Origin of the sequence: Nocardiopsis deserti (genome assembly GCF_008638355.1) — a bacterium.
Taxonomy (GTDB): Bacteria; Actinomycetota; Actinomycetes; order Streptosporangiales; family Streptosporangiaceae; genus Nocardiopsis; species Nocardiopsis alborubida.
Genome location: NZ_VWVS01000014.1, coordinates 56,653 through 113,711, shown reverse-complemented (window position 1 = coordinate 113,711; position 57,059 = coordinate 56,653). Strand labels below are relative to the sequence as shown.

Sequence of the window (57,059 nt, the reverse complement as noted above, 5' to 3'; positions counted from 1 at the left end):
GACCGTTCATGCAGTGCCCGGGGCTGTCTGTAGTGGAACCCAAACCCGCCACCCAGCTGCTGCTGTACCGCGCCAAGGGCAACAACACCACCCTCTTCGACCACACGACCGAAGGCGAGCGTCCGGACCTGCCCGCGGCCGTGGCGGCGCGGTGGCTGGTGACGCTGCACGCCTTCGACACTGGCGGAACCAAGACCCCCTACAGGGCCAAGGGGCCGAAGAGCTCCAAGTCCGGGCTCGGCAACCACTTCGCGACCGTGCTCCTCGAAGGGGAGGACCTCAGGCAGACCCTGCTGCTCAACATGGTCGCGTACGCGCCTGGTCTGGGGCTGCCTATGGAGACGACGCGCCACGACGACCGGCCGGTGTGGGAGCTGGAACGGCCTCCGGACCCCGCACCGGAGGAAGGTGTGGTCCCCCGGGGATGGACCGACCTGCTCACGTGGCCCTCCCGCCGCATCCTGCTGCACGGAAGGGACACCGCGCAGGGGCCCGTCGTGGATGGTGCCGTGGTCTCCCCCGGGTCGCAGCTCAAGCCTGCGCTCCAGGAGATCGAGGCCATGGCGGCCTTCCGGAAGCTGGACAGGAAGCAGCCCACCTATCTGCCCGTGCGGTTGGAGCTGCTGCGCGGAGTGTGGCGGCATGCCCGCGAGCTACTGCTGACGGTTGAGGGCCATGCCCTCCGGCAGCGGCCGTTGAACGTGCAGCACGTCGCCGAGCAGGTCGACGCAGAACGCCTCGACGAAGGGCAGAGCGTCACGCTGCGGGTGTTCGGGCAGCAGTTGACGTCCAACCCCGGCGCGGTCGAGTTCTGGTCCGAGGAAGCACTCCCGATCAAGCTCTCCCTGCTGCGCGCCCGGAACCTGGACTGGCCCCTGGAGGACCTGTTCGGTTACGCCGTGGGGCTGGCCGACGACGTCGGCACCGCCCTCCAGGACCTCACCAAGAACTACAGCAAGGAGCTGCGGGGAAACTTCGACCCGCGCAAGCACGACGGCTACCTCGCCGAACGCTACTGGCCGCGTCTGGACACCGCATTCGCCCACCTGCTCCGCGAGCTGGGCGACCTGGTCCAGGTGCACCAGGCGAACGAGCCGGAGGGCCGGACCGAACTCGCGCGGATCTTCGAGGAGTGGCAGGCGCACGTGGACGGCACGGCCCAGGAGGCGGCTCGTACGTGGGTGGACGAGTTCCCGCGCACGGCACCGCGCCAACTCCTCGCGGTGGCCCGCGCCGAGATGATCTTCCTCGGCGCTCTACGGGACCACAAAGAGAAGTACCAGCACGACGTCGGCCAATACACCAGGTGAGGAAACGTGTTCGCTGAAGACGACGAAGCTCCGGACACCCCGTTCGAGCGGCGGCGAAAGTTCGTGGAGAAGCTCTACTCGCGGGGCCGGGCACTGGACTCACCGAACCGGTACGTGGTCGCGGACGCGCGTAAAGAACTCGCTCGCCTGCGGCGCAGCCTCACCGACGACAGATACGTCATCCACGGCTACGAGCTGCTGCTTCCTTTCGACATCCCCGAACGGCAGGAGAAGCACGCCCTGCTCGTGGCCGGACTGTTCGCGCTGAACCCGCACACGGTGAGCGATCCGAAGGAACGGCGACCGCTGTGCTCAGCGCTGGCGGACGCCGGTTCGCGGGACGCGGCTGAGGCGAGGGTGCGCCAGCTGGTCGCCGCCGCCCAGTCGGGCGGGCTCGGTTACCGGCTGCGCCAGGCCGTCCAGCTCATCGGCGGCGCACGCCCCCGGATCCCCCTCGACTACCACACGCTTCTGAACGACCTCGTCTTTCTGGACGGGGACGAGAGCAGTGCTCGGAAGGTGCGTATCCGCTGGTCACGCGACTTCCAGCACCGAGTACACACCCGTCCGACCCCCGCCAAGGCACCGAAGGCAGCCTCATGATCATCGAACTGCACCTCCTCCAGTCCTTTCCCACCAGCAACCTCAACCGTGACGACCTGGGGCAGCCCAAGTCGGTCACCTTCGGAGGCGTCCTGCGCAGCCGGGTCTCCAGCCAGTGTCTGAAGCGCTCCGCACGCGACCTGTTCCCCGAGGTCGGTCTTGCTACGGGCGACACCGCGGTACGCACCAAGCGGCTGTTGCAGAAAGCCGCCGCGGAGATCGCCGGGGACGCCAGGGAGGTGAGCGAGCAGGACCAGGACGTGGTCCGCGAGGCCCTGCAGCAGATGGGCTTCGGCCTCGACACCAACGATCTCACCCAGTACCTCCTCTTCGTGAGCAGGTCAGCCGTGGACAAGCTGGCGGCCTACTGCACGAAGCACCGCGAGCGCCTGCTGAAGGACGCGGAGAAGCGCAAGGAGAAGGAGAAACAGGAACAGGCCAAGGAGAAGGGCAAGGGCAAGGAGAAGGCCAGCGACAAGAAGAAGCCGACCGGCGAGACCCTGACGATGGCCAGGGAGATCCTGGACGCCCGCAAGTCGGTGGACATCGCCCTCTTCGGGCGCATGATCGCCGACAACAAGGACTTCAACGTCGACGCCGCCTCCCAGGTCGCGCACGCGATCTCCACGCACGCGGTGGGGGTGGAGTACGACTTCTACACCGCGGTCGACGACCTCAAGCCCGACGCCGAGGCGGGCGCGGACATGATCGGCACGGTCGACTTCAACGCCGCCTGCTACTACCGCTACGCCAACCTCGACCTGGACCAGCTGCGCCTGAACCTCTTCGGCAAGGACCCCGAGGCGGACTTCGTCGACGAGGACCTCATGCGGCGGGCCGTCAGCGCCTGGCTCAACGCCTTCATCCGCGCCGTCCCCAGCGGCAAGCAGAACTCCATGGCCGCGCTGACCCTGCCGGACACGCTCATGGTGGTCGTACGCGACAGCGGCACCTGGAACCTCGCCAACTCCTTCCTCTCCCCCGTCTCGGGCACGAGGGTGATGGAGGACTCCACGGCCAGGCTGTGGGAGCACTTCACCCAGTTGCGTGAGTTCTACGGGCGTGACGAGATCAACGCGGTGGCGGTGTCCTCCGTCTCGGGCGGCCTCGACGAACTCAAGGTGCCCGACGACGAGCGGGCGAAGACCCTGGCGGAGCTGACCGGCAAGGTGATGGATGCCGTCCGTGGATAGTGCCGTACTCGCCCTGCGGATCGACGCCCCCATGCAGTCGTGGGGAGTGCGATCGCGCTTCACGTACCGGGACACGTCCCTGGAGCCGACCAAGTCCGGAGTGGTGGGGCTGCTCGGTGCCGCTCTGGGCGTGGAACGCACGGACACCGAGCGGATCGGTGCACTGGCCCAGCTGCGGATGGCCGTCCGGGTCGAGCGCGAGGGGATCCTCGAACGCGACTACCAGGTCACCGGCAACGTGCCCACGACCAAGGGCACCGGCCACCGCAACGTGGTCAGCCACCGCTTCTACCTGGCGGACGCGCTGTTCCTGGTGCTCCTGGAGGGCGACAGGAAAGTCGTGGAGGACCTGCGGGAGGCGGTGCTCCACCCCCGGTGGCCGCTGTTCTTCGGCCGCAAGGCCCACGTCCCCTCAAGCCCGCTGGTCCTGCCCGAGGAGCGGGGCATGGGCACAGGGGTGTTCCACGGCCAGCCGATGGAAGAGGTCATCGAACGGCACCCCTGGCAGGAGGACCGCCCGGAGCTGAGAGCCGGCGCCGAGGACACCCCCTGGCTGCGGACGGTGGTCGAGGTGCCTGCCGGAGAGGACGGTGCCGAAGCCCGCTACGACGTTCCGGTGACCTTCGAGACAGGGCACCGGGAGTTCCGGCAGCGGTACGTGCGTGTGGACCATGTGGAGATTCCCGAGGAGACGAGGACGGGCGGCCGACGTGTACCTGAGTAAGCTCACGCCGAACACCGGCTCGCGCGCCTTCAGGCGTGACTTCGCCGATGTGCACGAGATGCACCGGACCCTGTTGTCCGCTCTGCCGGACGAAGCCGAGGGGACTCCCGCACGGCAGGCGCACGGAGTGCTGTGGCGGATGGACACGACCAGCAGCGGTTGGGTGGTGCTCGTGCAGAGCGGTACCCGGCCGGACTGGAGCCAGCTGCCGCAGGGCTACCTGGCGGAGGAGGCCCAGACACGTTCCATGGACGAGGCGGTGAAGGCCGTCTCCCCCGGACAGGTGCTGGCTTTTCGTCTCACCGCCAACCCCACCCGTATCGTGCGTGATCCACAGGCTCCACGGGACGCGCGTGGCAAACGGGTGCCTCTGCACGACCCGAAGGAGCAGTTGGGGTGGCTGGCGCGCAAGGGCGAACAGCACGGTTTCGTGATCCCGGCCGGAGTCGACGGCGGGATGGCGGTGAGTGCCTCGCCGTGCCCGCCCATGGTCGGGTATAAGGGCAAGGACGACCGTAGGAACAAGATCACCATCTCCGCGGTTCGGTTCGACGGCCAGTTGGTGGTCACCAATGCAGACGCTTTCAGGGAAGCTGTCCGCACCGGCATAGGGCGAGCTAAGGCCTACGGATGCGGGATGGTGAGCCTCGCCTCCCTCACCTCCGGCTGAACTCGGTCAGAAACCGGAGAAGCCTTGCGCACTCCTCCCGGACGTTGAGCGGCTCGCCTCCGCATGCGACGAGCTCAGTGGTTCAGATGCGCGACAGCTAGAGCCATGTTCGGTTTCGAACCCCCTAGCAGGGCTTCCTGCTGTTCGGGAGGCGCACCGGTCGGCGCCTCCCCTACCGGGAACTGACACTGGTGAACGATACATTGCAGGCATGTCCACAACGCTTGTACACGGTGACCTGCCCGTCGAGCTCGCTGAAGCCATCCGACGAGAAGGCAAAGTGGCAGTGGACACCGAGACCAGTGGTTTGGAGTGGGAGTCAGAGACACTCCACTTGTGTCAGTTCTTCACTCGGGCAACTGGCCCGGTCGTGCTGAGTCGACTGTCAGAGCGGCCCGACAAGCTTCTGGGCCTTGACCCTGGATCTTGGACACGCTGAACCCGATAGGTGTCGGGAGGAAGCGAGAATCAGGGCATGGCCCGCAAGACCTACTCCGAGGAGTTCCGCCAGCAAGCGGTCGACCTCTACCTCAACACCCGCCGTCGTCACTCACACTGCGGGAACGTGTCCCCGAACGGCTTCGAGGTCTCCAGAGCGTCTACGCTGGCGATCGCAGCGTAATCAATCACCCCCGTGTCCAACATCCGGGGTTAAGCCCCCTCAGCCCCGCGGAAGAACACGTACCCGCTGGTGAACTCAGCCCGGCCGAAGGACACCGTCTCTGGCCCTGGACCGACGTGATCACCGAAGCCGTGCAACGGCTCGCGACCATGCCGAACCCCGACTGACCAGCAGGTTTCTGTCCCTACGAGCAGCACCACCCCCGACCGGAGCCGTGGAACCCGCCGCGAAAGCCGGGCCGCAGACCTGCCCGTGATCAACCCGGACAACCGAAACGGCCCGCCAGAGAACCCGACGGACTGCCACAAAAGATCGAGGCTAGAGATAGAATGCAACACCGGCACGTCGATGGGGCGTGTGCGGATTTGGCCAGACAGCCCTAGCCGCAGGAGTCGCGCATGGGGAACGATTCGAACTTTGGGAAGCGTGCTGTCGCAGCGATCGGAGTCATAGCCTCGGTATTGGGTATCCTTACCTTCTTCGGGATTTCCAACTGGAACGCGCTCACTTCGAAGCTTTTCGGCTTTGATTTCGCAGCTCAGCCTAGTGGCACCGAACTGTTTCCGGTGTCGTTTACTCATCAGGGTTGGACGTTGACGGCCACTTCCCGACCGGACACTTGGGACGAGTGCGAGGAAGACTGGGGCTGCATCGCAAATATCAAAGCGCAATACACCGCCGAGGATCCTGGATTAATTGTGATGGTGTCAGTCACTGTCTATGCCAATAATGAGGCAGCCACACGACACGTTGACGATCAACGACAATGGAACCAGTCGAATAATGTAGGCGGATACGGCTACTCGGCAGTGAGCGGCAGCTACTCCGTCACTGCGGGCGCATTGGATTTCCAGGCAAACGATCCATACACTGCGAGTTCTACAATAGGCAGCCAAGTCCTCTCTAGGCTCCCGCCGAAGTAGAGCCCGACTGACATTTTCTCATTAGGGTCGGGGTACTGTGTGGCCAGGACGTCGATGCCTTCGTGGAGATAGCGGTAGCCGGTGGCCTGCGATATTCCCCCGTTGCGGGCCAGGCAGTGCACGCACCCAGCTTCGCGGAACCAGCGCAGAACGAACACGGCTTGCCGGAATGAGCCCAGCTTCCGCGAACCACGCGGCATGCCAATGAGGCGGCGGCACGCGGCCCAGAGACGGGCAAGGTATTCCACCATCGGGCGTGGGACATCGAACATGGCAGCATAAGTGACCAAACGGACGACCTTGTGGCGAAGCCGTCCTGCCAGGGACTTCACTCCCTTCCATGGCCAGGGCACCGATGTCCCACTCAGGCGGACACACCCAGATCAACCCACTTCGCGAAGATCATTTCGCTGAAAAAATCTGAGTGAGGGTGAGCCCGTACGACCACCGTGGATCACGAAGACCTGGCGTCGACTTATCACGAGGAGGTTCAGGCGCTCCACCCGCCACAAGGTGACTGAAAGAACGACGGATCTCTACGACATCGCCGATCTCGTAGACGCAGTTCTCGGAGCATCGGAATTGGCCTTGCCCATGGACTGGTCCGAACCGCTCATCCTCGCGGTGGGCTGCCTCAGTGCGCTGGTGATCCTCGCCCGCCTCGTTCTCATCGTGGCAGGGATACTGCGTCACCGTTGGAAGCGGTGACCCAACGGTGAGGGCCTCCCCCAGGCTCTGCCCCTCACTGGAGTGCACAAACTGCCCAGATTATTAGCCGGTCCCGTAGAGGGCGTTCCGGGGCCCGTCTGCGTTACGGGCCGGCCTCACCAACTCCGGCAAGGGTTCGATGTGACCGTACTCGGCCAGCACCCCCGAACACCCCACAAGTGTCGTCACCGTGCGTTCATTGTGCGCGCATGGCCCTTGATCGTCGTCGCGTCCAAACAGCTGTGATCAGCCACTCCGGGAGTGCCGACCCGGCGTACATGCCCCTCGACCCCGACAAAGCCGAAGCATTCCGCGACCGCGCCCGCCAGTACCAGGAGACGTTCTGGTGCGGGCATCTGCTCGGCGGGTGCGGCGGACAGCTGTCGCTGAAAATCATCCATGAACGCGAGACCGTCCCCCACGGTCCATCCCCGCGTGCGCGGGGCTCACGCTTAACGACCTGGGAAAACGCGGGCCGTTATCTCCCCGCAATCTACTCTGAGACATGTCAGCCACCCTTGTGGTCCGCTTGCGTCCATCCTCACACAACACGCGCCAGTAGTCCGACCTCTCAGCTCAGCCGGGGCGAACGGCGGACATGAAGCGAGCCGAGTAGTACGGCCCGTCGACGGGCTCCACGCGGATGGTCGTGCCAGTACGCGGAGCGTTGACCATCTGGCCGTCGCCGACGTACATCGTCACATGCGAGGGCGCGGGCCCGCTCCCGGTGTCGTAGAAGAGCAGGTCCCCTGGTACAAGGGCGTCCAGCGAAACCCGGGCACCGATGTTCACCTGGTCGGTGGTCACCCGCGGGATCGACACCCCGGCCGCCCTCCAGGCCATCATGGTCAGCCCCGAGCAGTCGAAGCCGTCGGGCCCCACACCACCCCACACATACGGCTTGCCGACCTGCCCGAGTGCCCACTCCGCAGCCGCCCTCCCCCGCTCGCTCCCCTCCCCCGGAACCGTGTGCCCGTCAGCGGAGGCGGCGGCTGCCGCGGCGATCTCCTCGTACCCGGCGATGTGCCCCAGAACTCTCTCCACGTAGTCGTCCCAGGCGTTGTAGCGAAACAGGGCCGCGCGGAGCTGCTCCGGGTCGGTGAAGTCGACCGTGTCCTCGGCGTGGCTGGTGCACAGCTCCACGGCGGTGGCCAGAGCGGCGTCGTAGACGTTGTGCGGGTCCGCCCGCCCGTCGTCGTTGCCGTCGACGCCGAACTCCGCCCACCAGGCGGGCAGGAGCTGGGTGACGCCGACGGCCGCGTCGAACGCGGTGTCGCCGTCCCAGCGGCCGCCGTCGGTGTCGGGGTGCGGGGTCCAGTTGTTACCCGCCCCGGTTCCGTCCAGGCGGGGGCCGATGACGGGCGGGTCTGTATCGCCGTTGGCGGCGATGTCGTGCCCGGCCGCGTGGTGGGACTCCTCGTGGCCGATCCCCGCCAGGATCGGCCAGCTCATCCCCGTGCAGCCCGGGTGCAAGTGGGCGAGGCGTTCGGCGGCCCTGCGGTAGGCGTCCAGGAGGACGGCGGAGACCCCCGGCACCCGAAGCGCCCGGGAGGCGGCCTCGCGCTCGCGCTCCTCTCCCCCGATGGCCACGGCCCCGATCAGGGGCACCAACAGGAGCAGGCCGACGGCCGCTCCGAGGGCCGCTTTGAGCATCGCGCCACCGCCGCCGGCTCAGACGGGTTCGGCGAGTGCGACGAGCGGGCGGACCGCGCAGGTCGCGTCGCCCGCTCGGCGCCAGACGGGGCGGGTGGGGCCGAAGCGGTCGAGCTGTTCCAGGGTGGTGACGTGGACCGGCACCTCCTCCCCGCCCGCGCCGAGGGCGCGGCACAGCGAGGTGAGGCGCCGGGACGAGGTGGCCACGAACAGGACCGGGGAGCACAGGCCGGTCTCCTCGGCCAGGTCGCGGTAGCGGCTGACCTTCGCCGCGACGCGGAGAAGCGGCTCGCTGCCGGTGTCGAACTCCACGAAGGCGTCCAGGGTGGTCCCGTCCTGGCGCCAGCGCAGGTAGCCGTCGGGGCGCACGTGGTGTCCCCAGGTCTCGCGGCACCTGGCCTCGGACCACCAGCGCTGGAGGGTCGCCCCCTGGGTGAGGCGCGCGCTGGCCGCGAAGCAGACGTAGGTCTGGGCCAGGCCGGTCACGTGGCCGAGCTGGCGGGAGAGCATGAGGTTGCGGTGGGTCTCGGGCCGGTAGCCGATGTCGTCCACGGTGGTGTTCCAGAGGTCGGCGAGCACGTGGGCGCCCTCCCTGCCGAGGGTCCAGTGGTAGGGGACGCGGGCGTGCGTGTGGGGCGGCAGGAAGCGGTCGGTGAACCCGTCCGCGGCCAGCTTGAGCAGGCGGCGCTGCACGGCGCGGGCGCTGGTGCCGCAGAAGAACAGCGCGCCGACGTGCGGGGTGGTCAAGACGCGGTGGGTGTGCAGGGCCTGGAGGATGTGGACGTCGCGGTCGGTCAGGTCGGTGGTGCCCATCAGCGTGTTTCCCCTCGCTGTCGCGGATCGGTTCCCTCGGTGCGGGTCGGAGTCGGGCTGAAGCGGCGGGCGGCCCGGCGGACCTGGCGGGCGCGGCCCCGGACCGGGTCGGGCAGCGCCAGCGTGCGCATGGTGGCGGCGGGCAGTTCGGCGGCGCCGTGGAGGGTGCGCACCGCGGCCTGGTAGGGGCCCAGGTGGGACAGGTCGTAGGCGTTCAGGTGCGGGAGCGTGTGGCGTTCGAGCTTGGCGGCGTCGTCCGGGGCGGCGTTGAAGAACACCTTCGTGCGGCAGTTCGCCGCCACGGCGGCGCGGGTCTGGACGGGCAGCTGTCCCAGTTCCTGGTGGGCGAGGACCAGCCCGGCGCGGTAGCCGCGGGCCTCGGCGAGCATGTCGGCCAGCGAGCCCGGCAGGCGCAGGAAGTTGGCGGCCTCGTCCAGGTAGACGGTGGTGTCCGGGCGTTCGCGCTCGGGGACGTCGGCTCGGGCGGTGACGGCGTTCCAGGCGGCGGCCAGGGCGATGGTGCCGACGAGGGAGGCGGTGTCCTCACCCAGGCGTCCCTTGGGCAGGCGCATGAGGACCAGGCCGCCGTGGTCGAGCAGGGCGGGCAGGTCCAGGGTGGAGGCGCCCGAGGCCAGGACGGCCGCCGCCCAGGGGCGCAGCAGGATCGTGCGCAGCTTGTTCAGGACCGGGTCGGTGGCGGCGGCGCGCATCTGCGGGCTCTGGCGTTCGTACCAGCGCCAGAAGTCGCCGAGCGCTCCCGTGGCCCTGGCGCAGAGCAGCAGCCGGGCGCGCCAGGGATCGTCTCCCAGCAGGCGCGGGATGTGTCCGAGGGTCAGGCCGGGGTCCTGGGCGCGGGCGAGGGTGAGCGTGCTGGCGCGCAGGATGTCCTCGGTGCGCGGCCCCCAGGAGTCGGCGTAGACCCGGTGGAAGATGCCGGTGACGGTGTCGGCGGCGTGCTCGGGGGTGCCGAGCTGGAGGATGTTGAGCCGGGGCGGCGGCGCGGGGTCGGCCGGGTCGAACACGACCGTGCGTCCGACCGCGCGTTCGGGCAGGCGGTCCAGGACGTCCAGGACCAGGTCGCCGCGCGGTTCGATGACCAGGGCGCTGCGTCCGGCCTCGGCGTCCTGGCAGATCATGCGGGCGAGCAGGGTGGACTTTCCCGATCCGGTCTTGCCCATGACGTGGGTGTGCTGGCGGGCCTCCTCGATCCCGTAGGCGACGGGTCGGCGCGGTCCGGCGTCGGTCTCGCCCAGAACGCGGACGCGGCCCGCGCGGGGCAGGTCGGGGCTGGGCACGACGCGGCGGGCGCTGGCGCGGGTGAGGCCGGGGACGGCGGCGTCGGTGGGCAGGTGGGCGATCGCGGCGAGTTCGTCGGTGGTGAGCAGGTAGCCGCGGGCGAGGTGGCGGCGGCCCGTCCACAGGCCGGGGAAGGGCATCCACCGGCGGCTGAGCGCGTTGAGTCCGGAGGTGTAGGCGGCCAGGGTGGCGGCGATGCCGCGCGTGCGGGCGCGTAGACGCCCGCGGGCCTGCTCTCCGGCGTGCTCGGTGGTGGCCAGGCAGCTGATCTGGCAGGCCAGGCGGGGTGCGGCGGACTTGTTGAGGATGGCGCGGACGTCGTCGGTGACGCCCGGGTAGGCGGGTGTGCGCACGGCCGTCCCGGACAGGGGCGAGGTGTGCGGGCCGCGCAGGCGGGCGGCGGCGGAGCGTGCGCGGGCGGCTCTGGTGGCGGTGGCGGGGCGGGCGCACACGCGCAGGACCGCGTGCTGGCCGGGTGCGAGGTCGGCGAGTTCGCCGAAGAGGCCGCGCAACGGGTCGTCGGCGAACTTGGTGCGCAGCGGGTAGTGGTCGCCGCGCGCCATGGCGATCCAGTGGCCGAAGGCGTGTTCGCCGCGCGGAACGGAGGCGGTGGCGGGCCGCAGGCTGGTGGTGGCGCCGGGCCAGGCGGCGGCCACGGCCCGCTCCAGCGCGCGGGCGTTGACCGTGCCCGGAATCCAGAGCTGGATGCGCACCCCCGCCGCGGAGGCGACGTACTCCCAGGCCAGGTGCGGTGGCAGGAGCCGGTGGGTCCAACGCGGGCGCAGCAGGCCCAGGGCGTGGGCCCAGAACGCGCGGGCGTGGTCGACGGTGGCCTCGGGCGGCGCGTGGACCTCCAGGACCCTCGCGCCGCGCGACAGGTAGGCGGTGCGGGCCAGGCGCCAGGCGAGTACCCAGGCCGCCCACGCGCACAGGGCGGGTACGGCCGTCGCTGCCGCAGCGGCCAGGAACGCGAGGTCGACGGTGATCATCCGCGGCCCTTCCTCTCCATGCGGGCAAGTTCGGCGGGGTCGGTGGTGATCAGCCGGTGTTCCTCGGGTGAGGCCAGGGCGCGGAACACCGCTCGGTGGTGCCCGGAGGTGAGCAGCGCGCTGCCGCGTTCGGCGGTGGCGACGATCTGGCGTTCGCCGTGGGAGAGGTGGAAGGACTCGCACACGGCGTCGAGGTTCTGCGGGGCCTGGCGGAGCAGGATCTGGGTGGCGGCGTTGGCGGCCACCGCGCGTCCGAGGTCGGTGGCGAGCAGGTCGGCCACGTCCTGGGTGACGAGGGTGAGCCCGGCCCAGTGGCGGCGGGCGTTCTTGGCGAGGTTGAACAGGTATCTGGCGCCGACGGGGTCGCGCAGCAGCGACCAGCCCTCGTCGATGGTGATCAGCCGTGGTCGGCGGTGGGCGCTGTCGCGGACCTGGGACCACAGGGCGTCCAGGACCAGCAGGAGCCCGGTGGTGCGGAGCTCGTCGGGCAGGTGACGCAGCGAGACCACCGTGAGGTGGCCGGTGAGCGCGGCGGTGCTGGGGCCGTCGAACAGTCCCCGGTGGGAGCCGTCGGTGAAGGGCGCCAGCTTGTCCGCCAGCAGGTGCGCGGTCCGGGCGTGGTCGGCCCTGTCGTCGCTGCCGTTGTCGGTGCCGTTGTCGGCTCCGCGCAGGACGGCGACGAGGTCGGCCAGGATCGGCGGCGTGCGGTTCCAGGTGGCGGGGTCGCGCGTGATGCCGCGTTCGGCGTAGGTGGCCAGCACCGCCCGGTCCAGGACGGCGCTCTCGGCGGCGTCCAGGGATCCGACCATGACCGAGACCAGGGTGTGCAGGAACAGGACCCTGGTGGTGAAGGCCTGCTCACCGGTCTCGGGCAGGTCGAAGGGGTTGAGGCGCCCGTCCGGCCGCCCCAGCCGCACACGTCGGCCGCCCACCGCATCGGCCATCGCCGCGTACTCGTCGGTGGGGTCGATGACGCTGGCCCGGACCCCCGCGTACAGGGCGCGCAGCAGTTCGAGCTTGGCGAGGTAGGACTTGCCGCTGCCGCTGCGGGCCAGGATGACCGCGTTGCCGTTGTCCAGGTCGCCGTTGAACCGGTCCCAGGCGACCAGCCCGCCGGAGTGGACGTTCTCCCCGTAGACGAGCGCGGTCTCCCCCAGCTCGGCGGCCAGGTCGGGAGAGGAGAGCGGCATGAGCGCGGCGACCGCGTCGGTGTCCATGGTCCGCGCCGCGCCCACCGGGTCGGTGCCCAGGGGCAGGGTGGCGATCCACCCGGCCAGGGGCCGGTAGGTGGCCGGGGCCAGGTCGACCAGGATCGAACCGGCCAGCGCGGACAGGCGCCCCACCTCGGCGTCCAGCTCCTCCGGGGTGGCGGCGTGCACCGTCAGGTACACGGCGAGCCGGAACAGCCGGGCTTCCCCGCCCGCCACGCGTTCGGACAGCAGGGCGGCGTCCTGCGCCGCGGCCGCGCGCTGGGGGTCCTCCAGCCCGCCCCGGGCGGCGTCGGTCCGCCAGGCCGACTCCAGACGGGCGCGACGTCGGCGCAACCGGTGCGCGGCGACCTGTCCGGGGACCGGAACGACGTGGACGGCGATGTCGACGTGTCCGGGGTAGGTGAGCAGCGGGTCGGCCCATCCGGCGTGGACGTCGTGCGGGTAGCCGGTGACGATCATGGTCTGGGTCAGGCGCCCGTCCAGGTCCAGGTGGCGCGGGTACAGGCGGATCGCGGGCCCGCCCGGGGGCCGTCGGCCGTGCGCGGTCATCGCTCCTCCTGCGTGGTGGTCAGCGACCGGGTTCCCGAGCCCGGGTTGAGGGAGGAGCGCAGCACGCGCTCGGCGGCGGGGCCGTCGCACAGGCGGGCGCGCACGCCGAGGGCGGCGAGCTGGGACACGGCGTCTTCCGCCCGCCACAGCAGCGCCTCCCCCACCTCACGGGCGGGGCCGTCAGCGGTCAGGACCAGCAGCACCTGGTGGTGGACGAGCTGGTGGCGGCGTTGGAGGTCGTCGAGGAAGGCCGCGTGTGCCTGGGCCGCGCGCCTGAGCCTGGGATGCGGAAGCGTTCGGGCCCGGTCGCGCGTGCCGCGTATGTGGGCGTCCAGGTCCGTCCGGCGGCGCTGGACGACGAACTGGGCGGGCTCGGTCAAGGAGTCCAGGAAGGCGGCGAAGCTGGCCAGGATCTGGTCCTGCTCCTGCCCGGAGGCCAGGTGGAAGGGCACGGTGGAGCAGGTCAGGACCACCGCGCACCGCTGACCCAGGTCGACGGCGCCCTCACCGCCAACGGCCGAGACCGGAAGGTTCAGTGGTGCCAGGCGCGGTCCCCGGGCGGTCCTGGGCGCCCACCGGGGCAGGCGGACGCGTGGCGTCGCGGGCACACGGTGCTTGGCGTGCAACAGCCAGAGCACGGACAGCGCGGCGAGGCGGTCCAGGCCGATCCCGTCGCGTCGGCCGAGCGCGAGCACCCAGGACAGGGCGAGCACCACCGCGCTGACGGCGACTGAGGCCCACAGCGGCAGGAGACCCGACAGCGGTGAGAACAGCACCCAGGTGGTGAGCACGGCGGGCGTGAGCAGGAGCAGTTGGCGTGCGGTGAGGTTCCACAGGACGGGTTCGGGCCGGTCGATGTCGGCCGGGATGCGGGCGTGCCAGACGGAGTCCTCGTGGTCCACGGTCGGTTTCCCCTTCTGCTGTGGTGATCAGGTGCGCCACGGGTTCCAGCGCCATCGCCAGCGCGGCCCCCTGCGGTGGGCTCCGGCTCCGCGGGGCCGGAGCGGCCACCGCCGGGGTTCGGGGCGTGCGCGTGCGCGCTCGTGCGGGACGCTGCTGCCTGCCTGGTGCGGTGACGGCCGCAGGTGGTGGCGTGGTGTGTCCGCATGCGGCGCGGTCCGCGGCGGGGTGCGGCCGACGGGACGGGTGTGGTCGGTCCACGGCGGGTTCGTCCCGGGAGCGGGCGCGGGTGTGCGGTGCGGGCGGTGTGGTGGATTCGGGCCACGCGGACCGGTCCGTGGTGGCGTGCGGTTGTACGGCTGGTCCTGGTCGGTCCATTCGGTCCACGGAGCCTTCGCTCCCGCTCGCGGTGCTGACCTTCCGTCCGGGCGGTGGCCCGGCGGTCGCGGAGCCGAGGTTCGGGGCCCGGGCCCGGCGGGCGGTGTACGTCCCGACCCGCTCCGCTCCCCCGCGCCCGTAGGCGCGGACAGCGGAGCCACGGAACCGTGTCGGGTAGGCGGCGTCGAGGCGTTCGGAGTGCCGAACCTCCAGGTCCGCACGCGGCGCGGCATCGCGGCGGGCTGGTGGACGGCTCCGGCCTGGCGGACGGTCCTGGCGTTGTGGGCCGTCCGCAGCAGCGAACCCAGGCGCCCCCGTACCGCCCCGCTGGCAGCCGTGCCCGCGGCCGCGGTACCGCCGGTGGCGAACGCCGCGGTGGTGAGAGCGGCTGCCCAGGTCAGGGACTTGGCCACGGACACCACCGGCGACCTGCCCCGCTGCCCCGACAGCACGGCCCGGTAGGTCCAGAACGGGATGCGGATCTGGACGTAGACCAGGACCAGGAGCAGGAACAGGTCGAAGAGGTTGGCGTCCCCGCTCAGGATCTGCACGGCCCCGAACAGCACCTGGGTGTCCCCCTCGAAGAAGACCCGCATCAGCGCGACGAAGGCCAGCGCCTGGGCGATCGGGATCAGACACACGGCCGTCATCGCCCGCCACCACAGTTCGGCGATCCGGTTGGTCTGCGGCAGCGCGTGGAACATCAGCATCAGCGGCGCGCCCACCGTCAGCAGGATCACGATGACGATCCGGGCGATCTCGACCAGGGACCACACCACCAGCAGCACCACGAGCACCAGCAGGAGCAGCACGACGAACGCCGTCGCCTCCAGCAGGAAGGGCCCCATCCGCTCGGTCAGGGCCCGCGCCGCCCTCTCCGCGCTGACCCCGTCGGCGGCGAACGCCCGGGCGAACTCCGACGACCAGTCCGACATCAGCCGCACCACGACCAGCGACAGGTTCGAGGCGACGAACCCCACCACCAGGCGGGGCAGGAGCTCCCGCGCCCCGTACTGGGCCTGGAGGCTGTGGTGGGCCATGATGACCAGTCCCGCCGCCAGGATCAGCAGCGCGTAGACCGTGTTGACCGCCGCCGACACGCCCTCCCACACACCGGTCACCCCGGGCGTGGGTTCGGGGGTGTGGAACGCCTTGGCCGCCATCCACCCGAAGAGCGGGTTGACCACCTCCGAGACCAGGCCGTGGAACCACGAGGTGATGTGGCAGGAGACCTCCAGGACCCCGCAGTCGAAGACCTCGGCGGGGTCCTGCTCGCCCTCCTCCGGTTCGGCCGGGGACATCAGACGCCCTGCTCGTACTTCACGACGTAGTCCAGGGCCAACAGCAGCACCTCGCCCACCAGGGCGACGAGGTAGCCGATGCAGGCCCCGTGGATGCCGCGCTTGGCCTTGTCGATCTCCCCGGGCTCGCCGCCCGCCACCATCCAGCGCACCCCGGAGACCGCGATGAAGAGCGTGGCCAGGGAGACGGCGAGCAGCTGCACCAGCCGGGTGATCCTCCTGACCACCTCCACCGCGTGCACCGCGTACTGGTAGGGGTCCTCGCCCTGGGCGGCGTGCAGCCCGGGGAGAACCAGTTCCGTCGACGAAGTGGACAGCAGGAGCGGCCCCGCCCCGGCCAGCACACACCACGACATGCTCATCCCGCACCTTCCGAGACCGCTCCCCCGCAGCGCGTGCGCGGAGGAGGAAACGAGCGAATGGGACGCGTGGCGGCCCGCCCGTGACGCGGGCGGAGCCGCCGCAACGCTCAGATCACGAGCCAGGCCACGAGTCAGGCCACGAGCAGCAGGTCCGCCCGGTCGGCGAGCTGGCGGGTGCGGATCGCCTCGGCCAGGCGCTCCTCGGCGCGGGCGCGGCGCTTGGCCAGACGCCAGTACGGCACGCCCCTCTCGCGAGCGATCGTGGTCAGGGAGACGCCCTCCAGTCGGGTGCGGCCGATGATCTCGGCCTCGTCCGGGGTGATCACGTCGTGGCGGGCGGCCTGGCAGAGGACCATGTCCGGCGTTCCGGTCGAGGCGATGGCGGTGACGGGCGGCTCGGCCATGAGGAGCGGCTGGCGCAGCGCCGCGGTCCGGGCCCGGAGTCCCGCCCGCTGGGCGCGGCAGCGCAGCGCCCAGTGCAGGCGGTGCCAGGCGGTGTCGGCCTCGTACACGGCGTGGACGAAGCCCGCGAGGAGCTCCTCCTCCACCTCCTCGACGGTGCGCGGGTCCAGGCCCTGGCACAGTCGGCGGGCGCAGGTGCGCAGCGCGGGCATGGCGAAGCCGATCGCGGCGACCATCCACTCCTTGCGGTTCTGGGCGTGCACGACCAGGCTCCGCCAGATGTCGTCACGCGAGCGGCGGTCGGTGGTGCGGTCCAGGAGTGCGGTGCGCAGCTCGACCAGAGTGGTGGGAGGGGTGTCGGTGGCAGGAACGAGCTGCGCCGCGAGGTCGGCGACATCGAGGTCGAGGAGCTGGAACTCCCTCTCGGCGCGGTTGAGCGGTTCGGTCGTCATGGGTCTGTTCCCTTCGCGGGCCGTGTCGGTGATGACGCGGTCCACGAAAGGGAGCCCGGCTGACGAAGGGCGTGCGGAGGGCTCACGGTCGGCGGGCGGAACGCGGGCGCAGCGCTGGCAGGGAGCTGACCCGAGGCGTTCGGGTGCGGGGGCGGGGCGGGCGGGCTCTTCTCGGCGGCTGTGCGCTGACAGCCGCCGAGAATGGGCTCTGAACAGGGATGACAGTGCTGGCAAGAGTGCTGACAGCGGGAGCGCTAGGCGCTGTCAGCATCCGCCTTGGCCGAACCATGACCGAATTTCTGAAGGCAGCGCATGGGTGATGCGCTGACAAGGGCACCTCGTTCTCACCCCCTTCCTTCACGGACATCCTTCCCCTGTTCGGCGAACGCCTTGAAGTCCTGCATGTGTTGCTGCGATTGCTTGTGAAAGGAGCCGGGCGTCAAAAGCCCCACCAGCCGCATCAGCAGGCTGTTGAACCGGTATTCGCTCTCGCTCTCCCAGAGCGTCGTCTCCGGATCGGTTTCGGTCAGCCGATCGCGTACGACGCTCCACATGCCCGCGCCGACGGTCTCGCGGTCGAAGTGAACGACGGCCTCTGTGGGGATCTCGTGCAGGTCTGCCGGTTCCCGGCGTGTGATCGTTTCGGTGCACTCGAACTTCCGCTGCCCCGCCTGCAGCACGACCCGCGACGTGGTTCCGAGCTGCCCGTGTATCCCGTTCACCGGCTCGTGCATCACCACCCCTCGCACCCACTTCGGTATGTGTTCCGGGTCGGCGAGCAGCTGGGCCACCTTCTCCCGGGGCAGGGCGATCTCGATCGAGTTGGTGTACTTCATGGCGCGCATCCCTTCCGGGTGTGGGACCACATGCTGTCGTCCTGCTCGCCGACAGAGAGGTCGCAAACCCGTCTCGCGATTGACGATCCTCGTCGGCGGTGCGCGCGGCGGGACGCCGGTCGACCCACCACAGCGGGGAAGTCAGGTCAGGTCGGGTGCGTAGAACCTGGTGGTGGCATCGACCGCGGCCGCGACGTGCTCCGGTTCGCCACCGGCGGCCAGGTGAGCCTCGCCCCAGGCCGCGGCGCTGCGCCGGACGAACTCGCGCTCTTCGGGCGACTTCTCGACTGCCTCGTGGTCGGCGGACTCGCCACCGGCCAACAGCCGGGCCAGGGCGAGGAGACGCAGATCCCAGCCAACGCCGCCGGCACCGGGGCCGTAGGTCGGGAAGAGGGGTTCCTCGACGACCGCTGCGTGGATGAGTTCGAATTCGGTGTCTCCGTTCGGACCTGGGGCCAGGCGCAGTTGCACCTCGCTCGTGCCGGGCCACGCGTCGGCATCCGGCCCGTAGAGCCAGGACACTTTGAGCAGACGCGGTGGCTCGCACTGGAGAATCTCGCCGTGCTCGCCTCCGTCCAGCTCGAACCTCCCGCCGAGCCGCAGATCCCCGGTGACCGGTTTCAACCAGCGCTGCAGCCGCTCGGGGTTGGTAACGGCATCCCAGACGTCGTCGATCTGCGCTCGGTATCGACGCCGCACCTCAATGGTGTAGGCGTCGCCGGCGGGCAAGCTGCCCTTGCCCATCGCCCGGCGCGCGGCGGCCAGTTCGTCCAATACGTCTTTCATGTCATGTGCCTTTCGTTGAGGGATCGGTCTTGTCCGTATCGGTGCTGGGATCGGTCGGCGGGTTGGGCGCCCCACCGGTCGGGGGTCGAGCTGCACGCCGACCCCGGGCCAGCTCGGTCTCCAGGGCGTCGAGGCGTTGGTCCCACAGTCGGCGGAACCGGTCCAACCAGGCGTCGACCTCGCGCAGCGGCGTGGGGTCGACGGCGTAGAACCGGCGAGCGCCCTCAGCCCGCACCGACGCGATCCCGCTGTCACGCAGCACGCGCAGATGCTGTGAAACACCCGGCTGGGAGAGTCCGAACTCGGCACGGATCACGTCCGTGATCGCGCCAGAGGTCTGCTCACCGTCGGCGAGCAACTCCAGAATGCGTCGGCGCACCGGGTCGCCGAGGATGTCGAACGCGTGCACGAAAAGAATCGTAACAGCCTTTGCTTATATAAGCCAGCACTGGCATCTTGACGCGCGTTCGGCTTGGTGCAGGGTCAGACAAGGTGAGCCAGAAAGGGGACACGGGGTTTTCCAATGAAGCCCGGGGTTGCCTCTGACCGCGCCAGGAAGATTCCCACAGCGACCCCGAGGGTCGCCGTCTCGCCACCCGAGCGTTGTCACAGCCGGTAACCCCAGCGCGTAGCCGGTGGAGGGCGCCATGGGGCGGGCCGACCCCGAGAAGCGTCGTGCGGCGACCGAGCGACTGCACCAGCTCGCCGACACCGGGCACCTCACGTCCCGGCATATGCGCCTGGCCGCCACCGGTTGCGGGGGCAGCGAGCGCACCCGGTGGCGGTGGATCGACTCCCAGACCCCAGATGGCGATCAGCGGTCCCGCGCCGGCTACCGAATCAGTGACGCCGACTGTGAGGGAGTGCCAGTCCACCTCCGCGTGCGCGGAGCTCGGGCAAACGACCTGTAGAAACGCAGACCGTTATCTCGCCGCAATCTACATTGAAGGCGCGCTAATCACTCGGTTTCTGCTCAACCGAAGTCCATCCTCACACAACGAACACACGAAATCCGCACTGGTATCTCATTCCTCAAGAGCTCCAAAGAGCGCTGCCGGAAGCGCTGACAGCAGCACCAGCCACCGCTGTCAGCATCCCCACACCTGACCTCAGGCGCAGCGCTCCATGACCTGGTCGTAGTGACGCTGCGCGCATGAAGCTGCGGCCGACCGGCCGTAGTGGCGCAGCATCTGCCACGAATCCCAGCCGTTGAACTCCATCAGGCCCCCCTCGCCGCCGCCGTTGTCCAGGTAGCAATGCGAGAAGTCGTGCCGGAAGCGATGCGGGCGCACATGTCCCACACCCGCCTTCGCAGCCCGACAGCGGAGCATCTGGTACACACCTAGTTGGGTCAGCGTTCCGCCCTTGACCGAGAGCCACAGGCAGGGCAAACCTGCGTTTTCTGGCCTGGCTACACCGGCTCCAGGCTGACTGATGCGCCGATCGCTGCGAACGCGACGGCCACCACGACCAACAGCAGCGCCCCACGACCTTGGCACCCCGGCGCAGGCGGGGCCCATGAGCACCAGCACCAGGTGCATCAGGGACATCGCGCCCAGCGCGTACAGGGCGATGAACAGCATCGGCCCGTGCGGGGTGGGCGCCGTTGGCCGTGCCCATGTACGCCCCCATCAGCAGTACCAGGCCTGCGCCCTCCACCACGACCACCCCGACGATCCACAGCAGGACCGCGATCCAGGGATGGCGGCAGAGGAAGCTGCCGGGGGGCTCACGAGTTCGTCATGCTGTTCAGTCTGGGCGGCGCCTTTTTCGCCCGCATGAGTATGCGTACTCGAAACCACCAGGAGAGGCGCTAGGGCACCAGCCCGTACAGGTGGTCCTCCACGTGGGCGACCACCGCGCCGGGAACCGGGAGAACGCTGTACCCGCCAGCGCCCAGCAGGTCGTCCGCGTTCGCAGGGTCCTCGCTGCCCTCCAGCAGGATCGGCGTCCAACCTCGCTGGACCGCCTCGCTGCTCCCCCACGGCAGGACGGAGACAGCGCGGACCCGACGGTCGGCGTCGTCTCGGGCCAGGTGAGGCACGGCCAGCACCGACCCCAGGGCGCGGGCCTGGTCCATCGCCACCCACAGGTCCGCGTCCACCTCGACCTCGGTGCGCTGGACAATCTCCCCGCTGGCATCGGTGACCAGCAACAGGTCAGGCTGATCGCCGCTCCGGTCGCGCAGCACCACCGCGCCCTGGGTGTCCACGCCCAGGACGTACTCATACACCGGATTGGGGGCGGGAGGGAGCACCGATACGGGAGCGCCGTCGTCCACGGCGAACACCCCGCCCGGCGTGCGGGCCACCGCCGCGCCCCCGTGTCCCTCACGCACGGCGCCGATGGTGGGCACCCGCACGTAGGAGAGGTTGTCTGGTGTCCACTCCTGGCGCCACACCTGTTCGCCGGTGGCCGCGTCCAGCGCGGTCACGCTCTCCACCGCGTCCGCGGGCACGTCCATACGGGCCAGGGTCGATTCCACATCCTCCTCGGGGATGTGCGTCTGGTCCAGGCACAGCCGCGCTACCAGCACCCGGTCGCCGTGGCCGCGTATCCCGTCGTCATCAGCCCACAGGCACCAGCGCTCGCCGGGCCCGTCCTGGAGTTCGACCTCCCACAGACGTTCGGTGGATTCGGTGGCGTAGGCCACGACCAGGGACCGCCCGTCCTCGTAGACGGAGAAGACGCGCACGTCGGGGGTGAGGTGACGCACCGCGGAGGGCTCCTGCTGCTCCGGCCAGGTCAGGGCGGGCATGGGCGTCTCGCGCACCACTTCACCAGTGGCGGCGTCCAGCACCACCAGCGTGCGCGTGTGCGGCTCAGGCTCGGACGTGGCCTCGGTGTCGTGCAGCAGGTAGGCGTAGCGGTCCTGACCCGCGAACACCCCGGCCTGCGCATGGCGGGAGAAGGGCAGCCGGTAGGTCCACAGCTCCTCGCCGGTGGCCCCGTCCAGGGCCACGAACCCGTCGGCGTAGCGCACCAGGGGCCCGCGCGGGCCCCGCTCCACGCCCAGCACCATGTGCTCGGGCTGCCAGGTCCAGCCCACCCGGCTGATCGTGGCCGGGACCGGCGCCGCCTGCCCGCCCGCGTCGGCCACGGTGTGCTCGACCATGAAGGCCCGGGTCAGGGCCGCGGGCGCCAGCGTCCAGACCAACGCCACGACCAGGGCGCCCGCCACCGCCCCGGTCAGCACCCGCTTCCACCGGTGCCAGGGCAGGGCCGTGGCCGTTCCCAGCACCAGGGCCGTGCCCAGGGCCACCAGGCACACCCCGATCCACAGGGCCAGGATGTAGTCCGGGAACATCCGGTAGCCTTCGTCGTCCACGGTCGCGAGCAGGTGATGGGTGGGGAAGGCCGCCCACACCACCGCGAGCACCACCAGGACCACGGCGCCGCGGCCCAGCGCGCTGCCCAGGGTCGGGCGTGCGGCGAGCCGGTCGGGGTCGCGGGTGGCGGTCAGGGACACCCACCCCAGCACCGCGGCGGCCAGCAGCAGCGTCGGGCCGACCAGGAGCGCCAGGCCCTGGCTGCCCGGCGCGGCCTGCTCGCTGAAGTTCGAGACGTGGGGCGTGGTCAGGATCAGGGCGCCCACGAGCACCGTGACCCCGCTCCAGCCGAGCACGTCCCCCACACGTCGTCCCACCGCTGTCCCACCCCTTGTCCTGGTCCGGCCGTATCCGGCCCAGGCAGTCTAGGGACCGGGGCCAGGGCGCTCGCCGCGGGCGGGTGCTGGACCGCCCCGTGACGCTCTGACCGCGCACCGGGGTTCACGGGGAGAACGCGTAGATCCGGACAGGGCCCAGGTGCAGTTCGTAAAGCCCGAAACAGTCGGCCGCCAGCGTCGCGACGGGAGTACCGCAGGCGCAGGCCCGGTTGAGCCCCTCATTACCGACAGGCCCACAGCACCCGGTGCTGCTCTTCCCCCTGGGCAGGGGCTGAAGATCGACATCGTCGGGGTACACCAGCACGGTGCGCCTGGTGCCCGCCGAGATGACGAAGCCCTCCTCCCGACGGACCACGGGCCCGCGCGACTGCGCGGGCTCGGGGTTGTGCTGGTCGTCCTGCACGACGCAGGGAGGCCCCAGGGCTCGGGGGCGATCGCATAGTGGCCACGCGGCACGGTGGAAGGCGCCCGGCGCGTGTCCTTGTCCCGATCGTGCTCGGGTCTACGACCTCGGGCACGGTGGCGAGTTCGTCCAGCTCCGGTGTGATCGGAGTGCCGCACTTGGAGCGCAGGAAGACGGTCATCACCCCGTTGCAGTGTTCGGCGCCGCTGCTTCGCACTCTCGTTTCTGAACGTCCCAGCGCTGGAGCTGGAATCCTGTCACCGGCAGCTACGCACGACTGACAAAATGTCAGCCATGCCGCTTCCCTCTCCCCCGCCACACGAGCCCACCCGGAACGCACCCCCCGCACAGGCGAACCAGGCTCCTCAGCCCGCCCCCGGCACCCCGTATCCGTACCCCCAGACCCCCTACGCGCAGGCCCCCGTGGACCCCCAGGAGCCGTACCCGCAGGCTCCGTACCCTCAGGCCCAGTTCCAGTACCCGCAGGTCCCGCCCCCGCCCGTGCCCGCCATCGACGGGAAGGAACTGCGTCCCCGCGCACGCTGGTACTGGATCGGTGGGCTCACCATCCCGACCGGCGCGCTGACCTCCTTCCTCGTCTTCCTCGGCCTTCTCCTCTCCGCGACCGCGGAGCCCGAGTTCATCGCCGAGTTCGAGGGCGGTAGCAGCGCCACCTTCCAGGTCGAGGAGGGGCAGGAGGGCTACTGGGGACTGTACGTCGAGGGCGACGCCAACCGTTTCGCCTGCGAACTCGACACACCCGCGGGCCCCGGATCCGGGAACGACAACCTGGACACGGCGCCGCACTCCTACAGCGGCACGGCCTACGACAGCTGGCGGCTCACCGCCGAGCTGTCCACACCCGAACCCGGTGAGTACGTCCTTCGCTGCGACGACATCCACTCGGGCACCTACGGGATCGGCACGCTCGAACAGACCGCGTCCTCCGAGGCCAAGCTCGTTACCGGTGTCCTGGCCCTGGTCGTCCTCGGCCCGTTGAGCTTCATCGCCGGGGTGGTCGTCCTCATCGTCACCGGGGTCCGGCGCGCCTCGCACCGCACCCGGCTGGTCCGGGAGCGGATGCAGACCTTCGGCGCGCCGCAGCCCGCCGGCTCCGGCCCGCAGCCGGGTCCGATCCCTTAGCCCGGGACTCAGCCCGGGACTCAGCCCGAACCTCCGCGAAGGCCCCGAACAGGCCCGCTCACGGCAACGCCGCAGGGCTCCATGTGGGCCCCGCCCGGCGGTGGCGCGTCCGGCGGCACACAGCACTGACCATCCGGGCCGTTCCTGCGACAGCCGCACACGCACAGCGCCCCCGAACCGCACCCCTGCCCTTCGGGGGGTGCTGTGCGTCCGGCCCGCGCCCCCGGGTCGCAGGCGCCACGGACGATCGGTGAGGCGGCCCGGCCCGCCGTCGACGTGACCGGTTATGGTCAGAACCGACCGCATGTGTCCCACCACCTGCGATCCTGAACCCCCCTGCGGCACTCGGAGCGCACGTGACCTCTCCTGAACCGCCCTCCCACCCCTCCCGGTCCGCCCAGACCTTCCAACCCCTACGGCCCCGCGACCCCGAATCCGTCGGCGGATACCGGACCGTGGGCCGCCTCGGCGCGGGCGGTATGGGCACCGTCTACGCCGGTCGGGGCGCCTCCGGCGGCGTGGTGGCGATCAAGCTCGTCCACGGTGACCTCGCCGCCGATCCCGACTTCCGTGCCCGGTTCCGCCGCGAGGCCGACCTCGTCCGGCGTGTGTCCAGTGCCTGCGTGCCGCGTTTCCTGGACAGCGACACCGACGCCGCCCAACCCTGGCTGGCCACCGAGTACGTCGCCGGGCCCACCCTGCGCCAGCACGTGCGCGAACACGGCCCGCTGACCGGCACCAGCCTGCGGGCCTTCGCCACCGGGGTGAGCGAGGCGCTGCGGGCGATCCACACGGCCGGGATCGTGCACCGCGACCTCAAACCCGGCAACGTGGTACTCGCGGCGGACGGCCCCAAGGTCCTCGACTTCGGCATCGCCCGCGCCCTCGCGGAGACCGCCATCACCCGCACCGGAGGGCTGTTCGGCACTCCCGGCTGGGTGGCCCCGGAGCTGCTGCGCGGTGGCCAGCCGAGCCCGGCGGCCGACGTGTTCGCCTGGGGCGCCCTGGTCGCCTTCGCCGCCACCGGAAGAAACCCGTTCGGGACCGGTTCCGCCGAGACCGTGGCGGTGCGGGTACTGGACGGCCAACCGGACCTGGCCGGGATCCCCGATGACCTGATGCCGCTGGTCACCGCCGCCACCGGGGGCGACCCCGCACGGCGGCCGACCGTGGATCAGGCACTGTCCGAGCTGCTCGGGGCGCAGCTCACGGGCATCGGCGGCACGAGTCCGGCGGAAGAGGCGACCGCCCTGGTCACCCGGGTGCTCCGGGACGGCTGGGAGGCACCGCCGCCGCCCACCATGATCACCCCGCCCCGCCCCCTCGCCCCAACTCCGGGAACCGGCCAGCCCTCGGACCGGGCGGCCGCGCGGGAGCCGGGGAAGCGCCGCTGGACGCTGGTCGCGGCGGCGGCCGCCGCCGTGCTGCTGGTGACCGGAGGCGGCTGGTTCCTGGGCGTCCGGTTCGGCCCGGGCGGCACCGGCTCGGGTGCTGACAGAACCGATGCCGCCGGGGGAACGGAAGGGTCCGGCCGCGGGAGCGGTGGGAACGGGGACGGCCCCGGAGAGGGTTCGGGCGAGGTCTCGAACGCTGGCGCTGGCGGCGAGATCGCGGTGGAGATCTCCGGGAACGGGCTGTTCACCGTGCACGCGGACGGCTCCGGAGGACTCGGGATCACCCCCGGGTTCGACGGGGTCAACCCTGCTCTGCCCGAAGGTGTCGAACGCGCCGAGTACGCGGTGGCGACCGTCCGGGTGGAGACCGTCTACTCCGACACCGCCGCCCAGACCGGGATCATGGTGTTCGGCGAGGTCGAGTACGTGGCGGACACCGGTGAGTTCACGCTGAGATCGGGCGACATCACCCTCCTTGAGGTCGGCGAGGGGCTGGACCCGCTCCCCCGGGACCCCACCGCCGATGGACGGCCCGCCCACGTCGCGGTTCCCGACGAGGTGCTGGCCACCGTCAGCCGGGAGACGCCCAGCGCGGAGTTCGAAGTGCGTTTCCCGGAGGCGCCCGAGAGCGGGCTTCTCGCCTACCTGCCCGCCCCCACGGCGCTCGGCGGGAACGCAGACACCGCGCGCGGCGCCTACGCGTGTTACATGAACTGGCACCCGTACCCGCCGGTCGACATGACCGACGAGGAGTTCGTGCCCTGCCCGGAGGAGCGCCCGAGTGAGTGAGCACCGCGACCACGGCCCGGGGCCCGGCGGATCACACCCACGCGACGGGGGACCCACCGGCTCGGGTCCGGCGCCAGGTTCGGGCCCGCGTCCGAAAAGAGGACCAGCACCGGGGACGGAGCCAGGGACAGCACCGGGTTCGGGACCGGGTTCGGGACCGGGCTCCCACCCCGGGCCGAGGCCGGGGACGCATCCCGGGTTCGCTCCGCTGCGTCCGGACGACCCCGAGACCCTGGGCGGGTTCCGCATCGTCGGCAGGGTCGGCACCGGCGGCATGGGCACCGTGTACGCGGGGCTGTGTCCCGGCGGGCGCGCACGGAGCGGCTACGCGGCGGTCAAGGTCATCCGGGAGGAGCTCACCGAGGATCCGGACTTCCATGCCCGGTTCACCCGCGAGATCCGCCTCCTCAGCCGGGTCCGCAGCCGGTCGGTCCCGGAGTTCCTGGGCTCCGGCCAGGACGCGCACGGGCCGTGGCTGGTCACCGAGTTCGTGCCCGGGTTGTCGTTGTCCGCGCACGTCAGACAGCACGGGCCACTCCCGCCCCACCTTCTCCTCGGGCTGGCCGCCGGGGTCGCCGAGGCCCTGAACGCCGTGCACACGGCCGGGATCGTGCACCGCGACCTCAAACCCGGCAACGTCATGCTCGCCCCCGAGGGCCCCAAGGTGCTGGACTTCGGTATCGCCCGCGCCGTCGACGAAACCGCGCTGACCCGAACCGGCGGTCTGGTGGGCACCCCCGGATGGATCGCCCCGGAGGTACTGCGCGGGGCGTCGGCCGCGCCGCCCGCCGACCTGTTCGCCTGGGGCGCTCTGGTGGCCTACGCCGCTACCGGACGTGCGCCCTTCGGTTCGGGTTCCACGGACTCTCTCCCCTCTCGGGAGCTCGACCAGCCGCCGGACCTGGCCGGAGTGCCCGGACCACTGCTGCCACTGGTGACCGCCGCGTTGGATCCTGACCCGCGCCAGCGCCCCACGGCGGCCCAGGCCGCCCACGCCTTGGTCGCTCTGGGCCAGGGGCGGGGGCGGCGGAAGCAGGACGTTCCGCTGGACGGGTCAGGGCTGTCGAACGCGGTGGGGGCCCTCCTGGACCGGGAGTGGCGGGGTGTGCGTGCCGTGCAGCCGCCCGCTCCGCCTCGCCGGGTGCCCAAGGCCCTGGTGGCGACTGGCGCCGCCGTCCTGCTGCTGGGCACGGTGGGCGGTGGGTTCCTGGCGGCCCAAGTGCTCTCGCCAGACGGCGGTGAGACCGGGGGGACCGGGGAGGGTGCAGCCGCGGAGGGGACGGAAGAGGGTTCAGGGGCGGGAGGGGCTCAGGAGGAAAGGGGTTCGGAAGAGGAAGGTACGGAGGGACTCGACACGGAATGGGTGATGCCGGAGCCGACGCCCTTCGGCACCAACGCCGAATGGCTGGCGGAGGTGATCACCTCGCCGAACGGCATGCCGACCTTCCAGGCCACCCCCGACTCGTACGAGACGCTCTTCCACCTCTCCGTGAACTCCGTGGAGGAGGTCCCCGAGGGGGTGCGCTTCACCGTGCTCGTCGGGAACCTGGTCGAGGGCCACGGCGTCTCCGTGCCTGAGCTGTTCACGGTTCCCACTCCTGAGGGCCCGATCGAGCCGGAGGAGGCTCCCGGACCGGCCTCGGTCGGCGACAGGCTCGTCCTCACCTTCCCGGGTGCTCCCGAACGGGGTCCGCTCACCTTCGGAGACCCCGACTTCGTGCCGGGTGTCTCCGGGATACCGCCGGTCAGCCAGTGCTACGACGCCGCAGCCGGAAGCGTGTCCGTGGATTACGAGTCCTGCCCCTGAGGCCTTGGGAGGGCATCAGCCGTGCTCCCAAGGCCTATCCCCGCGTACGCGGGGAGCACGTGTTCGACCACTTCCTGTCGCTCCGCCGGACGGGACCATCCCCGCGTGCGCGGGGAGCACTTCACGGCGTGAACGCAAGCGCGGCGGGTGTAGGGACCATCCCCGCGTGCGCGGGGAGCACCTGGACACGTCGGCCAGCTCGGTCAGGCGGTCGGGACCATCCCCGCGTGCGCGGGGAGCACGACCACCTGGACGTTCCAGGCCGGTCTGACCGGGGACCATCCCCGCGTGCGCGGGGAGCACCGGCCGATGAGCTGGCCGTTGCCGATGCTGGGGGGACCATCCCCGCGTGCGCGGGGAGCACGAGTTTGTCGACACCATCGGGCGCGTGTCACTGGGACCATCCCCGCGTGCGCGGGGAGCACCAGATCGACACCCACAGGGACCTGCTCGCCGCGGGACCATCCCCGCGTGCGCGGGGAGCACCACGCAGGACGCGCGCGAGGCCCTTGAGATTCGTGGACCATCCCCGCGTGCGCGGGGAGCACTCGGCCTGCCCTTCGTCATGGGCGGCCTACTCGGGACCATCCCCGCGTGCGCGGGGAGCACTAGGTGCGGAGCCTCAGCACGACCATGCCGACGGGACCATCCCCGCGTGCGCGGGGAGCACCTCCTTGCCGATGCGGCGGGCTTCCCAGTCGAGGGACCATCCCCGCGTGCGCGGGGAGCACAGTCAACGACCTGCGAACTTACCAGTGGCAAGCAGCCGTTTTTCCAACTTCCCAAGAAACAGACAAAACGGGCAACGCACTCAGTCCTGGGAAGTCCATGGCCGCAGAATACCGGCACGCAGCATGCCCCTGCCGGTAATCCCTCGGACGTTCCCCCGGGTAGTGGGCATCTCCGGCTCTGGAAACACGAGGGAAAGTCCACCCCGTGACCATGAAGCACCACCCACCCGAGTTCAAAGCCGACGCCGCCGCCCTGTACTGGTCCCGTCCCGGCGTGACGATCGTTCACATCGCCGACGAGCTCGGTATCGACCGTGAGACACTGCGCAACTGGATCCGCACTGACGACGACGCACGCTCAGCGCCCGCCACCGCACCCATCCGGCCTCGCCCCGGCAACCCCGCGACCGCCAAAGTGAGCCTGAAGGCCCGGCACAAGGCCCAGCACGCGGTCGAATGCGGGATCAGCCGTCTCAAGCAGCACCGGGCCGCAGCGACCCGGTTCGACAAACTTGCGGTTCGGTCCGAGGCGACGGTTCAGGTCGCGGCGATTCGTCAGTGGCTGTGAACCCTCAGCCTGCCGTCGTGCGAACGCCCCAGCAGGAGAGAGGATGTGCCTGCGGTCGTTACGGAGGAAGGGCGCGTTTCCTGGCATTGGCGCGGGGCGGTGCGTATGGGGTTGCACCTTCCGTAACGGCATGTGGTTCGGTGGACCTACGTCCCGGTCCCTTGAGGAAAGGCCCCTGCTCGTGTACTCGTCCTTCATGCCACCCCGCCAGGTCAAGATCGGTGACGCGGCGGCCTTCGCCGGCACCACGCCACGGGCGATTCGCCACTACCACGAGATCGGGCTGCTCCCCGAGCCTGAGCGGGGCAGTGACGGCCGCCGCCGCTACGGGTACGAGGACATGATCCGCCTGCTGTGGGTTCTCAGGATGGCCGACGCCGGTATCGCCCTGAACGACATCCGTGACGCCTTCACCACCGGCACGGCTTCCACCGGCGCCGGCAGCGGAGACGGTATCTCGGGCATCCTGGAGCGGTTGGAGGAAACCCTCGCCGAGCAGGAGGCGGAACTGGGGCGGCAACGGACAGCCGTGCAGCGGATGCGCACCGAGGGCAGCCGGATGGGCCTGCTCTCCGACTTCGTCACCGACCGTCTCAAGAACCTGCCCGAGGGCTCCCTGCGGCAGGCGGACCTGGACACTCTGCTGGTCACTGAGCGGATCTTCGGCCCGCTCGGCGCAGCCGTCCAGGCCACCCGCTTCATCGCCCTGGCCACGCATCCCACCCTGCGGGAGGACTCCGACCGCATCGATGACGCCGAGGAGGCACTCGACGACAGTGTCGCCGTCGATGATCCACGGGTGGCTCACGTGGCCGCCGAACGGCACGCCTTCGAAAACGCTCTGCAGGCCGTCATCGAGGAGTCCGGCCTGGATAAGGAGGACGAGGCCCTCTTCGACGCCTGGGACATTTTGCACCCCCCTCCCACCGATGACGAGGGCAACTTCATCCCCGGCAAGCGGGAGGAAGGCTCCATGAGCATGGTCAAAGCCATCAGCAAGATGCCCTACGACTTCTCCCCGGCCCGCCAACGCTGCATGGAACTGTCCATAGAACTGTCCGTCCAGGACTCACCCGCTACCTGAAACACGGCTCAGAAGCGAACCTAGAGGCCGGGACCATCCCCGCGTACGCGGGGAGCACTATGAGGACAACCGCGCCGCGCTGGTGGAGCTGGGACCATCCCCGCGTGCGCGGGGAGCACCGCGCCCTCCAGTACATGGTCCGCGCGGCCGGGGGACCATCCCCGCGTGCGCGGGGAGCACGCGCAGACCGCGACGCCCGCCCTTGACTCTTCGGGACCATCCCCGCGTGCGCGGGGAGCACACCACGGTAGACCGGGGGAAACGAGGAAGTGAGGGACCATCCCCGCGTGCGCGGGGAGCACCATCCTGGCCCGGCTGGTAGGAGATACCGGCGGGGACCATCCCCGCGTGCGCGGGGAGCACCAGGTCTGGCCGAGGCCACGAATACGGTCACGAGGACCATCCCCGCGTGCGCGGGGAGCACACGGTCGACGGGCTCGTGTACATGAGGGGCACGGGACCATCCCCGCGTGCGCGGGGAGCACACGGTCGACGGGCTCGTGTACATGAGGGGCACGGGACCATCCCCGCGTGCGCGGGGAGCACGCCAGGCACAGCGCTTCCACGAGGCGGCTGTGGGGACCATCCCCGCGTGCGCGGGGAGCACACGACCGTGCCGTCGGCCAGAATCGCGTTGAAGGGACCATCCCCGCGTGCGCGGGGAGCACGCAGCGAGGCGAAGACATCCTGTAGCCAGCGTGGGACCATCCCCGCGTGCGCGGGGAGCACAGTCAACGACCTGCGAACTTACCAGTGGCAAGCAGCCGTTTTTCCAACTTCTTCAGAAACAGACAAAACGGACGACGCGCTCAGCCCTGGGAAGACCATGTCCGCAGAATACCGGCAGGAGCGCATCACGCCCCTGCCGGTAACCCCTCAGTTCACGGAAACCGGCTCCGCGAGGAGCAACAGCACCTCGGATTCGGAAACCTCAGTCAGTCCGACAGGCGAGGCCACCCAGTAGGACAGAGTCTGCTCACCAAACCAGATGAGCAGGTGCGGGTGATGCCTCTGGAGAACTGCCGCGCGGACGTGCTCGCGGACGAACTCGGAGCGGTGTCCGCCCAGGCGGGGCAGGTGCGCGGCCCGACACCGACGGCACGAGGGGTGCTCACAGGCCGGGCAGAACGGACCGATCAGCGGACTGCGCTTGGGCAGCGGCGGCAGCGGTCGGTGCAGCAGGTCGTTGGAAGGCCGGGGCACGGGGATAGGATGCGTCACTGATCCTGCTTTCTGAACATGTGGAAGTGTGTGGATTTTGGGATCTGAGGGCCCGGAAAGCGTTGGCGCGCTTTCTGGGCCCGTTTCGCGTCTGAGGCGCGATGCCTACTGCTGGGTGTTCCAGAGGCTGTCGGTCAGGTCGTAGGCCAGGAAGAACCACAACTGGCGGTAGTCGCAGATGCCGTTGTCGCCCCAGGAGGAAGCGAAGGCATCGACCATGGCCAGACCGCGCCCGGACTCAGCAGCCAGGTCCAGCCCCTTGGGCTTGGGTGCCAGGTGAGAGCGCTGACCAAGAGCGGCCTTCCTGCCCTCGCGGGAGCCCTGATCGCGGCAGGTCAGGCGCAGGGGCGGCCCGTTCGCGCTCGGGGACCATCCCCGCGTGCGGAAGTAGCGGGAGTGGGAGGCGCATTACCCATAAGAGGCTCATCCGGCCAGGTCGGAGCGTTTGACGGTCTCGCGGGAGCGAGCGCGCTCCACGGGGGTGGAGTCCGCCGCCCGCGCGTCGTCAGTCCAGGTGGCGGTGTCGGTGGCCGGGTGGCGGATCAGGGTGGGGACTTTGCGCAGACGTTTGTCGTAGCCGGGCTGTTGAGGCAGGCAGGGGAACTGGTCGGACAGGTGGGTGCGGGTATAGCGCAGCCACCGTGCCTCACTGGCGTGGCCGAGCAGGGCCTGCGTCAGGGCCGGCGTGACCAGTTCGGTGTCGGACAGGCGGGGTCGGAAGCCGACCTCTGGCCGCCAGGGGGCCAGGTCCGGGCGGTGTTTCAGGAGGCGTTCGGTCCCGGCGTAGAGTGCACGGGCGAGGGAGTCCAGGTCTTGCGTCACAACATGACCACGGGCTCCCTCGCCTCATGCTCGAACCACGCACCCCTGGGAATTGCTCATCCAGGAGAGCGCACGTGTTCGCCGAGGCGGTGCGTTCTCATCACGGACCGTCTGCCAGGAGTTCGCGGAGCAGGCCCTCGACCCACTCCGGAGTGGGGGGCGACGCGAAGAACAGAATCCGGTACATCATGGGCGCGACCACGTGGTCGACCACCGATTCGGCGTCGGGGACCGGCTCGCCGCGCTCGGTCGCGCGTTCCAGGATGACGCCGATCCGTTCGCGGGTGTACTCGGCGCACTGGCCCGCGTGCGTCGAGTCGCCGTCGCTGGAGAGGACGTCGCGGATGTATCCGCGGCCGGGAGAGGAGGACATCTCCTCCAGGAACTGGAGTGCCCATGCCCTGAGGTCGGACTCCAGGGCGCCGGTGTCCTCGGGCGGGGCCTCGGGGCGCAGGCGTTCGACCGCGACATCGGAGAGCAGGGCCTGGAGGTCTCCCCATCGTCGGTAGACGGTCGAAGGGGTCACTCCGGCGCGCTGAGCGACAAGCGGCACGCTCAGCTCGGCGCGTCCGTGCTCGGTGAGCAGGTCTCGGACGGCTGTGTGTACCGACTGCTGGACGCGTGCGCTGCGACCGCCGGTGCGGATCCCCTGGCTCGGACTCATGCTTCCATCTTAACGCACAATATTTGCTTTAGCAGTGACGTGTGGCTACTGTCTTTAAAGCAAACTTTTTGCGTTAGCCCTCTGGAGGAGCCATGTCAGTCACCACGATGCGTCCACCGCCGATCTCCGGTGCCGTGCGGCGTTCCCGCCGCTCGATGGCCCTGCAAGCAGCAGTTCTGATCACCTTCCTGGCCGCTTCCAGCGCGCCCACTCCGCTGTACGCCCTCTACCAGGACACCTGGGGACTGCCCTCCAGCACGCTGACCTTCGTCTTCGGGGTCTACGCCCTGGCGCTGCTCGCGGCACTGCTTCTGGTTGGCCGTCTCTCCGACCATGTGGGCCGACGCCCGGTCGTCCTGGGAGCCATCGCCCTCGAAACGGCCTCCATGGCCGTGTTCCTCGTCGCGGACGGTCCCGGTGCACTGATCACCGCACGCGTCGTCCAGGGCCTGGCGACCGGGATCGCCACGGGCGCGCTCGGCGCGAGCCTGCTCGACACCTCTCCTGCGCGCGGGCCCCTGATCAACAGCGTCGCCCCGGTTGCGGGTATGGCTGCGGGAGCCCTGGGCTCGGGAGCCCTGGTGCAGTACGCCCCCGAACCGATGCGCCTGGTCTATGTCGTGTTCATCGTGCTCCTACTGGCGCAAGCGGTCGGGATCCGGGCCCTGGCCGAAACGGCCCCCCGCAGGCCCGGAGCCCTGGCCTCGCTGCGTCCGGCGATCGGCGTCCCCGAACAGGCCCGGCGCGCCATGCTCGTGGCCGCTCCCATCGACATCGCGGTCTGGGCTCTCGGCGGTTTCTACCTCTCGTTGGGGCCCTCACTCACCCGTGCCGTGACCGGCTCGACCGCGCCCCTGACCGCGGGGGCCGCCGTCTTCACGCTCACCATCAGCGGGGCCGCCGCGGTGCTGATCCTGCGTTCCGCTCCGGCCACCAGAGTCATGCTCATCGGCGCGACGGCCCTGGCGACGGGGATCGCCATCACTCTGGCAGGCGCACACCTGGGCCTGAGCGCCGCCTTCTTCACCGGGACGGCGGTGGCCGGAATCGGTTTCGGAGCGGGGTTCCAGGGCGCGGTGCGCACCGTGGTCCCGCTGGCCGCCCCTCACGAGCGGGCGGGACTCATGTCGTCCTTCTACCTCTTGAGCTACCTGGCGATGTGCCTACCCGCCATCACCGCGGGCATCGCCGTCGACGCCCTTTCCCTGATCACCGTGACCAGCTACTACGGAGCCGCACTGATCGCGCTCGCGGCACTGGCGGCCGTCGGCACGTTCATCGTCCACCGTGCCACGCCAAGGAGTTGACCACACGTGCCCGAGCCCTACACACCCGACGACGTCGTCCTGCTCGCGAGCAGGACCCGCCCGCCCCTGACGCCCGACCGCGCAGCACCAATCGCCGCGGTACTCAACGGCATACTCTCCGTGACCTCCGCGCTGCGCCACGTCGACCTCGGAGAGACGCCCCCCGCCTTCGTCCACAACAAGGAGTAGGACAGCATGCACCCCTACGAACTCACACTCGCCGACGCCTCCCGCGCGATCGCGGCGAAGGAACTCTCACCGGTCGAACTCACCGAGTCCGTCCTCGCTCGCGCCGCGCACGTGGACGAGGAGGTCTCGGCGTTCGCCACCCCCACGCCCGAGGTCGCCATGCGCGCCGCGGAGCGCGCCCAGGCCGAGATCGCCGCGGGCGAGCGCCGCGGCCCGCTCCACGGCGTTCCCATCGCGGTCAAGGACATCTTCGACACCGCCGGGACCCGTACCGCCGCCGGATCACGTGTCCACGCGAACCGGGTCCCCGACGCCGACAGCGCGGTAGTGGCCGCGCTCAAGGAGGCGGGTGCCGTACTGGTGGGCAAGACGCACACCCACGAGTTCGCCTACGGCACCATCACCCCCGCCACGCGCAACCCCTGGGCCACCGATCGCGTCGCGGGCGGCTCCAGCGGTGGGTCGGCGGCGGCGGTGGCCTCCGGTAGTACCATCGCCGCTATCGGTAGCGACACCGGCGGCTCCATCCGCATCCCAGCCGCTCTGTGCGGTGTGGTCGGGCTCAAGCCCACCCACGGTCTGGTGTCCCGGCACGGCGCGATACCGCTGTCGTGGACCCTGGACCACGTCGGGCCGATCACCCGCACGGTCGAGGACGCGGCACTCGTCCTCGACGCCGTCGTCGGACACGACCCCAGGGACCCGGCGACACTGCGGGTGCCGGTCGAGGACCGTACCCGAGACATCGGCACGGACCTGGCCGGACTGCGGGTAGGAGTGCCCCAGAACTACTTCTTCGACAGGGTCGAACCCGGAGTGGAGAAAGCGGTGCGCTCGGCCGTCGAGACGCTGGCCGGGCTGGGCGCCGAACTCGTCGACGTCGAGGTCCCGCTGGCCGAATCCGTGCACGCGGCCCAGTGGGGGATCATGGTTCCCGAGGCTGCCGCCTACCACCAGGACACCCTGTGGAGGTCCCCGGAGTCCTACGGACCCGACGTGCGCGTCCTGCTGGAAGCGGGGGAACTCGTCCCCGCTACCGAGTACCTGCGAGCGCAGCGGGTGCGCACCCTGATGAGGTCTGCCTGGGCACAGCTGCTGGAGAAGGTGGACGTGATAGCCGCGCCCACCGTTCCGATCGCTGCGGTACCGGTCGGCCAGGAACACCTGTACTGGCCGGACACGAGTGTCGAAACGGTCTCCGACGCCCATGTCAGGCTGTGCGCACCGGCCAACCTCACCGGCCTGCCCGCCCTGACGGTACCGACCAGCCCGGATTCCGGGGGGTTGCCGTTCGGCCTCCAGCTCATCGGGCGACCGCTCGGGGAGGCGACCCTCGTGCGCGTCGGCTCCGCCTACGAGAGCGCGCGCGGCGGTGCCGGCGCCTTGGCCCCGCTCTGACCTCCTCAGCCACAGCACCGGGCCCATGGCCATGCAGATCATCAGCACTGCGATGCAGCTACTGAACTCCTGCACGGCGCGCATGGTGTCACCGATGGCGCCGATGAGCGCGACGATGATGACTGAGCACGGACCTCTTGCAGGAACGAGCACGTATCCGCTGAGGTCGTGCCTGACTCCGGGACCGCTTCCAGGTTCCGTGGGCATCACGCTCATGACGTTCTCTCCCCGTCTGGTCTTGGTCCATCCCCGCGTGCGCGGGGAGCACTAATCGCTCCGAATGCGGGCGGCGAGCTCCTCAGGACCATCCCTGCGTGCGCGGGGAGCACAGACACGTGGCCTACGTGGTTGCACACGTCTCGGGACCATCCCCGCGTGCGCGGGGAGCACTAGACCAGGCCCCGGGGATTTGGGGATTCCCGGGGACCATCCCCGCGTGTGCGGGGAGCACCCGCCGCCCTATCCCCTCCCGAGCAACCACTGGGGACCATCCCCGCGTGCGCGGGGAGCACGGGGCCACACACGTCATTCGTAGGGGATGAGGGGGACCATCCCCGCGTGCGCGGGGAGCACGACGCCTCTGGCTGGAGGGCGAGGACGTGGCCGGGACCATCCCCGCGTGCGCGGGGAGCACTTCTGTACTTCGCCCGTACTTCAATACCCGTGAGGACCATCCCCGCGTGCGCGGGGAGCACACTCGACATCGCCTCCATTGACGAGATGCTGGGGGACCATCCCCGCGTGCGCGGGGAGCACAGTCAACGACCTGCGAACTTACCAGTGGCAAGCAGCTGTTTTTCCAACTTCTTCAGAGACGGACACGCGCACCACAAGCCACCAAAGCACCCAAAACGACTCACCGACCACCAAAGCGCCGCCTCTTCGAGGCCTTGCTCCACCCGCTCTTCGGAGGCCTCCTGTTCTCCTCCTGCACCTTCTTGGGTCGGTGCATCAGGGTGAGCCCCTCGTGGTCCACCGGCTCCCAGTGGTGCTCGAAGGTCTGGAAGGTGAACCCCTGCTCGGAGTCATCGCTGTACGCCAGCAACGCCCTTCCGTTCCCCGCGTACTCCTTCACCTCCGCCCACAGCGCCTCCCGGATCCGGCGCGACGGGTTGCCGATGAACACCCCCGCCGAGATCTCCATGAGCCATCGGGTCAGGAACCCGCGCAGCCCGGCCGGACAGTTCGTGAGCACGACGACCGTCACCAGACCACCTCGTCGGCATAGCTGTAACCCGACTCCAGCAGCTCACCCCGGTCGCCCACCAGGCCGACCGTGTCCGCCACGTCGTCGCCCGCACCCTCGGCCTCGCCCTGAGCCCCAACCGACCCCTCACCGAGCAACAGCTTCTTGATGTCGCTCACACACCGCTCCAGCAGCCCCTCCTCGTTGATCCGGTCCCGCAGCAGCCTGCGCGTCACCCCGTCCACGTCCTCGTCCCCCTGCGCCGCCGCGTCGAAGGCCACGGGGATACCGATCTCCACCTTGTACAGATCGGCCACGTCCATCACGAACCCGCGCTCGTGCCCCGAGTGCACGAACCCCAGCCCCGGGCTGCACCCGAGCGCGGCCGTCACCGCGTGCGCGACCCCGTAGAAGCACTGCGCCGCCGCGGTGATCGCCTTGTTCGGCGCGTCCGAGACGTCGTGGTCGCCCGGCACGTACCGCCGCCCGCGCCAGGTCACACCGGTGCGCGCCGCCTGCTCCCGGTAGCACGCCTTGACCCGGTCGCCCTCCTTTCCCAGCAGCGCCTGACGGCTCAGCGCCTCCACGTCCAGGTCCGGGAAGCGCATCCGGTACATCGCCCGCGCCACGTCGAGCCTGCTCCGCCGGTTCGCCCACGCCGTCGCCTGCGCCTCCACCAACCGGGAGGACCGCGTCAGCGCGCGCCCGGCCGCGTAGTAGCGCACCCCGTGCTCCCCCACCCACACCACCGTGGCCCCGCACTCGCCGAGCAGGCTCATCGCCGAGTGGGTCACGTTCGTTCCCGGCCCCAGCAGCAGCGTGCCGATGGTCGCGGACGGCAGGTAGCGCGTCCCGTCCCCGTCCTCGGCGGTGATGGCGTTGGAGTCGCGGTGCACGATGCACCGCTCCAGGTACAGGAACGACAGCCGGTCGCCCACCCTCGTCAGTTCGCGCGGCCCCGAGGTCCTGCGCTTTCCCACGGTCCCCACGACTCAGCCCACCGGCGCCAGGGTCATCAGCCCGCAGCCGTAGGCCTTGGCCCGGCCCAGTCCGGCGCACAGCGTGCGGCGCAACGCGTCGGGGTCGGTGACGGTCAGCCTGCCGTCGAAGGTCGCGGTGACCACGGGCACCTTCATCCGCCTGCCCCGCCGGTCCGGGCGCGGGTCCGCCTTGTCGAAGCCGCGCGCGTCGCGATCGTGCACGACCAGTTCGTGCTCGTCCTGCCCCGGGAGGAGCTGCTGGTCAGCGGACTTGCGCACGACCTCGAAGCCGCACCGCTCCTGGCGCTGGAGCAGCCACCCCGCCTGGTGGCGCGGTGTGACGTGCGCGGTGAGCTTGGTGGGCTCTCCGTCCTTTCGGCGGATGCTGTGCACGGGGTTGGCGGTGAGCCGGAACGCCCACGTCTGTCCGGCCTCCAGCCTCTTCAGGAACCCCGTGTACTCGTGCGTCTGCCACGTGTTCGCGGGATCGGTCGGCCACCCGGCCTGTTCCACCACGTGGGTCAGGTCGGGCCGGGTCGGGCCCACCACGTACAGGAACACCTCGGCTCGGGCGTTGCGGTCCACCCGCCACAGCACCCGTGGGCCGTCCGTGTCGCTGGGCAGCAGGTTCGCGTAGGAGCCCATCACGGCCGCGTGCACGGCCTGCGGCGAGGACAGCAGCTTCCTCGCTCCGGGGCGGTGGGTGTTGAACCGGAATCGGGTGAGGTACATCAGCTTCCTCCCAGGGCGGCCGTGGGGTCGTGGTCGGGGACCGGCTGGCGCCGCGCGAACGGGTTCGGCACGCCGACCGAGTCAGCGTGCACCGCGCGCAGGGCGTAGCGGCGGTGCGCCGGATCGAAACTCAGCGGCAGGTCGCGCAGCGAGTCCGCCCGACCGTCCCCGGGCGCCGCGTCCACCAGTGTGGTCAGCGGGATCTGTGCGCCCTGGCGCCGCCCCGTGCGCCGCTGGTACCAGTGGGCCGCCTGCCAGGGCTGGTCGCGCAGCGCCTCCTCGACGGTGCCCGCCACGGGTTCGCCCAGGTCGACAGGGCGGGAGGGCGGGCACGAGCGCCTGCCGAGGTAGGGCAGGTAGACGGGTTCGCGGACCGCCTGGTACAGCTCCGCGACCAGGCCCTCGGGCCCCTCCACCGCCGCGACGAACACGGCGTCGGACAGGTAGAAGCGCTCCGACACCGGCATGGAGGTGTCCGTGACCAGGTGTTTGGCGGTCTGGTAGTCGCGCACGCGGACTCCGGGCTGGTCCACCCGCACGCCGAAGCGCAGGGCGGCCAGGTCGGACAGGTCGGCGGCGCGCTCCCGGCCCAGGGCGGCGGCGAGCAGCCCGAGCACGCCGCTCTTGGTGGGGGCGTTCTCCGTGCCCCGGCGGGCGAACCGGGAGGCGGAACCCCAGGCCTGGAGCGGGCCCGCCAGCACCAGGGGCAGGACGCTCACCGCACTCATGCCCGCGGCGCCTGGCGCTGGGCGACGGCCGCGCCGACCCGCTCGACCAGTTCGGGGAGGGTGACCTCCTCGCCCAGGCCGGAGAGCTTGGCGGTGCGCTCCCCCACCCGCACCACCCAGGTGTCGACGTCGTCGGCCGCCCCGAACGCCCGCTCCACCTGCGGCACGTACTCGGCCAGGCGCGCGCTGGCCTGGGCGACGTGCCCCGAGCCCGCCTCCACCGGCTCCTCGAAGGCCCCCACGAAGCTGATCGGGCGCGCGCCCCGCAGCTTGACCACGACCGCGTCGGGCAGGGTGTGGTTGCCGAAGGTGTTGACCTTGCCGGTGGGCATCGACTCCACGAACCCGCGCACGAACGCCTCCACGGCCCGGCGCAGCGGTTCGGTGACCGGTTCGTCCTCGCGCAGCCCCTCCCCCAGGTTCCTGCGGAGCAGGTCCACGTCCACGGCGGCGTAGCGGTACAGGGTGGCGGAGTTGAACTCGACGGTGCCGATCATGCCCGCGCCGGTCTCCTCCTCGGGGTTCTGGTCGTCCACGGCCGTGTAGTAGTCGGACTCGTTCTCCACGGCGTGCACGCTGAGGGCGTGCGCGACCTGGGCGGCGGCGTCCACGTTGACGTCGGCGCCGTCGGCGACCATGCGGCCGAACAGGGCGATGTCCACCGAGTGGCGGGTGTCGGCGACCGCCTTGGCGCGCGCCTTGTTCTCCTTCTCCTTGAGGAAGGCCCTGATGTCCTCGCGGCCCTCCACGGCGAGTGCGGCGAGGCCGTCGCGCTGGCGGGCGCTGAGGAACATCAGGTAGGCGGACTCGGGGGCGGGTTCCCTGGTGCCGTTCTTCTTGGCGGCGTCGGCCTTGCGCTTGGGCACCTCGATCTTGGAGCCGGTGGCGACCTGGACGGTCTCGGCGGCCAGGGCCAGCGCCTCGGCCTCCTCGATGGAGGAGTCCAGTTCGCGGATGCGTGAGGCGACCAGCTCGGCAACGCGCTTGGTGCGGGTGCCCAGCTCCTGCGGGTCGAGCAGGGCGTCGAAGGCCAGGCGGGTGGCGCGCTTCCAGGCCTGGCTGGAGACCCGGGACCGGCGGACACCGCCGTAGACGGCCGTCTTGGGGGCGCCGGTGTCGTCGCGGTTGAGGTTGCTGGGCGGCACGGTCTGCAACACGTGCACGTCGAGGATGGTGCGGCTCATGGTGTGTCCTTGTCTTGTCGGTGCCCGCCCGCGAGCGCACCCGGTCAGGGCGGGGACGAAGCAGGCTGGTGGTGCCGGGCCCCGAGGAGGGCTCCGGAGGCGGTGGGCGGAGAACTCTGTCAGTCGGAGGCGCCGGTCGCGGTCTCCGGCTCCTGGGTGGTGTCGGTGGCGTCGTCCGCTTCGGTGCCGCCCGCGTCGGTGCCCTCCGAGTGCCGGTAGGCCTGGAACCCGCGGCCCCAGGCCCGGCGTACGTGTTCGGCCCCGGGGCGGGTGCGGGCGTCGTGGAGCTGGTCGGCCAGGAGCCCGTAGTCGAGCGGGACGTCCTCGGCGCGCAGGAGCTGGACGATCCCCCGGAGCCGGTCGAGGCGGGTGGCGTGGTGCACGGCGCTCCCCGCCTGCACGAACCTCCTGCGCAGCGGCTCGTCGATGTCCCCGGAGGGCATGAGGCGGCGGACGGCCCCGCCGAGGTCGCGTCCGCGCCGGTGCATGCCCCTCTCGCGCTTGGACTGCTGGTGCAGGGCGTAGAGGGTCAGCGCCTCGTGCGCGGCGGCCTCGGCGTCCTCGGTGCGGGGATCGGTGACGGAGAAGCGCTCGTAGAAGCGGTGGTCCAGCGTCAGCCCCACCAGCTCCGGTACGGCCTCGATGGGCTTGCCCGCGCCCCGGCGCAGCTTGGCCAGGGTGGCGACGGCGTCGGGGAGGTCCTTGAGGTAGCCGCCCTGGAGTTGGCGGACGCGTTCGTCGACCAGCTTCCCGACGTCCTTGAGTTCGGGCACGAACCCGGCGGTGCTCGTGGTGGTCACTGCTCCTCCTGCGGGGAGTGGTCGGTGTTGGTCAGGGGGAGCGCCCTGCGCAGGGCGGAGCGGAAGCGCAGGTCGGCCCGGGAGGCGGTGAGCCAGGCCGAGCCGTTCTTGGTGGCCACGACCCGGCCCGTCCAGGCGGCCTCCCCGGCCGTGTCCATGAGTTCGGCGCCGAGCCGGGACACGATCTCGTGCGCCGTGAGCTGCCACGTGCGGCGCTGCTCGTCCGGGTAGAGCGGGTTGTCGGAGGGGCGCAGGTCGCGCAGCCACTTACGGAAGGGCTCGTCCAGCTCCGCGAATCCGCGGTCGCGGGCGGTGGCCCGGGGGGCCTCGGTCTCCGCGCCCGCCGCCTCGGCCAGGGCGGTGGCCAGGTCCCCGAGGACCATGACCGCCTCCTCGGCGTCGTTGACCGCGTCGACCGCGGTCTGGCCGAGGGTGCTGTCCTGCTCGTGCAGCAGGACCACGGGCATGGCGACGGTGTCGTCCACGATCTCGTCGATGACGGACTGCTGGGTGCCGTAGACGGCGCCGACCAGGCGTGCGCGGACGAGGAAGCCCTTGTCCAGATGCTCCTCCACGGTCAGGCGAGCGATCCAGTCCAGCACCCGGGGGCGCACGACCTTCGCGGCCTCGCGGCGCTGTTCGGCGCCCCGGACGCGGCCGGTGACCAGGGCGGCGAGGCCGCGCCAGGCGCTGCGGGCGGGGTCGTGGTCCCGGGGCAGGTAGACCTGCTCCTCACCGAGCTTCTTCTCCTGTGCGGGGCTGCGCCGCCACGCGGTCATGGGCTCCCGGTCGTGCTTGTTGCGCGGGGTGAGCGGGTCCCCGTAGGCGAGCAGGACCCCGTGGACGCTTTCACCGTCGTGGTGCAGCCGAACGCGGCGGCTCTGCCAGGTGTAGAGGTCGCGCAGCCCGTGGGGGCGGGTCTGGGCCTCCGCTCCCCCGATGGCCTCGGCGGTGGCCGGGGCCCGGCGCCAGGCCGGGCGGTCGTCGGGGCGCGAACGCAGGTTGTCGGTGTCGCGGGGCAGCAGGTTGAGCAGGAGGGTCGCGCGCAGGTCGTCGCCCTCCACGTGGATCCCGCCGAGGTTCCCGGACCATCCCACCCCCTGCGGATAGACCTTGCCGCCCTTGACCCGGGGGTCGCCGACCACTCCGGACTTGATCCCGGAGGTGTCGTAGGCGTGGGCGTGCAGCAGCCAGCGGGCGGCCTCCGCGAAGCCCAGGCGTTCGGCCCCGTGCGCGCGCATGGTGAAGAAGCGCGCGTTGTTGGGGACGTCGGCCACGATCGGGTCGAGGGAGGAGTACTCGCCCTTGGCCGTGCGCAGGTCCGGCACCTGGAGGAAGGGCGCGGTCGGGTGCAGCAGGTCGAGGCGGTCGCGGTGCTCGCGCAGGTAGTCGCGGACCCGATCCGCCGGAAGGTCGCCGTCACCGCCGTTCCACAGGTCCGCCCAGTCCTCGATGTCCTCCGGGCCGTCGATCGCGTCGTGCAGGACCGCCAGAAGCAGCCGCAGGAGCGCGAAGTCCTGGGTGGGCACGTCGCCGACCAGACGCCGGATCTGCGCGGCCTGCTCGAAGACCTCGGTGAGGGAGAGCTCGGCCTCCGTCCCGTCGAGCCGCTGGACGGGGATCCAGGGTCGGCTGGTCAGGTCGAAGGAGGGCGGGAGCGTCGGTGGGGGCGCGGGTCGCGGTGGGGGTGGCGTCGGCCCGGAGGCGTCAGTCGGCACGGTGGACCTCCAGTCCGTCGGTCGGGGTGTAGTGCAGTCGGAATCCGGCGAGTTCGGCGCGGTCGTCCTCGTCCAGGAAGAGGACGAGTTCCTCGGCGATCCAGTGGGCGTCCTTGGTCTGCCAGGCGAGGACGAGGTCGGTTTCGAGTTCGGTGATGGCCTGCTCCAGTTCCTTGGGGAAGGTGAACTGGTAGGGCAGCCGGAGCGCGGAGGCCGCCAGGGCCCGCGCGGAGGCGGGCGGCGGCGCGGTGCCGGTGGGCAGGTCCAGTCCGCCGCGCCCGTCTGCCAGCCAGGGAACGGTGGTCACGGTGCCGTCGGCGGCGCGGCGGGCGACCAGGACCTCCAGGCTGTCGCGGGTGTCGCGGACCTGGGCTCTGCCGGCCTGGGTGTCCTCGGCCTCGCCGACCCCGGCCTCGACCCAGCCGATGAGCGCGCGGCCGTCCCGGGCGGCCGGTTTGAGCAGGAAGGTCTCGGCCTTCTCGCTCTTGCGCGCCTGTTCGGTCCCGTATGCGTCGAGGGCCTCGGCCATCGCCTCGTGCCAGGTGTCGGGGGCGGGGTCCTCGTCGCCGTAGGCGTCCTGGACGAGAGGGCTGATGTCCTCGGGGAGGCGGACCGTGCGGGCGGCGTCCCCGTCCGCGGCGCCGGACTCCAGTCGGGCGCGGAGCACGGCCAGGGAGCGGAGCAGGGGGTACTGCCCGTAGACCGTCCGCGAACCCCGCACGGGCGCGGGCGGCACCTCGTCCCAGTCCACTCCGGTGACCAGGCAGCGGGCCCGGCGCACGCGCTCGGGCCGGTCGGACTGGTCCCGGCCGCGCGGGTGGCGGTGCAGGCGGCCCATGCGCTGGAGCAGGAGGTCGACGGGGGCCAGGTCGGTGACCAGGAGGTCGAAGTCCACGTCCAGGGACTGCTCCACGACCTGGCTGGCGACCACGATGTGGCGGGTGGGGCGTTTTCCGCCGAGTTCGGCGACCTTGGCGGGCGGCCCGTAGTCGGCCACCAGGGCGTCGTCGTTGGCGGCGCGGTCCAGGGCGAGGAAGCGCGAGTGCGTGACGGTGACCGTGTCGGCGCCGAAGTGGGCGCGCAGGTGCGCGGCGGCCTCGTGGACGCGCGCGACGGTGTTGCGCACGACCAGGGCGCAGCCGCCGTCGGCCAGGGCGTGCTCCAAGCGTGCGGTGAGCGCGTCGAGGTCGTCGGCCAGGGGCTCCACGACCACGTCGGTGGCGCGTCCGGAGGCGGCGGGGGCGTGCAGACGGGGCGCGGCGCCGGTCTCGGCCGTGGTGATGAGGGGATAGGCGCGGGCCTTCCCCATCTCCTCATACCCCTCCCCCGAGGCGCCGGTGTAGGCCTCGGCCAGCTCGCGCCTGCGCCCGGCGGGCAGGGTCGCGGAGAGGACGACCACGGGGACGCCGTACCTGCCCAGCCAGGACAGGGCGCGGTCGAGGTAGGCGTTCATGTAGGTGTCGTAGGCGTGGGCCTCGTCGATGACGACCACCTTGCCCGCCATGGCCAGGTGGCGCAGGGCCAGGTGTTTGCTCTTGAGGCCGGTGAAGAGGAGCTGGTCGACGGTGCCGACGGCGAAGGAGGAGAGCATGCCCTTCTTGCGGCCCCGGAGCCAGCGGTGGGCGGTGAGGGCGGCGGGGGTGCGGGGAGCGCGGCCCGCGCCGGACCCGCCTTCCTCGGCGTCGCGGTCGGTGTCGTCGGCCAGGCGGCGTCCGCCGCCCATGAGCTGTGTGAACTCCTCGTTCAGGTGTGCCTTGGAGTGGGCGAGGAACACGGAGGCGGCCTCCTCCGGCATTCCGGGGAGGCGGTCGAGCCAGGTGAGGTAGCGCCCGAACATGGCGTTGCTGGTGGCCATGGTGGGGAGGGCGACGAAGCAGCCGCCCGCGCCGGACCGGGCCGCGAGGATCTCGGCCACGGCCAGGGCCGCCTCGGTCTTGCCCTCGCCCATGGGGGCCTCGACGATCATCAGGCCGGGGCCGGACATCCGCCGCGCGGCCTCGACCGCCTGCTCCTGCACGGGGCGGACGGTCGCGCCCTCGGGCAGGGCGAAGCGTTCCGAGAAGAGTTCCGCCGCGGTGCCGCCGGGCTCCTCGGCCTTCCACTGCCGGGGGAGACCGAGGAGGCGCCAGGCCTCGCGGGTGCGCTCGGGGTCGATGCTGCGCCCGCCCGCTCCCGGGAAGAGGGGGAACAGTTCGGGGTTGCTGGCGATCCAGTCCGCGACGATGACCAGGGCTGTGAGCAGGACCTGCACGGTCTGCGGAAGCTTGAGGGAGTTCCAGGCGGAGAGGCGTTCGGCCGCTCCGGTGACGAGGGCGGCGGTGTCGAGGAGTTCGGTCTGGACGGAGGCCCAGGCGCGCTCGTGGCCGGGGGTGCGGAGGAGCCGGGGGCGCCGGTCGAGTTCGTCGATGGCCGAGTAGCCGGGCGGGACCCCGTGGTGGCCTCCGGCGACGACGGTGAGCTGGTGGGTGTCGCGGGCTTTCCAGCCGTGGTTCGCGACGAGCCAGTCCCGGAGGATGAGCTGTCCCGCGAGGCCGTGGGGGGCGAGTTCGCGGTTGGCCGTCTGCTTCTGGAGGGGCATCTCCAGGCCCTCGCGGCGCATGTCGTCCGCGAGGTGTTCGACCTGGCAGGCGAAGGCGGGGGTGGCCTTGCCGATGTCGTGGGTGGCGGCGAGCCAGACGGCGAGGGTGCGGGCGTCATCCTCGCCCTTGGGGAGTGCGCGACTGATGTGGTCGCGGACCTGCACGGGGAGCCAGGAGTCCCAGAGCTTGGTGGCGACGGCAGCACTGTCGGCCATGTGGCGGTAGAGGGGAAGCCAGGCGTTGGAGTCGAAGTCGTGCTTGGCCCACACGCGGCGGGCGGCCTCGGAGAGGCGGTCCTTCCAGGGCTGAGGGCGCCCTTCGTGCTTCATGGCCGACATTGAACAGGGGTTCGAGGCGCCTTCGCAGGCAAACGCCGAGATTCGCCCTGGCCTCATCCGGCCAAACGGGTTTACCCGTTCATGTAAACCGAGTGGCCTGTGTGCCGGGCGTGTCCCCGCGTGCGCGGGGAGCACATCATCGGTTACTGATCGCGTACTACGCGTAGGGGACCATCCCCGCGTACGCGGGGAGCACACCGCGCTGAAGGCGACCAAGGCAGCAGCGACGGAACCATCCCCGCGTGCGCGGGGAGCACGACGGGACCCGGGGGCCAGCCGGGCCTTCATCGGGACCATCCCCGCGTGCGCGGGGAGCACAGGAACGCAGTCACCATCAATCCACACTGGGTGGGACCATCCCCGCGTGCGCGGGGAGCACTTACTTGTCACTGCACAGCAGGGACCATCCCCGCTTACGCGGGGAGCACAGACAGCAGTGTCGCACCACCCTCACAGCTGCGGGGATGTTCTCAAAGCACACGGAGGCACGACTCAACCAGTGTAGGCTTGGCTCAACTTTCGATCAACTGCTGAGCAGTAACATGTCCCTCGCTAGAGAGGAAGCCACAATCTCATGGCCCCCCAGAGCCCAGAGCATGAGACCCGCGAAGGACGCATCGGCCTCCGCACTGCTTTGATCCTTCTGTTCGCCTGCATCTCTGGAGTCGTCATTGCTGGCCTCCGATGGGTTGGCGGCGACCATCCCGCAACAGCCCTGGCCATCGGCCTGGCAACGGTCGGCGCCGCCTACTTCGCCTTTGACAAGCTGATCGAATGACCACTCGAAGCCACCGCTACTGACGCTCCTGCTCTGTCACCTCCAAAAGGGCATGCCACTCTCCGCCAGGAAAAACAAGGAAACCAAGCTCACGATGCCTGGTGTCCCGGACCGCTGCTGCACCGTGCAGGTCAGCCACCTCTACACACGCGGCCTCGCTCTGCGAGTAGCTCGACTTGCGGAAAGCGACGTCCTCACCGAACGCCGAGTCTTCTGACTGCATGCTTCTAGTCCTTGTGCTGGCGGTGCCCATGGGCGATCCCCTGGAGCAGTTTGAGGGTTGGTTTTCCGTCGTCCAGAGCGGACGCGCGTAGGCGGTTGAACGTTCCTGCGTAGTGGTCCACGTTCTCCGTGCTGGACATGAACATGTGGGACGAGGGGCCTTGGAGGTAGACCGTCAGCAGTCCATGGTGGTCCACACGCAGGATAGAGAACGAGGCAAGGGTCAAGGCCGCATGGGCTCCGGCGCTGTAGGGCAGCACCTGGAGCGTGACGTTCGGAAGGGCGGCCAATGCGATGAGGTGGTCGAGCTGCTCGGCCATAAGCTCCCCGCCACCGATGCGCTGGTGCAGAGCGGCTTCCGCAACGATTATCCACACCTCGGGAGGGGCGGCCTTCGTCAGCACTTCCTGACGGGTGAGCCGGACCTGAACCTCCCTGTCGAGGTCGCTGTCAGGACGCATGGTCGCCTCGATGACCGCACGAGCGTAGGCCTCCGTCTGCGCCAGACCGGGGATGAGCTGAGACTGGTACATCTCGATCGAGGTCGCCTGAGCTTCGATGTTGGCGTATGACCGATAGCTCCGCTCCAGCTCGTACGGCTGCCAGCGGTCCGGTTCGCGCGCCTGTTTACGAAGCGCGAGCAGACGGTCAAGTTCGTCCGGAGCGCCGTACAGGTTGAGCAGGCGTTCGATCGCCGACGGACCCGGAACCGCTCCGCCATCGCCAGGCGTCTCCCAGCGCGACAGGCTGCTGGGCGCCGTCCGCATCGCCTTGACCACGTCTCCGAACTTGCGTTCACCTCGAAGCCGCCTCAGCTCCTGTGCCAGTTGCCACTGCGCAAGCGTCGGGTTGTCAGCCATCCCTTGATCATGCCCTTCTTCGCATGAGTGGACAAAATTCGCCACTTTCAAAAGCTACTTGCATTTGCTCATAGCTCTGAGTTTACTAAGAGCGAAGCACCCCACCCTTCAAAGGAGGCGCCATGGCCATGAGCCGCCAGACTGACAACAGGCCGACGAGCACGGAACAGGTTCATGAACCCGTGTCGTCATGGGAACGGTTCGGGGAGCGGGTGCGGGCAGCCCGGGAACGCCTGGACCTGTCGGTCGAGGAGCTGGCCGAAAACGCCTTCCTCTCCCCCAGCCGGATCAGCGGCATCGAGTCCGGCACCAGCGAGCCTCAGCGCAACGACGCCCGCCACCTCGACAGCGCCCTGGAAGCGGAAGGCGTGTTGTGGGACGCCTGGGCACAGACGTTCATCACCGCCGGCCTCCGTTCCGGTGCCACGGTGGCCGACCTCCTCCCCCAGGCATTCCAGGTCCGGGCTTACGCGCCCCTCGTCCTGCCCGACAGCTTCCTGACCGAGGACTACGCCCGCGCGCTGAACCAGGCCGAGCGTCCTATGGAAGCTGCCTTCCTCGTCAGGGACCGACCCACGTTCTGCAAGGTCTACAGCACGGCATCCGGACCGCCGTACCACTGCCTGATCGTCGACGAAGACGCCCTCATCCGGCCCGTGGCCCCTCCCAGCGTCATGCGCGCCCAGTTGTCCCGCCTGCGCGACCTGGCCAGCAGTGACAGCATCACCGTGCACGTCGTCCCGGAAGGTACTGCGCCCCATCCCGGCCTGCGCGGAGCGTTCTGGACGCTGGCCTTCTCCCCGCGCCACTGCCTGGCCTACACCCCTCACCCGCGCGGGCCGGGCCACCTGGTCACCGACGCCACCCACATCAAGGGCTACACCGACCTGTTCGCCACCCTCCAGGGCGTGGCGCTGTCGCCAGCCGACTCGCTGCGGCTGCTGGACCAGGCGGTCGAGCGCTTTCCCGAGAAGCCCCGGCATCGCGCCCTCACTGTGGGCGGCGTTGAAGGGGTCGGTAACAGCCACGGAACCACCACTGTGGCCAGGGCCTGACCAGAAGGTTCGTCCCCCACGTGTCCCCAGCCGGACACGTTGAAGCCCTGGCAGGCGTTAGCGCGCCTCCAGGGCATGACCAGCACTCGAAAACCCAACGGAAAAGGAGATACCGGCATGGTCATTGTGCCGCAGACCTCGCCCATCACTGCCGACCCGGAACGGCGCTGGGAGCCGCGCCTGTACCCCGGAACCCTGGCCACCGCCAACCGCGTGCGCTCGGACCTGCGTACCGATCTCACCCGGTTCGCCGCAGCCGATGACGACCTGGTGGAGACGGTGGTGCTGTGCGCCAGTGAGATGTTCGCGAACGCCGTTGATCACTCGCGGTCGGGTGAGGTCGATGGGCGGGTCATCCGTACGCTGGCCGTTCACATGGCGCCGGACGGTGGGGCCGTGCTTCGGCTGTCGGTGATCGACGACGGCGTCAAGGACACCCGCCCCCTCATCCCCCGCCAGCGCACGGCTGAGGAGTGGCAGGAGGCCGAGCACGGTCGAGGCCTGCTGCTGGTCGAAAACCTGGCGGTGGCCTGGAGTTCTCGTCCCGTACTGGACTTCCCCTTCTGCGCGGGGCTGGGCACGGTGACCTGGGCCGAGTTCGCCCTTCCTGAGTTGGTGAAGCCTGAGCACACCCGGTAGGTCCATCCCCGCGTGCGCGGGGAGCACGACGACGCCTACATGGGCATGGTGAGCGACGTGGGACCATCCCCGCGTGCACGGGGAGCACACCACCGGCACCGCCTCGGCGACCCTGGGCCTGGGACCATCCCCGCGTGCGCGGGGAGCACGCCTCGGCGGCAGCGAAAGAGACAGGGTCGACGGGACCATCCCCGCGTGCGCGGGGAGCACACCTTCCGGCGCGAGGGCATCGCCACCGCCCTGGACCATCCCCGCGTGCGCGGGGAGCACACCTTCCGGCGCGAGGGCATCGCCACCGCCCTGGACCATCCCCGCGTGCGCGGGGAGCACGGCACGACGAACCCGGATTCGCCCGCGCACTGGGGACCATCCCCGCGTGCGCGGGGAGCACACTGTAGCGCGACCGTGTCGGCGCTGTCAGGCGGGACCATCCCCGCGTGCGCGGGGAGCACCGGTGGGGGCGCCTGGGGTGGTCGTGCGAACGGGGACCATCCCCGCGTGCGCGGGGAGCACGCCGACATGACGGAACGTAGTTATCAAGGGTCGGGACCATCCCCGCGTGCGCGGGGAGCACGGGACTGCCAGCAGCTCCTGAGCCGCTTGCAGGGGACCATCCCCGCGTGCGCGGGGAGCACGCGATCGCCCGCACCTACGACGAGACCGTCCTGGGACCATCCCCGCGTGCGCGGGGAGCACAGGCCCTCCAGGGCGGCGGTGAGGTCCTCCGCGGGACCATCCCCGCGTGCGCGGGGAGCACGACTCTCACGAGTCATACGGCACGCGCAAGCCGGGACCATCCCCGTGCACGCGGGGAGCACGAGCGCGCTTAGCGCGAGGACGCTTTGCGTTCGGGACCATCCCCGCGTGCGCGGGGAGCACACCGCGCCCAAGGGTCCCGCCGCCGTGGCTTTGGGACCATCCCCGCGTGCGCGGGGAGCACAGTCAACGACCTGCGAACTTACCAGTGGCAAGCAGCCGAATTTCCAACTTCCTGAAAAACAGACATGCGCCACCAAAACCCCATAAGCAACAAAACCCCTCAAGCATCACCAAAACACACGTCCTGAGACCGCCTCGCTCCACAGCAACATAACCCGGCTCATCGATTCCGGCACCACCAACCAGCAGAAGGGGATACCGCAGTCCCGAAGCTCCCGCAGACGACAGGCCCCGAAAGCGCCCCGTTAAAGGCGCTCCCGGGACCGTCAGACCCCATCAAGATGCCTGGTGCCGGTCTCTCTCAGCGTCGACGGCGGGCGAACAGCGTGGAGTCGTGGGCGTCCACAGCGGTCCCGTCACGGGTCAGCTTCCGGGGCCGCTGCTCGACCACGAGGGCCTCGAAGTCGTCCGGCAGACCGGGCAGGAGTTCCTCGGCGAGGAACATGGCCCTGCGCTGCTTCTCGGTCATATGGGCGAACTCCTCGGACGGCGTGTGGCCGACGACGAGGAGGTGTCCGCCGGGCGCGACGGCGTGGGCCAGCAGGCGGGTCACGTCCACCATCCCGCCGTCCGGTGCGTGCAGGTAGTGGCTGGTCACCAGGTCATACGACCGCCCGTCCGCCGCGATGGTCCGTGCGTCGACCCTCCACCAGTCGACCCGGTCGGCGACTCCGGCCTGCTCTGCGCGCCGGGCGGCCCGCGCCAGGCCGTTGGCGGAGAAGTCCGCTCCCGTGACCGTCCACCCCTGTCGGGCCAGCCAGACCACGTCGCCGCCCTCGCCGCAGCCGACGTCGAGCGCGGTACCGGGGGTCAGCCCGGCCGCCTCCGCGACGAGTTGCGGGTTGGGGTTTCCGGTCCAGAACCTCTCCTGACCGGCGTACCTCTCGTCCCAGCCCTCGGGCTCGCACATGGCGGCTGCTTCTTCCTCCGTGAGTTGCGGGCGATGCTCGGTCACGGGGCTCCTTCCTGTCCGCGCTCCGGGTCGGACCGCGGGCTCATCGGCATGTCCGGGTTCACGTCTGTTCAGGGCGTGGAGCCGTGTCGGTGTCCGCCGAACACGTGCTCGGCGGCTTGCGCCTCCAGCTCGGGGTGAACGGGTGCACGGCACAGGGTCAGTCCCGCGCCCAGACCCGCCGGGCCGTCGCCGGTGACCACCACGTTCCAGGGGTGCGTACCGCGATAGTGCACTCGCTCCGGGGGGAGCGTCACGAAACTTTGCGGGAACAGCAAAATCCGGATCGTCGAAGGCGCCGAGCGAGGCGGAGCCCGCCGACGCACCACGTTCCGGACAGCCGCCGGAAAACCCGTCGCATTCCAAGCGGTTTCCCCCGTAGCGTGCTCCTCGCCGTGCCGGATCGATATCCCGGAGGAGGCTGTCACAGCTCTCCCGGGTCCGGGCGGGAAACGCGAGGAGCCCGCAGGGTCGGCGACAGGATTTTCGCCGTTCACGGGCCGTGAGTTTCTCGGGAGCGGCCATGAAAGAGGTACCCGCGGTCGACCAGGAGGAAAGATGGCAGGCACCCAGGTCCGGGGCATGATCGCCCGTAACCCCGACGACGGGGAGCAGGCGTGACCGCCGATACGAGCCGACTGTCTCCCCCCGCGACGCCGCCTCCCCCGGCGACGCGGTGGGTGCTTCCCGCCCTGGTCCGGTACTCCTTCTCCGTGGCACCGGGCACAGCCACCCTGACCACGGTGCTGGCCGTCCTCGCCGGTGCGGCCCCGGTCGGCATCACCATCGGGGTCGGCGGGCTGGTGGACGGGCTCACCTCAGCCATCGGCCAGGGGCTGGACACCCCGGCGGCGCGGGAGTGCTACCGCTGGGTCGCCCTCGTCGTCGTACTGTTCCTCCTCACCCATATCGCCGAGTCGGCGCGCACGGCTCTGGGACGGGACCTCGGCCGCCGGGTCACCGGCCGACTGAGGGAGCGGGTGATGACGGCGGCCTCGGAACCGGCGACCATCGGCCACCTGGAGGATCCGGCCTACCTGGACCGGCTCGGACGGGCGCGGGGCGACGGGACCATCGACATGCCACCCGGGGAGGCGGTCTTCGGCCTGTCGGCCAAGGCCTCGCTGTGGGTGACCGGCGTGGGGTCCGCGGTTGTGCTCACCCAGGTCACCTGGGGGTTGGGGCTCATCGTGTTCGCCGTCTTCGTCGTGCTCCACTCCCGGCTGGTCCGCAACTACCGGATCGCTGTCATCGAGACCGCGAACCAGACGGAGAAGCTCCGCCGCACGTCCTACCTGCGGGACGTGCCGACCACGCCGGGCGCGGCCCGGGAGGTGCGCCTCTTCGGCCTCACGGCCTTCTTCCGCGACGCCTACCACTCGGAGTGGCGCGTGAACATGACGCAGGTCTGGCGGCGGCGGCGCGAGCACCGCGTGTTCGTCGTCGTGATCGTCGTGGTCACCGGCGTCACGGTCGCCTCGGTCCTCTACTACCTGGCGTACCGGGCCGCCACCGGAGGAACGACGGTGGGCGACCTGGCGCTCGGTGGCCTCGCCCTCCTGGCTCTTCTCCAGGTGCTCCGGACGGACGAGGACGACCTGCGCACCAGCTTCGGCTCGAAGGCGGCCGCCGAGGCGCTCGCCTTCCCGGTCGTGGCGCCGCCGGACGGGCCGGAGGCCGCTCGCTGGGCGGAGCCGGTCGCGACCGTCTCCTGTGCGGACCTGCGCTTCCGGTACGGCGGCGCCACGGACGACGTGCTGCACGGCATCGACCTCGACATTCCCGCGGGTCAGTCGCTCGCCGTCGTCGGTCTCAACGGGGCGGGCAAGACGACGCTGGCCCGGCTCCTCGCCGGGCTGGACGCTCCGAGCGGGGGTCGCGTGCACGTCGGCGGGACCCAGGTCGAGGACGCCAACCGCCGGAGCTGGCAGCGTCAGGTGGTCGCCGTCTTCCAGGACTTCGGCCGCTACGAGCTGACCGTGCGGGCCAACATCGCCTTCGGTTCCCTGGCTCACGCGGATGACGAGGAGGGGCTGCGGGCCGTGGCGCGGCAGGCCGGACTGCTGGAGTTCGTCGAGGGGCTTCCGCACGGCTGGGACACGGTGATGTCCAGCGGGTACACGGGCGGGGTCGACGCGTCGGGCGGCGAGTGGCAGCGCATCGCCATCGCCCGGGCGCTGTTCGGCCTGCGGCACGGCGCACGGCTCCTGATCATGGACGAACCGGCCGCGAGCCTGGACGCCCGCGCCGAGGCCCAGCTCTACGACACGTTCCACGAGCTCACCGCGGGGGCCACGACCGTCGCGATCTCCCACCGGTTCGCGACCGTGCGCAAGGCGGAGCGGGTGGTCGTGCTCGACCAGGGCCGGATCGTCGAGGACGGCACGCACGAGGACCTGATCAGTGCCGGCGGCCGGTACGCCGAGCTGTTCCGACTGCAGGCGAAGCGTTTCGAGGAGGCACCGTCGTGATCAACGCACTGCGCTTCGTCCTCACGACCGGATACCGCACCGACCGGTTCCGTTCCCTGGTCGTGGTGGCGATCGCGATTCTCGAACAGGCCACCGGGATCGGCCTCGCGGTGGCGATCGGACTGTTCAGCGAGGTGGCGAGCGGGCGTTCGACCGGCGGCCTGGTGGTACTCGCGCTGTGTGTGGCGGTCTTCGTCATGCTCACCCAGGGAACCTTTATCGCCGGTTACTTCACCCGCCTGCGCCTCCAGGAGGAGATCCAGAACGAGGTCGAACGCCGGTTCATCGACGTGGTCGGCACGACGCCGACGTTGGAGGTCCACGAGCGTTCGAGCCGCTCCGACAAGGCGGCGGTGGTCCGCGGTGCGCGGGGCGAGATCGGGCCGGGCTTCGACCGGCTGATGTGGCTGGCCGGAGCCGCGCTGGCCCTGGTCACCTCGGCCGTCCTGATGGCCTCGGTCGTTCCGGTCCTGGCCCTGCTACCGCTTTTCGCCGTCCCCGCGGTGCTGGCCACCCGAGCGGCGGACAGGAAGCGCGGTCAGGCCGTGGAGCGTGCCACGCCCCGGACCCGGCTGGCCGGTCATCTGTTCACGCTCGCCACGACGGCCGCACCCGGCCGCGAGACCCGCCTCTTCGGGCTGGCGGGCGAACTGCGGCGCAGGCACCGCGAGGAGTGGGACGCCGGAAGCCGGGACATCGCCCGGACCGATCGGCTGGCCCGGGTACCGGTCGCGCTGGCCTGGCTGCTCTTCGTGCTGGCGTACGCGACCGCCGTCGCCCTGATGGTGCGGGCCGGGCTGTCCGGCGATGCCCCGCTCGGCCTCATCGTCGCGGCCGTCGCCGTCAGCAGCCAGATCACCGGCCAGGTGCAGAGCCTGTTGAACCTGTCCTTCTGGTCGCTGGAGTCGCTTCGGGCGACCCGGGCGTTCCTCGACGTGGTGGAGGACGGCACCGCGGAGCGGGCGGCCGTCGTGCCGACCACGCCGGTGGCGGTGCCCGCCCGGCTGGACGGGGGCATCAGGGTGGAGGGACTGGGCTTCCAGTACTGGAACCGCGATCAGCCCGCGCTGAGCGACATCGACCTCGAGCTCCCGGCTGGCACCGTGGTGGCCCTGGTCGGCGAGAACGGAGCGGGCAAGTCGACGCTGGTCAAGATGCTCAGCGGTCTCTACCAGCCCGGCGGGGGGCGCGTCCTGGTGGACGGAACCGATCTCGCGCGGTTCGCCCCGGACGAGTGGCGCGCCCGGATCACGGCGGCCTTCCAGGACCCGGTGCACATCGAGATGTCCCTGCGGGACACGGTCGGGCTGGGCCGGATCGAGGACCGCGACGACCCGGAGCGGGTCCTTGAGGCACTGCGGACGGTCGGCGGTGACACGCTGCTCGCTTCGCTGCCCGAGGGCCTGGGCACCCGGCTCGGGCGGAAGTCGTGGGACGGCAAGGGACTGTCCGGCGGCCAGTGGCAGACGGTCGCCAACGCCCGGGCGGCGATGCGGCGGGCACCGCTGCTGCGGATCCTGGACGAGCCCACCGCCAGCCTCGACGCACGGGCCGAGGAGCGGCTGTTCCAGCGGTACGCCGACCTGAGCCGCCAGGAGGGCGGTGTGACCGTGCTCGTCACGCACCGTCTGACGACCGCCCGGGCGGCCGACCTCATCGTGGTCCTGGACGGCGGCCGGGTCGTCGAGACCGGCACCCACGACACGCTGAGCCGGGCCGACGGGCTCTACGCCGAGCTGTTCCGCCTCCAGGCCCGGTACTTCGTCTGACCGGATCTGACCGGGTGTGCCGGACCTGGAGCGACGAAGGAGGTGGCTGTCCCTGGTGCGACCGGGGGTTATCCCCGCATGCGCGGGGAGCACGGGTTGGAGCTGGGCGAGTACGACCTGGTGCGGGGACCATCCCCGCGTGCGCGGGGAGCACGCGCGCTGCCGTGACCTAGCGCGGTGACCGGAAAGGTTCACCGGGGCGTGCATATCGAGGATGATCTTGCTCCCAGAGGCACTGTCGACGGTCCACAGTGGCACCAGTAGCAAGATCACCGGGGAGGAGAGTCCCCGGCACCACACCGGCAACATTTTCGCTCAGCAGAGAGCGGGACCATCCCCGCGTGCGCGGGGAGCACTTGCTCAAGAGGGTGACCGAGGCTCTCCAGCCGGGACCATCCCCGCGTGCGCGGGGAGCACCGGTCGATGGTGACGATCGCCCATCCGGCGGCGGGACCATCCCCGCGTGCGCGGGGAGCACAGTCAACCACCTGCGAACTTACCAGTGGCAAGCGCCCATTTTTCCAACTTCCCAAAAAACAGACACCGACCCCATAAAACTCAAACGCCCCACGACTCCCCTAACGACCGTCAACCCCGTACGCCGCGAGGAACACCCGCACTCCCTCCTCCGCATGCTGGCACAGTTCCGCCTCCGCCGGAATGGCCTCGTCCCCCAGCAGCATCGCGCGGTTCACCGGCTCCGACATCACCAGCCAGTTGAAGTGGGACGCCGCCCGCAGAGGATCCTCCACCGCCAGTAGCCCCCTCTCCCCCAACCGGGCGAAGCTCTCAGCAAGCCCAGCGATCGCCCTCTGCGGCCCGCAGTCGTACAGCACCCGCGCCAGCTCCGGAAAACGCGCGACCTCGCCGATCACCATCCGCCTCAACTGCATCAACCGCGGCGTGAGCACCATCGTGAGCTGGCGGCGCGCGTAGTCCCGCAGGTAGGCCTCCACGTCCTCGACCCGGCCGGGCTCGGGCGTCTCGTCGCGCACGGTGTCCCCCGCACCCGAGGTCATACTGGTGACGATCTCGACGAACAACCCCTCCTTACTGCCGAAGTGCTTGTAGACCGTCTGCTTCGACACCTCCGACAGCGCGGCGATCTCGTCCATGTTCGTCCCGAGGTAGCCGCCTCTGAGGAAGACCTCCTCCGCAGCGCCCAGGATGGCCCGGCGCTTGCGGGCCGAGCGGCTCAGCCCCTCCTCCACTGGCGGGTTCACGCTGTTCAACACCTCGTCTTCGTCGTCCCGGGTTTCGT

General features: G+C 70.5%; 49 protein-coding genes, 3 pseudogenes and 4 CRISPR repeat arrays (1 of these 56 running past the window's edge). Of the genes and pseudogenes, 20 read left to right on the top strand and 32 right to left on the bottom strand.

Annotated elements, in window-relative coordinates; translation table 11 throughout:
• From casA (FYW99_RS19045) to FYW99_RS31830, 7 genes are all read left to right on the top strand, one after another.
• Positions 1-1,310: the 3' portion of a type I-E CRISPR-associated protein Cse1/CasA gene (casA, locus tag FYW99_RS19045; RefSeq protein ID WP_150253379.1), read on the top strand. It extends 313 nt beyond the left edge of the window; 1,310 of the gene's 1,623 nt are visible here — the last part of the coding sequence; its start codon lies off the left edge, out of view; the stop codon is at positions 1,308-1,310.
• 6 nt (positions 1,311-1,316) lie between these two features.
• The gene (gene casB, locus FYW99_RS19040; RefSeq protein ID WP_150253378.1) at positions 1,317-1,913 is read left to right on the top strand and encodes a type I-E CRISPR-associated protein Cse2/CasB; all 597 of its coding nucleotides are present in this window, start codon (positions 1,317-1,319) and stop codon (positions 1,911-1,913) included.
• Positions 1,910-3,106 (top strand): type I-E CRISPR-associated protein Cas7/Cse4/CasC, encoded by a 1,197-nt coding sequence (gene cas7e / locus FYW99_RS19035; protein WP_150253377.1) that lies wholly within the window; start codon positions 1,910-1,912, stop codon positions 3,104-3,106. The genes casB (FYW99_RS19040) and cas7e (FYW99_RS19035) overlap by 4 nt, the downstream gene beginning before the upstream one ends.
• Positions 3,099-3,830, top strand: coding sequence for a type I-E CRISPR-associated protein Cas5/CasD (gene cas5e / locus FYW99_RS19030; RefSeq protein WP_150253564.1), 732 nt, complete (start codon positions 3,099-3,101; stop codon positions 3,828-3,830). Before cas7e (FYW99_RS19035) ends, cas5e (FYW99_RS19030) begins: the two co-directional genes overlap by 8 nt.
• Positions 3,817-4,500 carry a type I-E CRISPR-associated protein Cas6/Cse3/CasE gene (gene cas6e / locus FYW99_RS19025; RefSeq protein ID WP_150253376.1) on the top strand — a complete coding sequence of 228 codons (684 nt, stop codon included), beginning with the start codon at positions 3,817-3,819 and terminating at the stop codon, positions 4,498-4,500. The genes cas5e (FYW99_RS19030) and cas6e (FYW99_RS19025) overlap by 14 nt, the downstream gene beginning before the upstream one ends.
• Before the next feature lie 475 nt (positions 4,501-4,975).
• Entirely contained in the window at positions 4,976-5,122 is a 147-nt protein-coding gene (locus tag FYW99_RS31835; RefSeq protein WP_190394722.1) for a hypothetical protein, read from the top strand.
• A 398-nt stretch (positions 5,123-5,520) separates the two neighbouring features.
• Positions 5,521-6,045: a hypothetical protein gene (locus FYW99_RS31830; RefSeq protein ID WP_190394721.1), complete on the top strand. Its 525-nt coding sequence runs from the start codon at positions 5,521-5,523 to the stop codon at positions 6,043-6,045.
• An 893-nt stretch (positions 6,046-6,938) separates the two neighbouring features.
• On the opposite strand, the gene FYW99_RS19015 is transcribed toward FYW99_RS31830, so the two are convergent.
• From FYW99_RS19015 to FYW99_RS32420, 15 genes are all read right to left on the bottom strand, one after another.
• On the bottom strand, positions 6,939-7,175 hold the full coding sequence (locus FYW99_RS19015) for a hypothetical protein (protein ID WP_150253375.1): 237 nt from the start codon (positions 7,173-7,175) through the stop codon (positions 6,939-6,941).
• 154 nt (positions 7,176-7,329) lie between these two features.
• Entirely contained in the window at positions 7,330-8,406 is a 1,077-nt protein-coding gene (locus tag FYW99_RS19010; RefSeq protein WP_150253374.1) for a C40 family peptidase, read from the bottom strand.
• An 18-nt stretch (positions 8,407-8,424) separates the two neighbouring features.
• The gene (locus FYW99_RS19005; protein ID WP_150253373.1) at positions 8,425-9,219 is read right to left on the bottom strand and encodes a replication-relaxation family protein; all 795 of its coding nucleotides are present in this window, start codon (positions 9,217-9,219) and stop codon (positions 8,425-8,427) included.
• Positions 9,219-11,504: a type IV secretory system conjugative DNA transfer family protein gene (locus FYW99_RS19000; RefSeq protein WP_150253372.1), complete on the bottom strand. Its 2,286-nt coding sequence runs from the start codon at positions 11,502-11,504 to the stop codon at positions 9,219-9,221. Before FYW99_RS19000 ends, FYW99_RS19005 begins: the two co-directional genes overlap by 1 nt.
• Positions 11,501-13,264 (bottom strand): VirB4 family type IV secretion system protein, encoded by a 1,764-nt coding sequence (locus FYW99_RS18995; RefSeq protein WP_150253371.1) that lies wholly within the window; start codon positions 13,262-13,264, stop codon positions 11,501-11,503. Before FYW99_RS18995 ends, FYW99_RS19000 begins: the two co-directional genes overlap by 4 nt.
• On the bottom strand, positions 13,261-14,166 hold the full coding sequence (locus tag FYW99_RS18990) for a PrgI family protein (RefSeq protein WP_150253370.1): 906 nt from the start codon (positions 14,164-14,166) through the stop codon (positions 13,261-13,263). Before FYW99_RS18990 ends, FYW99_RS18995 begins: the two co-directional genes overlap by 4 nt.
• A 27-nt stretch (positions 14,167-14,193) precedes the next feature.
• The gene (locus tag FYW99_RS18985) at positions 14,194-15,843 is read right to left on the bottom strand and encodes a hypothetical protein (protein WP_150253369.1); all 1,650 of its coding nucleotides are present in this window, start codon (positions 15,841-15,843) and stop codon (positions 14,194-14,196) included.
• A complete protein-coding gene (locus FYW99_RS18980; RefSeq protein WP_150253368.1) occupies positions 15,843-16,205 on the bottom strand; it encodes a pilin in 363 nt (120 codons plus the stop codon). The genes FYW99_RS18985 and FYW99_RS18980 overlap by 1 nt, the downstream gene beginning before the upstream one ends.
• Before the next feature lie 131 nt (positions 16,206-16,336).
• Positions 16,337-17,059, bottom strand: coding sequence for a hypothetical protein (locus FYW99_RS18975; protein WP_150253367.1), 723 nt, complete (start codon positions 17,057-17,059; stop codon positions 16,337-16,339).
• Positions 17,060-17,403: 344 nt separating this feature from the next.
• On the bottom strand, positions 17,404-17,895 hold the full coding sequence (locus tag FYW99_RS18970) for an SRPBCC family protein (RefSeq protein ID WP_150253366.1): 492 nt from the start codon (positions 17,893-17,895) through the stop codon (positions 17,404-17,406).
• Positions 17,896-18,036: 141 nt separating this feature from the next.
• On the bottom strand, positions 18,037-18,681 hold the full coding sequence (locus FYW99_RS18965) for an SRPBCC domain-containing protein (RefSeq protein ID WP_223839220.1): 645 nt from the start codon (positions 18,679-18,681) through the stop codon (positions 18,037-18,039).
• Between the two features lies 1 nt (position 18,682).
• Positions 18,683-19,090 carry an ArsR/SmtB family transcription factor gene (locus FYW99_RS18960; RefSeq protein WP_150253365.1) on the bottom strand — a complete coding sequence of 136 codons (408 nt, stop codon included), beginning with the start codon at positions 19,088-19,090 and terminating at the stop codon, positions 18,683-18,685.
• A gap of 700 nt (positions 19,091-19,790) precedes the next feature.
• On the bottom strand, positions 19,791-20,264 hold the full coding sequence (locus FYW99_RS18955; protein WP_150253364.1) for a tyrosine-type recombinase/integrase: 474 nt from the start codon (positions 20,262-20,264) through the stop codon (positions 19,791-19,793).
• A 230-nt stretch (positions 20,265-20,494) separates the two neighbouring features.
• Positions 20,495-22,327 carry an outer membrane protein assembly factor BamB family protein gene (locus FYW99_RS18950; protein WP_150253363.1) on the bottom strand — a complete coding sequence of 611 codons (1,833 nt, stop codon included), beginning with the start codon at positions 22,325-22,327 and terminating at the stop codon, positions 20,495-20,497.
• Between the two features lie 124 nt (positions 22,328-22,451).
• Entirely contained in the window at positions 22,452-22,751 is a 300-nt protein-coding gene (locus FYW99_RS32420) for a hypothetical protein (RefSeq protein ID WP_223839218.1), read from the bottom strand.
• 294 nt (positions 22,752-23,045) lie between these two features.
• Here FYW99_RS32420 and FYW99_RS18940 point away from each other — a divergent pair, with 294 nt between their 5' ends.
• The 5 genes from FYW99_RS18940 (at position 23,046) to FYW99_RS18915 (ending at position 30,267) form a co-directional block, all read left to right on the top strand.
• A complete protein-coding gene (locus FYW99_RS18940) occupies positions 23,046-23,894 on the top strand; it encodes a hypothetical protein (protein ID WP_150253362.1) in 849 nt (282 codons plus the stop codon).
• Between the two features lie 356 nt (positions 23,895-24,250).
• Entirely contained in the window at positions 24,251-26,077 is a 1,827-nt protein-coding gene (locus FYW99_RS18935) for a serine/threonine-protein kinase (protein ID WP_150253361.1), read from the top strand.
• 208 nt (positions 26,078-26,285) lie between these two features.
• The gene (locus FYW99_RS18930; RefSeq protein WP_150253562.1) at positions 26,286-27,884 is read left to right on the top strand and encodes a serine/threonine-protein kinase; all 1,599 of its coding nucleotides are present in this window, start codon (positions 26,286-26,288) and stop codon (positions 27,882-27,884) included.
• Positions 27,885-27,914: 30 nt separating this feature from the next.
• Positions 27,915-28,615: direct repeats of the CRISPR family, unit length 29 nt; unit sequence GGGACCATCCCCGCGTGCGCGGGGAGCAC.
• Between the two features lie 211 nt (positions 28,616-28,826).
• Positions 28,827-29,183 (top strand): transposase, encoded by a 357-nt coding sequence (locus FYW99_RS32415; RefSeq protein WP_223839269.1) that lies wholly within the window; start codon positions 28,827-28,829, stop codon positions 29,181-29,183.
• 181 nt (positions 29,184-29,364) lie between these two features.
• Positions 29,365-30,267 carry a MerR family transcriptional regulator gene (locus FYW99_RS18915; protein ID WP_150253360.1) on the top strand — a complete coding sequence of 301 codons (903 nt, stop codon included), beginning with the start codon at positions 29,365-29,367 and terminating at the stop codon, positions 30,265-30,267.
• A 29-nt stretch (positions 30,268-30,296) separates the two neighbouring features.
• A CRISPR array of direct repeats spans positions 30,297-30,996; the repeat unit is 29 nt; unit sequence GGGACCATCCCCGCGTGCGCGGGGAGCAC.
• Positions 30,997-31,143: 147 nt separating this feature from the next.
• On the opposite strand, the gene FYW99_RS18910 is transcribed toward FYW99_RS18915, so the two are convergent.
• From FYW99_RS18910 to FYW99_RS18895, 4 genes and pseudogenes are all read right to left on the bottom strand, one after another.
• The gene (locus FYW99_RS18910; protein ID WP_317847002.1) at positions 31,144-31,470 is read right to left on the bottom strand and encodes a hypothetical protein; all 327 of its coding nucleotides are present in this window, start codon (positions 31,468-31,470) and stop codon (positions 31,144-31,146) included.
• A 123-nt stretch (positions 31,471-31,593) separates the two neighbouring features.
• Positions 31,594-31,833: pseudogene (locus FYW99_RS18905) on the bottom strand (ATP-binding protein); the annotation flags it as partial.
• An 81-nt stretch (positions 31,834-31,914) separates the two neighbouring features.
• Positions 31,915-32,310: pseudogene (locus FYW99_RS18900) on the bottom strand (IS982 family transposase); the annotation flags it as partial.
• 100 nt (positions 32,311-32,410) lie between these two features.
• Positions 32,411-32,974 (bottom strand): TetR/AcrR family transcriptional regulator, encoded by a 564-nt coding sequence (locus FYW99_RS18895; RefSeq protein WP_150253358.1) that lies wholly within the window; start codon positions 32,972-32,974, stop codon positions 32,411-32,413.
• Positions 32,975-33,066: 92 nt separating this feature from the next.
• Between FYW99_RS18895 and FYW99_RS18890 the strand changes: the two genes are divergently transcribed.
• The 3 genes from FYW99_RS18890 to FYW99_RS18880 are packed head-to-tail and all read left to right on the top strand — an operon-like array spanning position 33,067 to position 35,868.
• Complete coding sequence (locus FYW99_RS18890) at positions 33,067-34,281, top strand: MFS transporter (RefSeq protein WP_150253357.1); 1,215 nt, start codon at positions 33,067-33,069, stop codon at positions 34,279-34,281.
• Between the two features lie 6 nt (positions 34,282-34,287).
• Complete coding sequence (locus FYW99_RS18885) at positions 34,288-34,470, top strand: hypothetical protein (protein WP_150253356.1); 183 nt, start codon at positions 34,288-34,290, stop codon at positions 34,468-34,470.
• A 6-nt stretch (positions 34,471-34,476) separates the two neighbouring features.
• Positions 34,477-35,868 carry an amidase gene (locus FYW99_RS18880; protein ID WP_150253355.1) on the top strand — a complete coding sequence of 464 codons (1,392 nt, stop codon included), beginning with the start codon at positions 34,477-34,479 and terminating at the stop codon, positions 35,866-35,868.
• A 239-nt stretch (positions 35,869-36,107) separates the two neighbouring features.
• Positions 36,108-36,624: direct repeats of the CRISPR family, unit length 29 nt; unit sequence GGGACCATCCCCGCGTGCGCGGGGAGCAC.
• Positions 36,625-36,724: 100 nt separating this feature from the next.
• On the opposite strand, the gene cas2e is transcribed toward FYW99_RS18880, so the two are convergent.
• From cas2e to cas3, 8 genes are all read right to left on the bottom strand, one after another.
• Positions 36,725-37,075 (bottom strand): type I-E CRISPR-associated endoribonuclease Cas2e, encoded by a 351-nt coding sequence (cas2e, locus tag FYW99_RS18875; protein ID WP_061080063.1) that lies wholly within the window; start codon positions 37,073-37,075, stop codon positions 36,725-36,727.
• Positions 37,072-38,043 carry a type I-E CRISPR-associated endonuclease Cas1e gene (cas1e, locus tag FYW99_RS18870; protein ID WP_150253354.1) on the bottom strand — a complete coding sequence of 324 codons (972 nt, stop codon included), beginning with the start codon at positions 38,041-38,043 and terminating at the stop codon, positions 37,072-37,074. Before cas1e ends, cas2e begins: the two co-directional genes overlap by 4 nt.
• Before the next feature lie 3 nt (positions 38,044-38,046).
• Positions 38,047-38,766 (bottom strand): type I-E CRISPR-associated protein Cas6/Cse3/CasE, encoded by a 720-nt coding sequence (gene cas6e / locus FYW99_RS18865; RefSeq protein WP_150253353.1) that lies wholly within the window; start codon positions 38,764-38,766, stop codon positions 38,047-38,049.
• Positions 38,766-39,494: a type I-E CRISPR-associated protein Cas5/CasD gene (gene cas5e / locus FYW99_RS18860; RefSeq protein WP_150253352.1), complete on the bottom strand. Its 729-nt coding sequence runs from the start codon at positions 39,492-39,494 to the stop codon at positions 38,766-38,768. The genes cas6e (FYW99_RS18865) and cas5e (FYW99_RS18860) overlap by 1 nt, the downstream gene beginning before the upstream one ends.
• On the bottom strand, positions 39,491-40,678 hold the full coding sequence (gene cas7e, locus FYW99_RS18855) for a type I-E CRISPR-associated protein Cas7/Cse4/CasC (RefSeq protein WP_150253351.1): 1,188 nt from the start codon (positions 40,676-40,678) through the stop codon (positions 39,491-39,493). The genes cas5e (FYW99_RS18860) and cas7e (FYW99_RS18855) overlap by 4 nt, the downstream gene beginning before the upstream one ends.
• Positions 40,679-40,797: 119 nt before the next feature.
• Positions 40,798-41,478: a type I-E CRISPR-associated protein Cse2/CasB gene (gene casB / locus FYW99_RS18850; protein ID WP_150253350.1), complete on the bottom strand. Its 681-nt coding sequence runs from the start codon at positions 41,476-41,478 to the stop codon at positions 40,798-40,800.
• Positions 41,475-43,196 carry a type I-E CRISPR-associated protein Cse1/CasA gene (gene casA, locus FYW99_RS18845; RefSeq protein ID WP_190394719.1) on the bottom strand — a complete coding sequence of 574 codons (1,722 nt, stop codon included), beginning with the start codon at positions 43,194-43,196 and terminating at the stop codon, positions 41,475-41,477. Before casA (FYW99_RS18845) ends, casB (FYW99_RS18850) begins: the two co-directional genes overlap by 4 nt.
• Positions 43,186-46,113, bottom strand: coding sequence for a CRISPR-associated helicase Cas3' (cas3, locus tag FYW99_RS18840; protein WP_190394718.1), 2,928 nt, complete (start codon positions 46,111-46,113; stop codon positions 43,186-43,188). The genes casA (FYW99_RS18845) and cas3 overlap by 11 nt, the downstream gene beginning before the upstream one ends.
• Positions 46,114-46,687: 574 nt before the next feature.
• Between cas3 and FYW99_RS18835 the strand changes: the two genes are divergently transcribed.
• Positions 46,688-46,891 (top strand): hypothetical protein, encoded by a 204-nt coding sequence (locus FYW99_RS18835; RefSeq protein WP_150253349.1) that lies wholly within the window; start codon positions 46,688-46,690, stop codon positions 46,889-46,891.
• A gap of 16 nt (positions 46,892-46,907) precedes the next feature.
• On the opposite strand, the gene FYW99_RS18830 is transcribed toward FYW99_RS18835, so the two are convergent.
• Both FYW99_RS18830 and FYW99_RS18825 read right to left on the bottom strand, forming a co-directional pair.
• On the bottom strand, positions 46,908-47,114 hold the full coding sequence (locus FYW99_RS18830; protein ID WP_150253348.1) for a DUF397 domain-containing protein: 207 nt from the start codon (positions 47,112-47,114) through the stop codon (positions 46,908-46,910).
• Between the two features lie 4 nt (positions 47,115-47,118).
• The gene (locus FYW99_RS18825; RefSeq protein WP_150253347.1) at positions 47,119-47,973 is read right to left on the bottom strand and encodes a helix-turn-helix domain-containing protein; all 855 of its coding nucleotides are present in this window, start codon (positions 47,971-47,973) and stop codon (positions 47,119-47,121) included.
• A 128-nt stretch (positions 47,974-48,101) separates the two neighbouring features.
• Here FYW99_RS18825 and FYW99_RS18820 point away from each other — a divergent pair, with 128 nt between their 5' ends.
• Positions 48,102-49,028 (top strand): helix-turn-helix domain-containing protein, encoded by a 927-nt coding sequence (locus FYW99_RS18820; protein ID WP_190394717.1) that lies wholly within the window; start codon positions 48,102-48,104, stop codon positions 49,026-49,028.
• A gap of 75 nt (positions 49,029-49,103) precedes the next feature.
• Positions 49,104-49,541 (top strand): annotated as a pseudogene (locus FYW99_RS18815) (ATP-binding protein); the annotation flags it as partial.
• Positions 49,542-49,665: 124 nt separating this feature from the next.
• Positions 49,666-50,607: direct repeats of the CRISPR family, unit length 29 nt; unit sequence GGGACCATCCCCGCGTGCGCGGGGAGCAC.
• 300 nt (positions 50,608-50,907) lie between these two features.
• Here the strand turns inward: FYW99_RS18815 and FYW99_RS18810 are convergent.
• Both FYW99_RS18810 and FYW99_RS31825 read right to left on the bottom strand, forming a co-directional pair.
• Positions 50,908-51,561 carry an SAM-dependent methyltransferase gene (locus FYW99_RS18810; RefSeq protein ID WP_223839216.1) on the bottom strand — a complete coding sequence of 218 codons (654 nt, stop codon included), beginning with the start codon at positions 51,559-51,561 and terminating at the stop codon, positions 50,908-50,910.
• A 68-nt stretch (positions 51,562-51,629) separates the two neighbouring features.
• Complete coding sequence (locus tag FYW99_RS31825) at positions 51,630-51,794, bottom strand: hypothetical protein (protein WP_190394716.1); 165 nt, start codon at positions 51,792-51,794, stop codon at positions 51,630-51,632.
• Positions 51,795-52,271: 477 nt separating this feature from the next.
• Between FYW99_RS31825 and FYW99_RS18805 the strand changes: the two genes are divergently transcribed.
• Positions 52,272-54,029, top strand: coding sequence for an ABC transporter ATP-binding protein (locus FYW99_RS18805; protein ID WP_223839214.1), 1,758 nt, complete (start codon positions 52,272-52,274; stop codon positions 54,027-54,029).
• Positions 54,026-55,798, top strand: a complete 1,773-nt coding sequence (locus FYW99_RS18800; protein WP_150253345.1) for an ABC transporter ATP-binding protein — start codon at positions 54,026-54,028, stop codon at positions 55,796-55,798. Before FYW99_RS18805 ends, FYW99_RS18800 begins: the two co-directional genes overlap by 4 nt.
• 578 nt (positions 55,799-56,376) lie before the next feature.
• Here the strand turns inward: FYW99_RS18800 and FYW99_RS18790 are convergent.
• A complete protein-coding gene (locus tag FYW99_RS18790; RefSeq protein ID WP_223839212.1) occupies positions 56,377-57,021 on the bottom strand; it encodes a TetR/AcrR family transcriptional regulator in 645 nt (214 codons plus the stop codon).
• Positions 57,022-57,059 lie beyond the last annotated feature (38 nt).

Excerpts from the sequence above, each read along its gene's own strand:
- FYW99_RS18895 (WP_150253358.1), bottom strand. The coding sequence starts at position 32,974 with ATGAGTCCGAGCCAGGGGATCCGCACCGGCGGTCGCAGCGCACGCGTC.
- cas5e (WP_150253352.1), bottom strand. The coding sequence starts at position 39,494 with ATGAGTGCGGTGAGCGTCCTGCCCCTGGTGCTGGCGGGCCCGCTCCAG.
- FYW99_RS18985 (WP_150253369.1), bottom strand. The coding sequence starts at position 15,843 with ATGTCCCCGGCCGAACCGGAGGAGGGCGAGCAGGACCCCGCCGAGGTC.
- FYW99_RS18965 (WP_223839220.1), bottom strand. The coding sequence starts at position 18,681 with ATGAAAGACGTATTGGACGAACTGGCCGCCGCGCGCCGGGCGATGGGC.
- FYW99_RS19000 (WP_150253372.1), bottom strand. The coding sequence starts at position 11,504 with ATGATCACCGTCGACCTCGCGTTCCTGGCCGCTGCGGCAGCGACGGCC.
- FYW99_RS18825 (WP_150253347.1), bottom strand. The coding sequence starts at position 47,973 with ATGGCTGACAACCCGACGCTTGCGCAGTGGCAACTGGCACAGGAGCTG.
- FYW99_RS18820 (WP_190394717.1), top strand. The coding sequence starts at position 48,102 with ATGAGCCGCCAGACTGACAACAGGCCGACGAGCACGGAACAGGTTCAT.
- FYW99_RS18835 (WP_150253349.1), top strand. The coding sequence starts at position 46,688 with ATGGCCCCCCAGAGCCCAGAGCATGAGACCCGCGAAGGACGCATCGGC.
- FYW99_RS18890 (WP_150253357.1), top strand. The coding sequence starts at position 33,067 with ATGTCAGTCACCACGATGCGTCCACCGCCGATCTCCGGTGCCGTGCGG.
- FYW99_RS18955 (WP_150253364.1), bottom strand. The coding sequence starts at position 20,264 with ATGCTGTTCATCGCCCTGTACGCGCTGGGCGCGATGTCCCTGATGCAC.
- FYW99_RS19010 (WP_150253374.1), bottom strand. The coding sequence starts at position 8,406 with ATGCTCAAAGCGGCCCTCGGAGCGGCCGTCGGCCTGCTCCTGTTGGTG.
- cas7e (WP_150253377.1), top strand. The coding sequence starts at position 1,910 with ATGATCATCGAACTGCACCTCCTCCAGTCCTTTCCCACCAGCAACCTC.
- FYW99_RS18940 (WP_150253362.1), top strand. The coding sequence starts at position 23,046 with ATGCCGCTTCCCTCTCCCCCGCCACACGAGCCCACCCGGAACGCACCC.
- FYW99_RS18980 (WP_150253368.1), bottom strand. The coding sequence starts at position 16,205 with ATGAGCATGTCGTGGTGTGTGCTGGCCGGGGCGGGGCCGCTCCTGCTG.
- FYW99_RS18995 (WP_150253371.1), bottom strand. The coding sequence starts at position 13,264 with ATGACCGCGCACGGCCGACGGCCCCCGGGCGGGCCCGCGATCCGCCTG.
- FYW99_RS18880 (WP_150253355.1), top strand. The coding sequence starts at position 34,477 with ATGCACCCCTACGAACTCACACTCGCCGACGCCTCCCGCGCGATCGCG.
- FYW99_RS18830 (WP_150253348.1), bottom strand. The coding sequence starts at position 47,114 with ATGCAGTCAGAAGACTCGGCGTTCGGTGAGGACGTCGCTTTCCGCAAG.
- FYW99_RS19005 (WP_150253373.1), bottom strand. The coding sequence starts at position 9,219 with ATGGGCACCACCGACCTGACCGACCGCGACGTCCACATCCTCCAGGCC.
- FYW99_RS18970 (WP_150253366.1), bottom strand. The coding sequence starts at position 17,895 with ATGAAGTACACCAACTCGATCGAGATCGCCCTGCCCCGGGAGAAGGTG.
- cas7e (WP_150253351.1), bottom strand. The coding sequence starts at position 40,678 with ATGAGCCGCACCATCCTCGACGTGCACGTGTTGCAGACCGTGCCGCCC.
- FYW99_RS32415 (WP_223839269.1), top strand. The coding sequence starts at position 28,827 with ATGAAGCACCACCCACCCGAGTTCAAAGCCGACGCCGCCGCCCTGTAC.
- FYW99_RS31835 (WP_190394722.1), top strand. The coding sequence starts at position 4,976 with ATGGCCCGCAAGACCTACTCCGAGGAGTTCCGCCAGCAAGCGGTCGAC.
- cas3 (WP_190394718.1), bottom strand. The coding sequence starts at position 46,113 with ATGTCGGCCATGAAGCACGAAGGGCGCCCTCAGCCCTGGAAGGACCGC.
- cas6e (WP_150253353.1), bottom strand. The coding sequence starts at position 38,766 with ATGTACCTCACCCGATTCCGGTTCAACACCCACCGCCCCGGAGCGAGG.
- FYW99_RS31830 (WP_190394721.1), top strand. The coding sequence starts at position 5,521 with ATGGGGAACGATTCGAACTTTGGGAAGCGTGCTGTCGCAGCGATCGGA.
- FYW99_RS18975 (WP_150253367.1), bottom strand. The coding sequence starts at position 17,059 with ATGACGACCGAACCGCTCAACCGCGCCGAGAGGGAGTTCCAGCTCCTC.